Source organism: Enterococcus sp. UD-01 (assembly GCF_044909655.1).
In the GTDB taxonomy this organism is placed as follows: Bacteria; Bacillota; Bacilli; order Lactobacillales; family Enterococcaceae; genus Enterococcus_L.
In genome coordinates, this window is the sequence record NZ_JBIYEU010000009.1 from 1 (window position 1) to 57,671 (window position 57,671).

Sequence of the window (57,671 nt, forward strand, 5' to 3'; positions counted from 1 at the left end):
AGTATGCCAGGTAATAGCTTGTAGGTCGATCACTTTATACACTTTATTTTCATTCTGTTTGGTGAGGGCTATGGCCCTCATGGGTGTTTGTCCCGACCTCATTTTTTTGATTATTTACTTTCCAGTTTATTGGTTTGCGCTAGTTGCTTGAACCAGTGACCGGATTTTTTAATGGTTTTGATTTGAGTATGGATGTTTGTTGAAATAAAGCCATAGCGATTTTTGTAAGCGTTGGCCCATGACCAGCAGTCAATTGGCGTCCATAAATGATAGCCAAAGCAGTTAGAGCCTTCTTCAATGCCTTGATGAAGCCATTCCAAATGCTCGCGAATAAAATCAATTCGATAATCATCCTGTACAACGCCTGCTTCATCCATAAAGCGTTCTTCACCGGAAATTCCCATGCCGTTTTCAGAAACGAACCAAGGAATATTATTATAATTATCGCGAATATTAATTGCAATATCATACAAGGCTTTTGGATAAATTTCCCAGCCACGATCGATATTCATGCGGCGACCCGGTAAATTGTATTCATCAAAGTAACGATTTGGCAGCCATGCACCTACGCTGTTTGGTGCAACATCCGGTGCTTTCACACGATTTGGATGATAGAAGTTTACACCTAATACATCAATGGTATTTTCCTTGATGATGGCTAGTTCTTCCGGAGTGCTTTCCCAAAGGACGCCATCTTTTTCCAGCCAGTCAACCAATTCTTGTGGGAACTCCCCATGAACCGCTGTGTCTAAGAACATGCGATTGTTAAACAGCTCTGCAAGGTTTGCGGCAGCTAAATCCTCTTCACTGTTTGATCTTGGATAGGTTGGCGTTAGATTCAAAATAATTCCAATTTTACCGCCTTGCTCTGCCATTCCTAAGCGTTTAAAGGCTTGAATCGCTTTAGCAGAAGCCAAATTCAAATTATACGCTACTTGGACTGCTTTTTTTCCATCAATAATTTTGGGATAGTGGAATTGATGCAAGTATTCCCCTTCAACAACAACGATCGGTTCATTGTGGGTAAACCAATCTTTGACGCGATCTCCAAACAATTCAAAGCATTTTTCCGCAAATTTCACGTACAGATCCACAACATGCTTGGACTCCCAGCCGCCATATTGATGATACAGCTCAACCGGTAAATCAAAATGATGCAGATTCATAACGGGACGAATGCCGGCCGCTAAAAAGGTATCAATCACTTCATTATAAAAACGAACAGCATCCTCATTGACTGTTCCAGCTTCAAAATCTTCCATCAAACGTGTCCATTGAATCGAAGTCCGTACACTATTTAAGCCAATTTCCTTCATTAAAGCAATATCTTCTTTAAAGCTGTTATAAAAATTAGAGGTCACATCAGGTCCTACTTGATCATAAAAATCAGCAGGTTCAATTTCATACCAATAATCAAACATATTCGCATGCTTCTTATTGAAACGCCCTTCACTTTGCGGACCGGACGTTGCCGCTCCCCACCAAAAATCGTCTTTAAATACTCGTTCCATGCTCGTCCCTACTTTCTTTATATTATCTTCTCTCACATTATAAAGCCTTTACAATTAAATGTCTATACTTTTAAATGAAAAGTAATTAAAAACCAGGAAAACAGCTGGAACTGTCCGCCTGGAAATACACTAAATAATCAATTGTCTGCGTTCATTGTAATAGCTCTTATACGCAAGATAAGTCGCCAATACTGAACCAATACTCGTTGCCGATAAAAGCATGAAGGTCACCATAATTTGGTACTTAATTGCATGAACCGGATCAACTCCCGCAAAGATCAATCCAGACATCATGCCCGGTAAGCTGACAATACCAACTGTTTTGGCTGAATCGATTGTCGGTGCCATTCCTGTGCGGATACTCGCTCTTACAATCGATTGCGACGCTTGCTTAATCGTTGCACCCAAAGCTAATTTTTCCAGAACAGCTTGCCTTTGATCGTGAAAAAGACTATCTAAATTCCGATAACACAAGCCAATCGCTACCATGGAATTACTGGCAATCATCCCGCTAATCGGAATAATTTGTGAAGGAATAAAACGGATTGCGCCAGATAACACCAACACACCAATCGTCACACCAGTACTGGAAGCAATCGCAATTAAGGACACCCAAAAACCAGTTTGTTTTGGTAACTGCTGACTACGTTTTGCAGCATTGAGCGCTGCGTTCATGACGATAACGGCCGCCATGACTACTGTCAACAGCTTATTATCCACCTGAAACACATATTTTAATAAATAACCAACGACAATTAATTGAATAATAGCACGACAAACACTGATAATAATATCTTTAATAAAGCCTAGCTTTTCTTTATAACTAATCACTAACGCGACTACGACTAATAAACCTGCAAATAATAAGGAAAGATCGTTCACGGCTAAATTCATTCCGCTTCCTCCAATCTGCCGGCAACAATTTTTTTAACCCGCGTTGCTTGAGCAATCTCTGCTGCATCATGGGTAACGCGAATCAAGGTCACCTGCTGTTTTTGATTCAATTCAAACAGCCAATGATTGACAATTTGTTTGCTTTCTTCATCTAAACCGGCGGTCACTTCATCCAACAAGAGAATTTTCGGTAAAAATAAAACATTGCGGATTAAAGCAATCCGCTGCTTTTCGCCGCCCGAAAGCTCGGTCACTTTTTTGTCCAAATAATGCTCAGGCAGCTTTACTTCCTCCAGCAAAGCGAAAGCGTGAGCCTCATCAAAGGACTGCTTGCGAATCTCGTATGGAAACAAAAAATTATCCCGCACCGTTTGACCAAATAATGTCGGCTGTTGAAAACAATAAGAAACCTGCATGCGATATGTTTCCGGCGCCAATTCAGCAATATCCTGATTTTCGAAGTAAATGTTGCCTGAACTTGGTGTTAATAAAGAAGCCAGCAATTTCAAAAAGGTACTTTTACCGCCACCAGAAGGACCTGTAATGGTCGTACGACTTCCGGTTTCAAAAGACAGGGACAGCTCATGCAAAATTTTTTGTTCTCCGACTTGAAAGGATACAGCATCAGTTGCTAATAACTCTACCAAATCAATTTCCTCCTAAATACATCCGTTTTTCTCTATCATAACACAATTTTTCTGCACAAAACCTCCAATTATCAGCAAACGTCAAAAAAGGCATAGTACAAAAAATTGCACCATACCTTTTTATAATCAACACTTACGATTCAAATATAATCTCTGTTCCATTCGGATCGGCAATAATTAGTTGGTGTTGATTTAGTTCATACTCAACATCCTGTTGTTCCAGCTCATGAACCAATGCCTCGAAATCCTCTTTAGTTGGCAATTTGAACACATACCAAGCCAAGCCCAACTGATTCTCCGTCATTAGCGGCAAATTAGAGCCCGCCCACGTATTCATCCCAATATGGTGATGATACGTGCCGGCTGCAAAGAATTTTGCCCGTTTGCCGAAATCAGATTTCAATGTAAAGCCCAGCTGCTCATAAAACACTGCTGATTTTTCTAAATCAGCTACTTGTAAATGAATGTGCCCAATTCGGCTTCCAAAAGGCAGTCCCAGCCATTTACCGTCAGAACTAGCAACGAGGCTGTCACCATCCAGCTCTTCGGTGACACCGATAATTTGACCATCTTCACGAATATCCCATTCCGACATCGGCTTATCGTGATAAATCTCAATACCATTTCCTTCAGGATCTGTTAAATAGAGAGCTTCACTGTAGCCATGGTCAGCTGCACCAAGTTCAACCTTGTTTTGGAGCAGCCACAATAAAGTGTTGCCGAGATCTTTTCTGGAAGGCAGCAAAAAGGCGGTATGATATAAACCAGTGGTCATAATTTTTTTCTCAGGAGCCGCTAGTTCTTCCAGAATCAAAAGAATTTCCTCTGAGCCTTGCGCGCTTAGAAAAGCCGAGTTCTGCTCCTTTTTTACTAAAACTAGCCCGACCATTGTGGTATAAAAAGTGACCATTTTTTCGAGATCAGCCACTTTTAATTTTACCTGCTTCACCTGTGTTTCTTTTGGTAGTTTTGCCATTTTACTTCACGCCTTCCATCAGCTCTCTTAGTTAAATTCCATGAAACGTTTGCTGTCTTCCATGTATTCTTTTTCGCCTGCTGGTTCTTTAATTGAACCAAAAACAAGCTGTGCTCTTAATTTCCAGTTGCTTGGGATTGACCATTCTTTTGCTACGGCTTCATCAATCACAGGATTGTAATGCTGTAAATTAGCGCCAATATTTTCTTGAGCCAAGGCTGTCCAAACATTAGCTTGGGTTAAACCGCTCGCTTGTTCAGACCAAATTGGAAAATTATCCGCATATAATTCAAATTGTTCTTGTAATGCTTTAACCACATCCGTATCCTCAAAGAACAATAACGTCCCTGTTCCTGCAGCAAAGCTTTGTAATTTTGCTTGCGTATTTGGGAAAGCGTCCGGCGGCGTTAAAGGCTTCAACGCTTCTTCTGTGATTGACCATAATTTTTTATGTGCATCACCAAATAAGAAAACCACACGCTGTGTTTGTGAGTTAAATGAAGTTGGACTTTCTCTTACAACCTCTTTTACTAAAGCGGTAATTTCTTCTTTTGATTGAGGTAAATCATTTCCTAACGCGTAAATAGAACGGCGATTTTTTAAAGCTTGTACAAATTCTGTCATGAGTGAGTGCTCCTTTTCGTTTTAAATTCATTTTTGATTACTTTTTTAGTATACAGACTTACTAAAAGTAAGTAAAGAATTATGCTTCAACCTGAAAAATCATTTTTTCAATCGGCAAAAAAAGCCTAAAAATCAACGTAACGTTAGACTTTTTAGGCTTTCCATTATCTAAAAATAAGTAAGGAAACTAACGTAATCAAGGCTGGCAGACCTTGTTTAAGCAAAATTCCTTTAGAAGAAGTGAAGCCGCCATAGATCGCAGCCACTAAAACACAACTGACAAAAAACGTCACTACGCCCCAGCTGTTGGCAGCCAAAAAAGCGCCCCAGACAATCCCCGTTGCTAAAAAACCATTATACAAGCCTTGATTCTTAAACAGCGTCTGTACTCTCGGGTCTTGAACGAATTCTTTTTCCAAGCCAAAGGTTTGCTGTGCTTTAGCTGAAGTGATTTGAAACATTTCCAAATACAAAATATAGTAGTGCTCAAGTGCGACGATTAAGGCCAACACTAAAGGAATCATCTGCATGCTGCCGTTCCCCTTATCTCCAAAATGTAATGTCTTCTGCTGGTAAACGGTAGGACGGGTAGCCTGCTTCCTGCGCTTTACCAATCGATACAATCATTATAGGATAATATTGTTCAGGATCCAATTCTAACGCTTCCGTAATATTTTTACGGTCGAAGCCGCCGATCGGATTTGTGTCGTAGCCATATGCGCGAGCCGTCAGCATCAAGTTCATAGCTGCCAGAGAACCATCGATTAAGACCGTTTGCTGTTTTTCAGCTAAAGTCATTTGTTCCATTACCGGAGCAAACATCGCTAATTGTCTATCCTTTACTTCTTTAGGCATCAGGTTTTGTTCAACAGCCGTACCATAGATTTTTTCTGCTTGAGCGAAATTGTCAAGATCACCAAAAATAACGATCATTGCCGCAGAGGTTTCGTTTTGCAGCTTATTAAACTGAACAAGGGGTTCTAAGGTTTTCTTGCCTTCCTCACTTGCTACGACAACAAAACGCCACGGCTGCATATTGATCGAAGACGGTGCCGTTACCGTATCGTTGATAATTTGCATCATTTCCTCTTCACTAATTTTAACGGTCGGATCGTAATTACGAACAGAACGTCGGCCTTTTAAAATCGTTGAAAAGTCATTTTCTTTATATGTGTTTTCCATCGTATCCCTCATTTCCTTTTTCGTTCGAAATCCATCGAACTATAAAAATATAGCATTAACGAAGTCATATGTAAAGAAGAAGCTGTGTGGTATACTCTACCTATGGAAAATAAATGTACGAACTTCAAAAACGATCCAGTCCTTTTAGCTTTGCAGGCTGCCAGTGATCCGACGCGGTTAAATATCTTAACGTGCCTAATGCTTGACGGAGAAAAACGCATCACTTCGGAAACCTACAATATTGTAAAATCAACCCTGTCTCATCACATAAAACTTCTTAAAGAAGCAAATTTAATTACAGAAATAAAAACAGGCACCACGAAAAAATACGGCTTGAATCAAGCGTATATTGAACAAAACCTACCCGGATTGTTAGAACTGATCCGCTGCCGTGCAACCTATTGGAATGGATAACCTACTGAATGAAAAGATTTTAGCAAAAACAGACGATTCTTTCTGATGGCAGAAGCCATTTTAAAGAATCGTCTGTTTATTTATACTATTATTCAGCCATTTTTATGACAATTTTCCCAACGGCATGATGGGTTTCACTCAATGCATGCGCATCATACACGCCTTGTCTTGAGAAAGGAAAAACTGCACCGACAACAGAGGTTACTTTCCCCTGTGCCATTAAATCAGCAATTTCTTTGAGCTGCTTGCCATTGGTTTGCAGCCAGATACTTTCAGCATGAATGTTTTTAGCTTCCGCTAATGTTTCATCCTCAATGCCTACGATTGAAATCAAGCGTCCCGTTTCTGGTTTTAAAACCTTAAAGCTGTTTTTCTGAACATCGCCGCCCATCGTATCAAAGACTAAATCAATTTCGGACAACACCTCGGCAAAATCAGTCGTATGATAGTCAATGACCTCATCTGCCCCTAGTTTTTTCAATAGCTCATGATTTTTCTCACTAGCGGTTGTAATAACATAGGCACCCGCCTCTTTGGCAAATTGAATGGCATAGGTTCCGACACCGCCGGCTCCCGCATGAATCAACACCTTTTGCCCTTTTTGAAGCTTGCCATGATCAAATAAAGCCTGCCAGGCAGTTAAGCCAGCTAAAGGTACGGCCGCTGCTTCTTCAAAGCTAATACTACCGGGGATTTTCGCCAAAAGATGATCGTCCACAATCGTTTCTTCTGCATAAGTGCCAAAACGCGTGGTTTCCGGACGAGCAAACACTTTATCGCCGACTTGCCAGTCAGTGACTTCACTGCCAACTTCGGTAATAATACCGGCAACATCCCAGCCTAAAATAATCGGAAACGGCCAGTCAAACATTTGCTTTAAATACCCTTCTCTAAGCTTCCAGTCAATCGGGTTAATCGATGTCGCATATTCTTTTACGACTACTTGATGTTCTTTTAATTCCGGCAGTGTAACGTCCTGTTCCGTTAATTCTTCTTTACCGCCGTACTGATTAATCACTACTGCTTTCATGTGTTTCCTCCTTTTTCGCCAATGATGCATTCAGTATACTCCTACTTCTTTGTTTACGTAACTTATATGCATTTTGGTAAAAAACAGACGTGAAATACAAGTATAAATACTCTTATCCCACGTCCAAAGTATCAATAATTAATAAAACAGCCGTTCGTTCGTCAAAGAATGTTAAACTTTGTCAACTCTACTCGTTATTCATAGCGTAAGGATTCAATCGGATCCAGCTTCGCTGCTCTTCTTGCCGGTAAAGTTCCCGCTAAAAAGGCAATGGCCATGATTACAAGTATAATAATCACTGAAGAAGGTAATGAGAATTGAACTAAAGTAAAGCCCGATAATGATTTTAAGAACGAATCAGCAGCGACTTGATTAATTAACGAGCCGGCACCCATTGCCCCTAAAATTCCCAGAGCAGAACCAAAGAACCCGATTAACGCCGCCTCTACACTGAAAATAATAAAGACTTTGCCGCTGCCAAGCCCCATTGCTTTCATCAATCCGATCTCTCTTGTCCGTTCTTGTACAGACATATACAACGTATTGATAATACCAAAGCTTGCCGCAAGTAAAGCGATCGCACCAAACATCGTCAACACACCAGTGATCGCATCAATCACATTACGGATCATACCGATCTGATCTTCGATTGTTTGACCGGCATAGCCTGCTTTGTCTAGACGTTCTTTGATTTCATTAATTTCTTTGGTCGTTACGTCCTTAGCCATTTCACCGATAATGACTCCATATTGATCTTTCATTGAATCCGGCAGACCAGCTTCATTAATTTTGACGATTTCATCTACTAAAGCTGGATTCATCAATGACATACCGCCTTGAATTAGGCTAGTATTGCGTATGCCGACGATTTTGGCCTCAACGATTTTTTCTTCTTTCGTTGCAGAGGATGACGCACTGATTTTAACCGTTTGACCAAGTGCCGCTTTCGCGGATTTATAACCAAGTGCCTTGACATATTCCGGTGCCAAATTAATTTGATATTCTGATGTTTTTTGATCCAGCTGGTTGCCTGCTTCAAGGTCAATGTTCACATTATCAAACATTGAAGAGGCTGAAAAAACATATTTTTCATTATTAGCACCAACAATATAATTAACGGCCGTTGATTTCATTGGCTCTGCATTTTTGAGGCCCTTTATTTTTTTGATTTTATCCAGATCTTTAGTGTCCAGCATTTCATATTGCTGCATGGTACTAGTTTTTTGATTCTCATCATATTTTTGCGGTGCACCATCTTCACCTGTGCCGTTGCTGACTTTCGGCTGAATCATTATTTGATTTTCGCCGCCCACACTGCCGACTTGTTTGTCAATATAATCATTTACACCAATATTGACGCCTGTTGTTAAAGAAATCGTGAATGCGCCAATAAAGATAGCAACAATTGTTAAGATTGTGCGGCCTTTGTTACGCATTAAATTTGAACTTGCTGATTTTAAAATATCACTAATTTTCATTTACTCATCTCCTCCTATAATTCGTCCGTCACGCACATGGATCTGCCGATCGCAACGTGCAGCCAATTCCGGATCATGAGTTACGATGATGAGTGTAATGCCTTTTTCTTTGTTCAAATTAAATAAAAGCTCTTCGATTTTTTCACCCGTTGCTGTATCTAAATTCCCGGTGGGCTCATCCGCAAAAATAATCTGCGGATTATTTACTAACGCCCGCGCAATACAGACACGCTGCTTTTGTCCACCAGATAAATTATTCGCTTTATTATTAATTTTTTCTTCCAACTCAACGGCTTTCAGTGCTTCGAGTGCCATGTTTTTCCGTTTTGCACCTGAAACTCCACCAATTTTTAGTGGCAGCATAACATTGTTTAACACCGTATCTTTAGGATTCATGAAAAATTGCTGGAACACAAAGCCGAATTCTTTGTTCCGTGTTTTATCCAGTTCTTTTTTACTAATACTTGAAACATTTTGGTCGTTCAAGTAAATTTCACCGGATGTCGGCTTGTCTAGTAAAGCTAAAATATGCATAAATGTTGATTTCCCAGAACCACTTTTCCCAATAATTGCGACGGATTCACCTTTTTCTACTTTTAAATCGACACCTTTTAAAGCCTCGAATTTCGATTCATTACGGCCGTAGCTCTTTTTTATGTTTCTTGCCTCAATTACAGACATATGATCCCTCCATTTGCTTCAATTCCTTTGTTATTCGTTACAAAAACCATTATTTTTTCCCTTGATACATCATTTTACTCATGTACGCCTCCCTTTCCTATTCATTCTGACGGAAAGCAATACAGCTGTCATGGTACTTAAGACTGATCTATGGTATAAAAAAACAACACCCAGCAGAGAGAACGTTTTGTAGTGACCCCAAAAAGTTAGATTTTTAGTCTAACTTTCGGGGGTCGGTACATTTCCCTCGGGTGTTGTTGTTTTCTTAATTATATAACGCAAGTAAGCGAGCAGCGCGTTCTGCAGCTCTGTGCAGATTTTGCTCCGCCTCTTTTAGGGCGGTTTCTAAAGTCATGACCTGATCAATAATTGGAAAAATAACGGATATGCCGACTTCAGCGAACTGCGCCGCTTCTCCAGTACAGCTTCCCACAAAAGCGAGTACCGGAACCTGCGCTTTTTGCGCGATATGAGCAATTCCGACAGGTACTTTTCCTTGAAGACTTTGGGCATCTATTTGGCCTTCGCCTGTAATAATCAGATCCGCCTGCTCGATTTTTTCTGTCAGTTTGGTTTGCTCTGCAATGTAGTCAAAGCCTGATACTACAATACCTTTTAAGAAATGACGAATAGCAAAACCTAGACCACCTGCGGCACCGTCGCCCGGCTTGTTTTCTTTTTCAGGATGAACGACATCTTGATAATGCTGCATTGCGGCTTCGTAGTCAGCAATTTCATGAGCCTGCAGCCCTTTTTGTCGTCCGAACATTTTCACTGCCCCTTTATCCCCGGTCAATGGACTAAAGACATCCGCCGCAATGATAAATTGAATCTGCTGCAATTTTGCAGGTACATTTTCAAAAGAGTAGTCAGCAATTGCTCCTAAGCTGCTGCCTTTTGCTGGTAATTCCTGTCTGTTTTCATCAAAAAAGCGAACTCCTAAAGCACTCAAAAGACCGATGCCGCCATCTACCGTTCCAGTACCGCCCAAACCGATGACAATTGTTTTTGCTCCCTGCTCAACCGCTGCTAAAATCAGTTCGCCTGTACCATAAGAAGAGGTGTTTTTTGGATGTGTCGCTACTGTTCCATTTAAAAATTGAATACCGGATGCTTGAGCGGATTCAATGACTGCCAACTTCTTTTCAGCAAACCAGCCATAAGAAGCTGCAAGATACTGACCGTTCAATGTCTGAACTTCAGTAAAAAGCAGTTGCCCTTGATTATTTTCAACCAAAGCTGCTACTGTTCCTTCGCCCCCATCGGCAATTGCGACAGAGCTGACCTCATGACCAAAGGTAGTAAATACCTCCGCTACAATTTGATTAGCCTGAATGCTGGATAATGAACCCTTCATAGAGTCAATAGCTGTGACGATTTTCATACGCTCCCTCTTTTCTAACCTATGGTTTTTATTTTAGTATAACTGAATGCTACTGAACGGAATAGTTTTTCAGCTTTTTTAGAGTAGACATTCACAAAAACGCGTATCTTATTATGTCGCCATTTTTATCCATCCTGCGACCGAAAGGAGGTGTTCTTATGCTGTTGACATTCGTTTGTACGTTGCTTGCCGGGATACTCCTCTCCTTATTTGAACATTGGCTAAATAAAAAATAGCAGCCAAAATGGCGACAAAAATGCCCCTAGAGACCACCATCTCTAGGGGTAATGTGTTCTTATGCTGTCGTTCGATAAAAAAAGTATACCACAAAAAGCGAATGCAGACAATAAGAAATTCATATAAATTATTTTGTAAAACAGACTTAACTTAAAGCAGTTGCTCAATATCACCCGCAATTTTCTCTGGCTCAACCGTCGGCGCATAACGTTTTACTACGTTTCCTTGTCGGTCAACCAAAAACTTCGTGAAGTTCCATTTAATGGCCCCGCTTAAAAGTCCGCCCTTTTCTCCCTTTAAAAATGTAAATAAAGGATCAGCATTTTCTCCATTTACATCAATTTTGCCAAACGTCTGAAAAGTTGTCTGATAGTTCATCTGACAGAAATCACTAAGCTCTTGATTTGTTCCCGGCGCTTGATGTCCAAACTGATTGCAGGGAAAATCCAAAATCTCAAAGCCCTGTTCCTGATATTGCTTGTATAATTTTTCCAGTCCTTCATATTGCGGCGTAAAGCCGCAGCCGATTGCTGTATTGACGATCAGCAGCACTTTATCTTTATATTGTTCCATTGAAACGGTCGCATCTGAAGTAGTTTTTACTTGATAATCATAAATAGCCATACTTGGTCACCCTTTCTGATTGCTTTTCTAAATAGTAGCCAGTTCCCGTCCTTACGTCAAGGATACACGCTCCCTTTTTAATTGTAAATCGGTGTAAATTCGAGCAAGACAATGCCGTTAGTATCTAAATTCATAAAATAATGGAAAGTGTCATCAATATGCGCATCAAAAACCTTAATTTTTGGTCGAGTCTTCTCGTTGATGTACTGCTGTGCTTCTAAATCCAAAGCGCCGGCATGGCGAAATTCTTCGTAGGTATAAAACAATGCGCCGTTATGACGATTAAAGTCAATTTGCTTTATTTGATAGTTGCCTGTTTTTCCTATGCTTAAAGCCAATTCAATCGTCAAGGAGTGACTCTGCAAAAAGGCTTCCTCCGTAGACAAATGCGGATCAAAATAATTCGTGTTAAATAACAGTAGCTGATATTTCCCTGCTTCCCAAGTTAATAAGTATTCTTCTCCTAAAGAAACGATTGTTCCGCTTAATCTGCGGATCAGCCATAAACAAAAGTACGCCGGGCGCTTTCCGCTGTAATAATGATAAAGCTCTAAACCATCATTTTTCAAAGGACGATCTTGTGTATTTTCTTCATACAAATCAATGTTCAGCCAAAAACCATACCCTTGTAAAAATGGATCCAGCAGCAGCAGATCTTTTAAAATAATCGCTCCTCTAAAAAAGGTGCCATTACTGATCCGTGTCATCCCCGTCAATGTATTCCATTCAGTTAAATACAAAGGCAGCTTAACATCAAATTCCTTCATAATATGCTTAACATACAATGTCTTGTTCAGCACATATTGATGATAATTATTCAAGTCCGGAAAAGTAGTATCCAAATTCTGAAAAACGTAATTCGGCTCTGCAGAAAAAGAGAGAAATTCACAGACCGGCGCAATCTCTTCAAAGAAAAAGCGATAAGCCTCCAAGTCGCTTTTCTTGAAAAAAGGGTCAGTTATCGGCAGCTCCGCGCCTAGCTGAATTTCAGTAAATTGACCTTGCAGCAGTCTTTTTATTTCCATAAATTCCGCATAATAAGCAGCAACTTCAGTTTGAGTAAAGTGACAGCTGATTTTCCAGTTAGACAACATATTTTTTCCAAAACAGCTTTGAATATGACGGAAAAATTTTCGGTACACTTCTCTTTCATAGGCACCCATTTTCCTAAATTTAGGCAATGACAGCTGATAAAAGACCCGCAAATTCTGCTGCTTCAAAAAAGCTAAAATACTATCAAGCTTTTCAAATGCCGGAAAAGAATTCAAGCCGGCTTCCTGATGAATTTGCAGCGTCAAAGGTGGCTGGGTAAATAGCGATTGAATACTAATGTAATCAATACCAAGCTCGTCATTTAATTCAAGAATTTCCTGCTGCACTTTTTTGGATGCCAGATTTTCCAGCGAAGCAATTTTGATAATTAGTTCTTTTTTGCGACAACAGGCAAGCTCTTGTTCAACCGAAACGTGCAGTTGTTTGGTTTTTAGTACTAAGTCGGAAGCTTGAGCTTCTTCTATAACCGTTTGAACATAGCTGTATAAAGGTGTCAAAATTTCTTTTATATTAAAATTTTCAGGTTGGCTTTTTAATGGCAAATGTTTAGCAACGGTTGCTTCTGCTAAATGAGCGGATCGATAACTGGTCGGCGATACGCCAAACGTCTTTTTGAAATGTTCCCGGTAAGTTTTACTATTGCGAAACCCAACATCCAAAGCAATTTGTTCAATACTTTTTTTAGTATAAAGCAGCTCTGTTAAGCTATGTTTAACAGCAACTGAACGCACATAATGGGAAAAGTAATCCCCAGTTTCCTTCTTGAAAAACTTAGACAATGATGATTCTGACATAAAAAAATACTCTGCTGTATCCGCTAAAGACAGACCTTCACGATAATGCTTTTCAATATACTCGATAATTTCTCTTAGCTTTTGGCTGTCAGAATGCAGCGCACCAGGTTCTTCTTCTCTTTGAAAATTATGAACCAACGACAAAATAATTTGCGTTAAAAACAGCGTCGTTTTTAATTGCTTGGTTGGTTCTTCATTAAGCTCTGAAAGACATAATTCAGCAACTTGTCTTCTTAAGGTATGAATCGCATGCATTTTTCCGTGTTCTTTTTGCTTAGGACTGCATTCAAAATACGTATAAAAATAAGCTGGAAACTGCGAAGCAAAATAAAGGCTGTTAATTCGAACTTCTACGTAAAAGCAAGGTGTCTGCAGCAATGGTTCCAATAGATAATACGCGCCGGCATTAATGACAAAAAGTTCACCGGGTGTCAGGTTCTCTGTTTTTTCGTCTACTGTAAGCTGAAATTTTCCTCTTAACACCACCAATAACGTTGTTTCTCTGGAAAGTTCCTGCTTTTCTTTGGTTAATTGATGATAGCTGATATCATAATTTTCGTTTGTACTCATTTTGTGACTCCCTTTTCTTCCTTCTCTTCATTATACCATCCAAAATGGAAATTATCGTTCGTTTACCAGCTTTATTTTTCCTATTTCTCAAATCAAAAAATTTTTTTCTGAAATTAAGAAAGAAACCGCATTGTGATGATTCGTAATAGGCATAAAATATGATTTGTATTTGAAAGGAGAATGACAATGAAAGAGCTTCAAACGCAATTATTCACTATGCTTCAACAAAGAGAACCGGAAATTATTGACATTCGCAGACATTTTCATGAACAGCCTGAATTATCATTTCATGAAACTCAAACAGCGCAGTATATTGCCGATTTTTATGCAGGTAAAGACTGTGACGTTCAAACACATATTGGTGGCGGTAATGGGCTGTTAGTTGATATTCACGGCGGCAAAAAAGGGCCGGTTTTAGCAATTCGAGCAGATTTTGATGCCTTACCGATTCAAGAAGATACAGGCTTGCCTTTCGCTTCTAAAACTCCGGGCGTGATGCACGCTTGCGGACATGATGGTCACACAGCCTACATGATGATTTTAGCGGATTGCTTGATTCAGTTGAAAGATCAATTACCGGGAACAATTCGCGTAATTCATCAGCCTGCAGAGGAAGTGCCACCAGGCGGCGCAAAGGGCATGATTGAAGCTGGCTGTTTAGACGGCGTTGATCATGTACTAGGTATTCACGTCATGAGCTTAATGCCGTTGGGTGAAGTCTTTTATCATAAGGGTTCCGTTCATACCGGACGAGCAACATTTAAAGTTGTTTTGCAAGGGAAAGGCGGACATGGCTCAACGCCGCAGGATGCAAACGATACGATTGTAGCAGCGTCACAATTTGTTACGGCTGTTCAAACAATCGTTAGCCGCCGTATCGATCCTTTTGATACAGCAACCGTTACGATTGGTTCCTTTGATGGAAAAGGCTCCGCGAACGTTATTAAGGATTCCGTTACGCTTGAAGGCGATGTCCGAATTATGAAAGAGTCTACTCGACCAATCGTTGAAAAAGAGTTTAAACAAATTTTAGACGGCGTTTGTAAAGCCTTCGGTATTCAGTATGAGTTGGATTATGCCAATGATTACCCCGTTTGTGTCAATGATGAAAAGACCACTGAAATGGTCGCACAGGCCTTAACTGAAGCTCACATTCCAGAAATTAAAGAAATCGTTGAATGTGGTCCACAAACCCCTTCCGAGGATTTTGCTTATTATGCGAAAGAACGCCCAAGCTGCTTCTTTTTCGTGGGCGCCCATAAAGAAGGAACCCCCGCTTACCCCCATCATCATCCAAAATTTTATATTGATGAGGATTGTTTACTTATTGCTGCAAAATCAATGGGTGCAGCTGTATTACACTATTTGTCTGAAGGAGTTCAATCATGAAAGCAACAGCACACACAGCAGAAACAGTTAGTTATAAAGGAACCAACAAATTATTAGTAGGGATTGTTTTAAGTGTTTTAACTTATTGGTTATTCGCACAATCCTTACTGAACATGGCACCGGATGTCCAGCGTGATTTAGGCGTTTCTTCCGGAATTTTAAGTATTGGGATTTCCATGACAGGTTTATTTTCCGGAATTTTTATCGTGGTTGCCGGCGGTTTGGCCGATAAACTAGGTCGTATGAAGTTAACATATATTGGTCTTATTTTGAGCGTTATTGGTTCAGCCGGTTTGGTCATTGCTCATGGTCCAGTTTTATTTATTAGCGGACGCATTTTGCAAGGCCTATCTGCTGCTTGTATTATGCCTGCGACAATGGCCTTGGTAAAAACTTATTATGAAGGCAAGGATCGACAACGTGCTTTAAGCTACTGGTCTATTGGTTCTTGGGGCGGTTCCGGCTTATGCTCATTCTTTGGCGGTGCGATTGCCAGTTCTCTAGGTTGGCGTTATGTGTTTATTTTTTCAATTGTCGTTTCCATTTTAAGTGCCTTGTTGATTTTCGGGACGCCTGAAAGTAAAGTTGAAAGCAACAGCAATAGTAAATTTGATACTTTAGGACTACTTTTATTTATCATTTCTATGGTTGCCTTGAATATTGTGGTTTCTAAAGGCTCTGAATTAGGCTGGACTAGCCCACTTGTATTAATTTTAGCCGTTATTGTGATTATTGGTCTATTCGCATTTTACAAGGTTGAACAAGCAATGGACAACAGCTTTGTAGACTTTTCACTTTTTGAAAATCGCGGCTATCTTGGAGCAACCATTTCCAACTTTTTATTAAATGCCGTTGCCGGTACTTTAATTGTCATTAATACGTATGTGCAGCAAGGACGCAGACTTTCTTCTGCTAAAACCGGACTACTTTCGATTGGTTATCTTTGTTTAGTGTTGATTACTATTCGAATTGGTGAAAAATTACTACAAACCATAGGTGCGAAGAAACCAATGCTTTGGGGCACTTGTTTATCTGGGATCGGGATTGGTTTAATGGCTTTAACGATGGTTAGCGGAACTGCTTATTTTGTTTTGGTTTTTATCGGTTATAGCTTATTTGGAATGGGCCTTGGTATGTATGCAACCCCTTCTACGGATACAGCGATTTCCAGTGTTCCTAATGAAAAAGCTGGTGTGGCTTCCGGCATTTACAAAATGGCCAGCTCTTTAGGGGGCGCCTTAGGAGTAGCGATTTCAGCGGCAGTCTACAACGGCTTAAGTGCTTCGCAAAATTACACGGTCGGGGCAACCGGCGGCTTATTGACAAATATTCTATTTTGTCTTTTAGCGATTGGTTCCATTGTCTTTATTATTCCCAAAGAAAAACGCAAATAAAAATTTCTATTTTACAAATTGGAGGCAGCACTTATGAATAATCAAGAAGCATTACAATTATTAAAAGAAGTTGTACAAATTAAAAGTGTGTTGGGCGAAGAAAAACAAGTAGCGGACAAATTGGAAGCTCTTTTAAAAAGCTACGATATCCCATGTGAGCAAGTGACTTTCAGCGAAGGTAGAACCCAATTGGTGGCTACGCTAAAAGGCAGTGAAGCCGGTTCTGTTTTAGGCTTTTCTGGTCATATGGATGTAGTGCCGGTTGGAGAAATCCCTTGGGACGAGGACCCATTTGCTGCCGTTGAAAAAGACGGCTTATTGTATGGACGGGGAACCTGCGATATGAAATCCGGTTTAATCGCTGCAGTCGTTGCAATGATTCGTTTAAAAACAGCCGGCAGTCCATTTAAAGGTACGGTTAAATTATTAGCAACCGTGGGTGAAGAAACTAGTGCCATTGGCTCTGGTCAACTGGTCGATCAAGGCTATGCGGATGATTTAGATGCGTTGGTCATTGGCGAACCGACTAATGTTGAAATCGGCGTCGCGCATAAAGGCGCCTTGTGGCCTCGGATTACGACTTATGGCAAAACCGCTCATGGTTCAATGCCGGAGCAAGGAATTAATGCGATTGAACATATGCTGCTGGTACTCAATGCGTTTAAAGAAACCTTCGACTTTTCACAATCTATCGATGAGCTGGTTGGTGCTTCAACCTCTAGTTTGGACATTATTGCAGGTGGCAACGGAACGAATGTGGTGCCGGATAAATGTACAGTAGAAATTGATATACGTACAATTAAAGCGCAAAATCATGAGGAATTAAAACAGCAATTCCATGAAATGCTGAACAAATTGCGTGCTAGCGTTCCAGGCTTCAAAGCGGATATTGAATTTATCAATGATTTACCTTCAATGAAAACAGCTATTGATGATCCTTTCACACTGCTTAGCCAAAAGGTCGTTTCTGATGTTACTGGACAACCAGCCAACACTTTTGGTATGACCGGTTACACAGACGGTTCACAATTTGGCCGCGTGAAAAAAGACTTTCCGATTTTAATCCTAGGTCCGGGTGAAACAAAGTATGCGCATCAACCAAATGAATTTGTCAAGATTGAAGATTTTTACCGGATGATTACCATCAATGAAAAGATTGCTTTGACATTTTTGAATAAATAAGCGCCACAAATAAGCTGCCGGAAATTATCCCGACAGCTTATTTTATTTTTTTGATTTAGACAATCTTCGTTTCCACTGATTCAAGTGCTTGCGCCTGATCTACTTCAGTCAATTGACTGGTAATCTTTTTATAGCGATAACGAATAACGACAGCTGCTAATACACCAATAGCTGTTAAGAATATATTTAAGCCAAAAATCATCGAAACACTATTTTTTTCAAGTAAGCCGGTAATATATGGAATAATCATAACCGAAACAGACGTTGCAATTGAATAATAACTGGTAACACGCCCTTTGCCTTTTGAAAATAATTCCAGCAACGTCGCCAAGCCTAGCTGCCAAATGCCGCCGGCCGCGAATACTCCAATCCCCAAAGAACCAATTAAAAACATGGGAACACTTGGGAAAAAGGTCATGCCGATCAACAAGAATAAAGAAATTAAGCTACACCAGATGAGCAGCAAGGTCGGAGCAACTCCTTTTTTAACAATATACGAAGTTAAAAATACTGAAACAAAGGAACCAAGGCTATACGCACTTACCAAAACCAAACTATTGGAATGATTCATCAGGCTTAGCGATTCCGCAAATGACGGCACCCACAAAATGAAAATATTAAAGGTCGAAACGCTGGTAAAGCTAAAAATCAGCAGGGCAATTCCTTCATATTTAAATAATGGTCGCCGACTTTTAGGCACCTCGACTGCTTCCTCAACGATCACTGGCGTTTCTGCTTCAAATGCATGTCTTTCCGGAAATGACAAGCTGGAAATATAAATCAAATTAATGAATAAACCCACAGCACAGCCAATAAATACCAAGCCAAAATACCACTCATGGTCGATCATAAATCGGGTGATCAAAGGCAATAAAAATTGTCCCAGCGAAATAAAGGCTTTATTTAACACACTTAAAGAACTATTGTCTCGTTCATTCGGAAAAGCTTCCATTAAAGTCGGATAGGTACTCGTATCTAAAAAAGCATTACTAAATCCGGCAAATAAGGCAAAGAACAAACCCTGCAGATAATTTTGACTGCAGATAATCCCAATGAAGAAAATCAGATAGCTGAGAATGCCCAGCTGTACGGTCTTTTTTCGGCCAAATCTATCTGAAAAGTAACCGGCAAAATATAAAATAATCACTCGACCTAAACCGATGGCGCTAATCACCAATGTGATCTGTTGCACAGAAGCCTGCCAGCTATCCTTTAAAGCATTCAAGTTTTGCGATAAAATAATCGCTGCCATTCCTTGAAAAATAAAGTTCGTATACAAGGATCCGATTAACGGGATATATTTTTTGTTTGTAGTTTCCATCTGTATTCTCCTAGCTTGACGCTTATTTGCTCACTATTTCACTATCTATAGTTTAAAAAGAAATTGACTAAATATCTAATGGTTTATTTTTATATGATTGATAAATATTATTTATTAATTTTATTAAAACTATCGGAAGCCCCTGTTTAAAAACAGTTAAACTATTATTAACGTATTACCGCCTTTAAGTCAACACCTATACTGAAAAAGTGACGGGACAAAACTAAAAAACAGTTTTGTCCCGCCCATTACTTACGAATAAACGGTGGCCAGAAATCAGGTTCTTCGGCAATTTCATAAAATCCGATCACTATAAAAAGCATATTGGTCGGATTTTACTCCAATTGCTCGAACCTAAACGACTTTTGGCTCAATCTCTTTTAACAGCACATTAATATAAATAACTCAAATCACTCGCAACTGTTGGATAGAGCATTACTTGACGGTTGACTTCTTTTGCGGGAATTTTTTGCTCGATCATTAGAGTAAATAAATTGATTAGCTGATCCGCTTCATTACCTAAAACAGTCGCTCCCACCAAAAGTCCTGTAGCTTTTTCAGTGACGATCTTGGCCTTTACCAAGGGTTCATTCACACGTTTATACGTAAACCATTGCGTCAAATCCAGCGTTTGCACCTGATAGGCTGCAGGATCCAGCTTTTCCGAGTCAGTCAGACCGACCTGTGCCAGCTTGGGCGAACTAAAAATAATCGTCGGTAAAACAGGATAGCGGATAGCTTCTTCTGTCGTACCGCCAAGCAGTTGGGCTAAATAGCTACCTTCAAAGCTGGCAACCGGCGTTAATTTCGGCGCTGATTTTTGCAGACAATCACCCAGTGCATAAATAGTTGCAACGCTTGTCTGCAAGTGATCATTAACCACAATACCTTTTTTCGTATAGTCTACTCCGATGGTCTCAAGCCCCATATCAGCTACATTAGGAAGACGTCCGGCAGCACATAAGACACGATCTACAGTCATTGTTGCACCACTGGTTAAGCTTAACGCTAGCTGTTGATCTTGCTTTGAAATTTTTTCAACTGATTCATTCAGATGAATATGAATTCCTCGTTTTCGTAAATGATCAATAAGTTCCTTGGTTAGCTCTGAATCAAAGCCCTTTAACGGTCGGTCATTGTGGTGTAATAAGTGAACCTCACTGCCACAGCTATTGGCAATATTTGCCAGTTCAAGCGAAATGTAGCCACCGCCGACAAAAGCGATAGTTTTAGGCAGCTCTTTCATACTGAGAAAATCAGTACTTGTATCAAAGTATTCTTTACCAGGAATCTCCAAAAGCGCCGGATGCTGACCTGTCGCTAAGATAAACTTTTTTGATTGATAAGCAGTATTATCAACAAGAATGGTCTGTTCATCTTTGAATACGGCTTTGCCGTAAATTGTTTGAATGCCAGCTTTTTGCAGGGCTGTTTTTTGTTCAGTCGGCACAGGCTGTGTAAAGGTTTCCTTATAGGACATTAATTCGCTCCAATCAATTGCAGGAACCTGCTTAAAGCCATGCTGTACCAACTGCTGCAAATTATCCTGAGCTTCCACTGCTCCATATAAAACCTTTTTAGGATCACAGCCGCGATTCGGACATGTACCACCCCAAAGATCCGCTTCTACCACAGCGATCTTCTGTCCCTGCGCCGCCAAATCATAAGCTGCGGCCAATCCACCTGGCCCACTACCGATAATCATCACATCAAATATTTCCATGACCGTTCCTCCTCTATTTTTTCCAGCTTCTTAACTTTCGTTCATTATAACAGAGGAAGAAAATAGACGCATATAAAAAGAGGTTGTTCATAAGTCGCTTAAGCTCAAGCAATTGGAAGAAAAGGCGACAGATGCGCTTTTCGCATTGGCGCATTTTATGAAATTGCCGAAGTGCTTGACTTTTGAACACCGTTTAATCAAGGTTGTTCATAAAGTCGTTCAGGCTCGAGCAATTGCAGGAAAAGGCGACAGATGCGCTTTTCGCATTGGCGCATTTTATGAAATTGCCGAAGTGCTTGACTTTTGAACACCGTTTAATCAAGGTTGTTCATAAGTCGCTTAAGCTCAAGCAATTGGAAGAAAAGGCGACAGATGCGCTTTTGGCATTGGCGCATTTTATAAAATTGCCGAAGTGCTTGACTTTTGAACACCGTTTAATCAAGGTTGTTCATAAAGTCGTTCAGGCTCGAGCAATTGGAGGAAAAGGCGACAGATGCGCTTTTCGCATTGGCGCATTTTATGAAATTGCCGAAGTGCCTGACTTTTGAACACCGTCTATTCATAAGTAAAGGGCAGACAAAACCGGTTTTTAGTTTTGTCCGCCCTCTTGTGTTTATTTATGTGTTTCCATGAAATGATACACTGCACCAATTAAATTGGCATCATTGCCAAATTGACAACCAACAATTTCATAATCCATATCCGTCACAGCATTTTCCAGTAAGATCCGGGTCAAGTGCTTTTGTACGTTGGGGATGAGCTGTTCATTTTTAGACACAGCACCGCCTAAGACAACTCTGCCGGGATCAAAGCTGACCAATAGATTATAGATGCCTCTGGCTACAGCAGCGTAAAATTTTTCCACCAGCTGAATGGCCAACGGATCATTGTTGGCGGCCCGTTCAAACAGCTCCTTGCCGTCAATTTCAGTACCGCTGATTCGGTTGTACTTTTTAACACTTTTAACCGAACTGCCGATATCACTTAGCGAAACAGATTCATTCATCATCATATAGCCAAACTCACCGCCAAAAAGATTCCGACCTTTAAATAGCTGACGATTAATGATGACTGCACCGCCGATGCCCGTTCCAATTACAAAGAACAATGCATGTGGAACATCCTTCGCACTGCCTAGCCAAACCTCAGCTAAAGCCGCACAATTCGCATCGTTCTCCAAGGCAACAGGTACATCGAATAAGCGTTCTAATTCTTCTTTTATTGGAAAATGGTGGATGTAGGGAACTGCGCTAATACCGCGGATCTCTCCTTTAGCTTCATCCACCAGCCCCGGTGCGCTAACAGTCACACCCTTAATCTCTAACCGTTCACTTTTCTGATCAAAGATCTGCTTTAATTGTCCTTTCAGCTCAGCCCAGCTTGCCGGCAGAGGAATACTGTCCTGTTCCTTTAACTCTTCACTCCACAGACCATATTTTACTGAACTGCCGCCGATATCAAAGGCTAATAGATTCATTTTCAACTCTCCAAACTAATTTCATTTAATTGATGACAAAGTGTTTTTGTTTGCGGATAGACCTGGCGGTATAGCTGATAAATTTGCTGATACTGTTTTACAGCCGCCGGATCAGGGATAATTTCTTTTTCGTACGTTACAAAGACTTTCGCACATTCCTCCAGCGAAGTAAACCAGCCCGCACCAACTGCCGCAAGCATTGCCGCACCTAATCCTGGCCCCTGCTCTGTCTGCAGGGTCACAATTTTACTATTAAAAATATCCGCTTGTATTTGCAGCCAAAGAGCACTTTTCGCGCCGCCGCCCACAGAAACTATCTCTTTAAATTGTTTATCAGCAATCTCTTCCATCAAGACTTGGGCGTCCTTCAAAGAAAAGGTGATGCCTTCCAGTACGGCTCGAGTAAAATCCGCCAGCTTTTGACTCGCATCCAAGCCGATAAAGCTGCCTCTGATTCGGCTGTCCACATATGGTGTTCGTTCGCCCATAATATAAGGTGCGAACAGCAGCCCGTTTGCACCAATCCTACTTTCAGCTGCTGTAGCTACCAACGTATCGAAGGATTTCTTCTTCGCAAAGGTTTCTTTAAACCACGTCAAGCTTTGACCAGCAGCAAGCGTTACCCCCATCGAATAGAAACGGTCGGGAATCACATGGTTAAAGAAATGCAGCTTGCCTTGATAATTCTGCTCCGCTTTTTCGTAAGCTAGAAAAACACCAGAAGTTCCAATACTGCACAAGCCGCGTTCTTGGTCTACAATTCCCGCGCCAAGCGCCGCACAAGCGTTATCGGCGCCACCGGCAAAAACAGCGACTGTTCCTTCAATGCCCAGCTCCTTACATAGTGATGCTTTAACCGTTCCAACCGAATCAATAGAAGAAACGAGCTTCGGCAGCAGCTCCGCTTTGATCCCAAATTCTGCCGCAATCTCTAAATCCCACTGCTGCTCCATGACATTCAACAGCAAGGTTCCCGCTGCATCTGAACGCTCCATTTGTTTATTGCCGGTTAGCCAAAAAGCTAAGTAATCTTTCGGCAGTAAAAAATGAGCTGCTTTTGCCCAGATTTCCGGTTCCTGCTGTTTCACCCATAATAATTTCGGTAACGTAAAGCCTTCCAGCGCCAGATTTTTCGTTTTACTGATTAAGCGCTCACCTAATGTGTTGGCAATTTCTGCGCATTGCTTGGTTGTGCGCACATCATTCCATAAAATCGCTTTGCGTAAAGGCTGATCCGTGTGGTCTAATAAAACCAAACTATGCATTTGACCCGAAAAGCTGATAGCTGTCAGCTCGGTTTTTAGCTGCGGCAACGCTTCGATTAAACGCTGCAGCACTCGCTTAGTTCCTTTTAGCCAATCAGCCGGATCTTGTTCACTGTAGCCCTTTTGGGGATGATACAGCGAATATTTTTCAGCAGCTTCAGTTAAAACCGTACCTTTCTGATCAACGACAAGACCTTTCACAGAACCTGTCCCTAAATCAATGCCAATGACATAAGACATGTTTTCACCTCTTCTTATAATAACGGTTACATTTTCCTAGGGGAAGATATTTTTTCCCATTGTTTATCCATTTTTAGGGTGTAAGACAAAAGACTGATTCCTTTTATCTCACACCCATTGACGTGCATTATCATTTATTAGCTGTTGGCACCATTTTCTTCAATAACTTTTTGGTACCAATAAAAGCTGTCTTTTTTATAACGATTCAACGTGCCGTTTTGATTTTCATCTTGCTCCACATAAACGAAGCCATAGCGTTTTTGATAGCCATTCAGCCAGCTTAATAGATCCGTGTAAGACCAAGTACAATAACCCAAAACATCGACGCCATCGGTAATGGCTTCTCTAATAGCGTGAACATGCCCTTTCAGATAGTCGATGCGGTAATCATCGTGGATTTCTTTTTCAGCGGTCAATTGATCGTATTCACCCAGACCATTTTCAGTAATCAATATCGGAATCCGATAACGGCTGGCAATTCTGCGTAGACCAACACGGAGTCCCTGCGGATCGATTTCCCAATCCCAGTTTGTACGTTCCACAAAGGGATTTTCCACACGTTTAAAGACACCCGGCACGCCTGATTCTTCTGAAGAGCCTTTTTCACCAGTGGTATTCATTTTTCCAAGTCCCACTCCATCAATTGGATTGAAGACCACTGTATTGGTTTGGTAGTAATTAATACCTAAAAAGTCTGGCTTGCCAGCTGCTAAAAGCGCTGCATCTCCTTCGGCTATTTCCGGAGCTAAGCCTTGTTCCTTCAGCATTTTAAACGCTACAAGCGGATACTTGCCAAATAAATAGACATCCATCCAAAAATGAGCGTTCAAGTCTTCGGCATCTTCAGCAGCCAACACATTTTGTGGATCACTATTCAACGCATAATTTGGGCCATACGCAAAGCTTGGACCAATTTGTCCCGGCATTTCCAGTTCATGGAATTTTTTGATAACTGCAGCATTCGCCAAATTCGCATGGTGGTTAGCCTGATACATCCGTTTCGGATCACTTACTGCCGGCGGATGAGAAGCCATTAAATAGCCATGACTGATAAAGACATTTTGCTCATTTAAGCTAACCCAATACTTGACTTTTCCACGTAAGGCTTCAAAGAGAACCGTCGCATAATTGGTAAAGTCTTCAACGATTTTTCGTGATTCCCATCCTTGATATTCATCCTGAAGTGCTTGTGGCAAATCCCAATGATACAAGGTTAAGACGGGTTCAATTTGGTTGGCAATCAGCTCATCCACTAAATCAACATAAAACTGCAGCCCTTTTTGGTTGATCTCTCCGCGACCCTCGGGAAAAATCCGTGTCCAAGCAACAGAAAAACGGTACGCTTTTAAGCCCTGTTCCTTCATTAAAGCGACATCTTCTTTGTAGCGATGATAATGATCAACCGCTATATCGCCGTTCGTGCCTTTAAAGGTTTTTCCCGGAATACGGACAAATTCATCCCAAACGGAAACGCCCTTACCGTCCTCTTGCCATGCTCCTTCCACTTGATAAGCGGCGGACGCCGAGCCCCATAAAAAATTCGTTGGAAACGGATCCAATTGTTTATGCTCCATCTTCTTGCCTCCAGTTTTATTCCGTGTCGAGTTCGAGCTCTTGAACAGCTTGTTCCAGCGCATACTCACTCACGCGATCATTTTCGTGGATGTAGACGCTATTTTCTCCGACCAATCCTTCGGTACGAATCACCACATGTCTATTATCCTTCTCTATTATAATCTTAGCAAGCACTTTTCCACTAGTATTTACAATTGATTGCTCATGGACACCGTCGCTCAGCTGATAACAATGAATAGCAAGATCTTTATTGTATTCGTACACAACACTTTGGTGCGTACTTTTAGCCATAGGCAGAATCGTATTTTCCTTGACCCAAACCGGCAGACTCAAGTAATCATGAGTTTCTGTTTGCCATTGACCATTGCGCTCCACCGCCTTAAAGGACTGATCCAGCAGCTGCGTCCACTTGCCTTCTGGTAAATAGTACGATACTTCTCCTGTTTCGGTAAAAATCGGCGCTACTAATAGCTGCTCTCCTAAGAAATATTGCTTATCAATAAAATAGCTGTTGCGGTCATCGGGATATTCCATGAATAATGGTCGCATCATCGGTACACCTGAATTAGCCGTATACACTGCCTGACTGTATAGATAAGGCATTAATTGAACTTTTAATTGGGTAAATTTCTTCGTGACAGCCACTGCTTCCTCGTCATAATTCCATGGTACCCGATATTCAATATTGCCGTGATAGCGACTGTGGGTCGACAATAAGCCGAATTGGGTCCAGCGCTTGTAAAGATCAGCGGACGCATTTTCTTCAAAGCCGCCGATGTCATGACTCCAAAAGCCAAAGCCGGATAACAGGAAGGACAAACCACCTCTTAAGGTTTCTGTCATGGAAACATATTCTGATAAATTATCGCCGCCCCAATGAACCGGGAATTTTTGTGAGCCGACGGTACCGGAACGTGCAAAGACGACAGCTTCATTTTTACCACGTTTTTCTTCCAGCAATGAAAAGACGGCTTTATTGTATAAGTAACTATAATAATTGTGTGCTTTTTGCGGGTCAGAGCCGTCAAAATAAACGGCATCTGTCGGAATCCGTTCACCAAAATCGGTTTTGAAGCTGTCTACACCCATATCCAGCAGCTCGGATAAATACCCTTGATACCATTTCACAGCTTCCGGATTGGTAAAATCTACGATTCCTTGTCCGGCCTGCCACAGATCCCATTGCCAAACATTGCCGTCGGCTTGCTTTAAGAAGTAGCCATTTTTGCGTCCTTCTTCAAATAAAGGCGATTTTTGACCAATATAAGGATTAATCCAAACACAAACCTTGATGCCCTTCTCATGAATGCGCTGCAGCATGCCTTTAGGATCCGGAAATAATTCTTCATCCCACTTAAAGTTGCACCATTCAAATGCTTTCATCCAAAAACAATCGAAATGGAAAACCTCTAACGGAATGTCGCGCTCCTGCATGCCGTCAATAAACTTCATCACTGTTTCTTCACTATAATCCGTTGTAAATGATGTTGACAGCCACAGGCCAAACGACCAAGCCGGCGGCAATGCTGGTTTACCTGTTAAGTTTGTATATTTTTCTAAAATATCTTTGGGGGTTGGTCCATAAATAATGATATATTCCAATGCCTCTCCTTCCACACTAAACTGTGCTCGTGAGACATTTTCAGAGGCCAGCTCAAAAGAAACTTTTTCAGGATGATTGACAAACACACCATAGCCATTGCTGCTTAGGTAAAAAGGGATATTTTTATACGCCTGCTCACTACCGGTACCACCATCTTCGTTCCAGCTATCTACAGTTTGACCATTTTTTATAAAGGGCGTGAATCGTTCCCCCAGCCCGTAAAGCTGTTCATCAATACCCAATGAAAGCTGTTCCCGCATATAATGCTTACCGCTGACATGTGTAATTTCTCCCTGCGCACCAAATTTTGATTCCGTCAGCAATTGATCTGCACCAAAGAAGCGCAGATGAAACTTATCCTTCAAGGCGGCGGTTACCCGCAGCTCTCCCGAAGTAAACGAAAGCTGTTCATCACTTGCTTCAATTACCGGCTGAACGTTAGTCGTTGTTAACTCAAAATTCGGCCCCGGATTATTTTTTTCATGGTGAACAATCCGCACAGAAATCATATCTGCCTGCGGACTGCTCAACGTAATCGTACTCATCCCTAAATTCAACGTATCTCCACGCCGCTCAATCTTCTTATACGGCGCATACAACACGACAGAATCCTGATTTTTATCAATCGCAAAAACCTCTTTAGGCGACTGTACAGTAAAACCCTCCCGTGTCATCCAATAACCATCAGTAAACTTCATAACTTCCTCCTTACTATAAAAGCGGAATGAGCCGCTTAGCCTTGACAGGAAAATAGGAAAAATCGATTGTGGCGCTTTTTGCCACAAACTATTTTTATCTTTTTCCCGAAAGGCTGGCTCATGCAGCTGGATAACTTAAAAGCGGAACAGGCTTGCCCAGCTCTTCGAAAAGGTTCAACACTTTCTACGAAAGTCTTGTACTGTTCATCATCAACTCATTTCTTTCGTTGGGATTCTCAGCAAAATAGGAAATTGAGACTAAGGCGCTTTTTGCCTTATTCGCAATTTATCTTTTTTCTGAAGAGCTAGCCTGTGTAGCTAGATAACTATAAAAGCGAAACAAATCGTTTAATCTTGTAGAAAATTAGGAAATTGACATTGAAACGCTTTTTGTTTTACTGGCAATTTATCTATTTTCCTAAAGATTGATTTGTGCAGCTAGATAACTATAAAAGCGGAATGAGCCGCTTAGCCTTGTAGAAAAAGGTTCAACACTTTCTACGAAAGTCTTGTACTGTTCATCATCAGCTCAATTTCATTTCACTGTGATTCTCAGCAAATAGGAAAAATCGATTGTGGCGCTTTTTGCCACAAACTATTTTTATCTTTTTCCCGAAAGGCTGGCTCATGCAGCTGGATAATAATAATGTTCAACACTTTCTATGAAAGTCTTGTACTGTTCATCATCAGTTCAATTTCATTTCACTGTGATTCTCAGCAAAAGCGAAACAAATCGTTTAATCTTGTAGAAAATTAGGAAATTGACTTTGAAACGCTTTTTGTTTCACTGGCAATTTATCTATTTTCCTAAAGATTGATTTGTGCAGCTAGATAACTATAAAAGCGGAATGAGCCGCTTAGCCTTGTAGAAAAAGGTTCAACACTTTCTATGAAAGTCTTGTACTGTTCATCATCAGCTCAATTCATTTCACTGTGATTCTCAGCAAGTCTTGTACTGTTCATCATCAGTTCAATTTCATCTCACTGTGATTCTCAGCAAGTCTTGTACCGTTCATCATCAGCTCAATTTCTTTCACTGTGATTCTCAGCAAGTCTTATACCGTTCATCATCAGTTCATTTCTTTCGTTGTGATTCTCAGCAAGTCTTATACCGTTCATCATCAGTTCAATTTCATTTCACTGTGATTCACAGCCACTCATTTCTTCCCCTATGTTTCCCAACGTTATACAGCTTTTTCCACAAAAATCATATACTGTCACATCAGCTTTTCTACTTCACCGCGCCATCTGAAATTCCTTTGATAATATATTTCTGCAAAAAGATATACAAAATAATAATTGGAATAATCGCGATAAACAGTGCTGCTAAGGCTAAATGCCATTGTTTTGAATATTGTCCAAAGAAATAGAACATCTTCAACGGGATCGTGTACATACCTTCTTTGTTAATCACCAATGAAGGCAATAGATAGTCATTCCAGAACCAAATGGCATTCAACACAATCACGGTCACCGTAGTCGGTTTTAATAATGGCAAAATAATATACCAGTAAATCTGAAATTTTGACGCGCCGTCAATCGTTGCTGCTTCGTCTAACGACTGCGGGATGCTTCTTAAGGCACCAAAATACAGGAAAATCGCCATACTACTGGCCAAGCCCAAATACATAATTACCAATCCTGGACGATTAAGCATGTTGGCCTTTCCAAAAAACGAAACCAACGGAATCATAATTGCCTGAAATGGAATCAATAACCCAATCGCAATCACAAAATACAATGAATTGCTCAATTTACTTTTATTCCGAGACAAGGCATAAGCGGCCATTGAGGTACAAACGACAATCACAAACAACGAAACACCTGTAATAATAATTGAATTCAAAGCACTTCTGAAAAAGTCCAGCTTTTCAAACGCTACCGGATAATTTTCAGTCGTAAAATTCTGTGGAACATTCAATGTATTTTTGAAAATTTCAGACTTCGTTTTAAACGAATTGACAATAATCAAATAAAACGGGTACAGCCACAATAATGTCAGCAAAATACCGCTAAGCTTGATCCAGAGTGCTTTTCTTTTTTTCTGCTTTCTCATAGGTCAACCTCCCGCTTCCTGGTAATGCTGATTTGAACAACCGAAATAACGGCGATAATAACCAAAAAGACGACTGCTTTTGCTTGTGCATAGCCCATATTACGGACAGCAAATGCTTCATTGACAATATTCATCGCAACCATCTGGGTCGAATCAAACGGTCCGCCAGCAGTTAAAGCCAGATTTTGATCGTATATTTTGAAGGCGTTTGACAAGGTCAGAAATAAGCTGACCGTAAATGCGGGTGCCAGCATAGGAAATTTGATTTTCCAAAACGTTTGCCAACTCGTTGCTCCGTCAATTTCCGCCGCTTCGATCATTTCATCCGGAATATTATTGATAAAAGAAATATAAATAATCATGATATAGCCGCTCATCTGCCAAACAAATAAAATCACCAAGCCCCAAAAGCCAGTATTAGTCGTCGATAACCAGCCTTTGAAAAACTCAATTCCCGTGGCATCGCCAATAGCAGAAAAGGCTTTAATAAAAATAAATTGCCAGATAAACCCTAAAATAATCCCGCCAATCAAATTCGGCATAAAGAAAACCGTCCGAAACAGGTTATTTAATTTATCCGCTTTTTGAGTAACGAGCAGAGCCAAGCCTAAGCCGATCACATTTACCAACAGAATGGCAACAACTGAAAATTTCGTGGTAAACCAAATACTGCTTAGAAAACGTTCATCCTGAAAAGCCCGCAAATAATTGTCCAAGCCTAAAAATTGCTCTACTTTAATACCGTTCCAGTCTGTCATAGAATAATAAACGCCGGTAATTAAAGGGACAAACAACACCACTGCCATACCGATTAAACTAGGCGCTAAAAACAACCAAAAAGACTTTGATTTATTGCTCACAACGATTTCCCTCCCTAAATGATAAGAGGCTGCAGCAGAAGCCTTTTACAGCTTCTGCCTTCCCCGTTACCGAAACTTGATTAACCTAAAGAGCCTTTATTTTCGATCTGCAGCCCACGCTTCTTTGCCTTTGGTCATCACTTCATCCCAGCTAATATCGCCATTCAAATATTTTTGAAATTCTGGATAAAATTGTGTTTGTGAGTAGCCGTCAGGGTATTGATTGTGCGCCCATGGTACAACCTTTCCTTCAGATAAATAATCGAAAATTTGTTTAGAAGTCGGATCACTAATGGCATCCGATGAGAAGTTTGTATATGCCGGAATAAATTCCATTTCATCCGTTACCACCTTCATCGCTTCTTTATCCGTGTAGAGCCATTCCAAGAAATCTTTACTTGCTTTGACAACTTTTTCATCTTTGTTTTTGTTTACGCCCCAGTACCAAGAAGGACCTGCCGCAATTTTACCTTCTGTGTCGCTTTTTACGAACAAGGGTAAAATACCCATTTTTTCTTTGGCAAATTCAGGATCTAAGCTGTTCAAGGTTGGGACAATCCAATTTCCTTGGTGGACGATCGCCACTTGATCATTGGCAAAATCTTCCTCTACAGAAGTACTATAATCTAGGGATAAGATCGGTTGAACATTATATTTATTGATCAAGTCCGTATATTTTTTGAATTGATCACTGTATTTAAAATCAATCGTTTTCGCATCATAGATTTTTTGTAGACTGTCATCGAATTCAGGTGAAGTAAAATGCGCACTGTACTGGCTTACTACCCAAAATTCTTTCGCACTAAAACCAAAAACCGCTTTCATTTCCAAGCTGTCTTTTTTGCTGTCCAAGGTTTTAACTGCCTTTTCAAAATCTTGATAGGATTTGATTTCATCAACATCAATTCCTGCTTTTTTGAATAAATCTTTATTAATTAAAAAGCCGAAGCCTTCAATATTCATTGGTAAACCGTAAACCTTGCCATCTTTTGTCGCACCATCCAATGTGCCTGCGATTGCATTTTTTGCAAGCTTGGTATCGGTTAAATCCGCTAAGCTGTCGCCCCATTTTTCAACATCAGCTAAACCGCCCAATAAGAAAACGCTTGGTTCATCGCCGGAAGAAAATTTTGACTGCAAAGCCGCATTCGCATCTTGACCGCCGCCGACTGTAGTGACGTTGATCTTGACGCCATCATGGGTTTCTTCATATTTTTTCGCCAATTCATCCAGCTGATCCTTTGTTTCCACCTTAATATTGAACACATCAACGGTTGTTGTGTCCTTTGAACTGGAACTACTGGCGCTGCCGCATGCCCCCAACATTAACCCTACTGCTGCTAAGACTGTTGCCGAAAGAATAAGTTTACTACGTTTCATTTCTCTCTCTCCTTCTAAATTAGACTAAATAGTCGTTCAAACGCGATTTTACATACTCCAAGTGACTAGATTCTAACTGAATATCATCGTGCGACATCGCATAATCCGTAAGCGTCTCCAAATTTTCCTGACCATCAATAATTTTGGCACCGATGCCGGTCCGATAAGAAGCATACCGTTCTTTTTTTAATTGATCAAAGAATTGATCTTCCTTCAATTTAGCAGCAGCCTTCAAGCCTCTGGCAAAGGTGTCCATTCCAGCAATATGCGCCAGCAGTAAATCCTCCATTTCAAAGGAAGAACGGCGAACCTTGGAATCAAAATTAATACCACCGGGAGCAATCCCGCCATTTTCTAAAATTTCATACATCGCCAGTGTTGTATCATAAATATTCGTGGGGAATTCATCCGTATCCCAGCCTAAAAGCATATCCCCTTGGTTGGCATCAATGGAACCAAGTGCCTCATAACAGCGAGCTACCGTCAATTCATGCTCAAAGGTATGACCAGCTAAAGTCGCGTGATTCGCTTCTAAATTCAGCTTGAAGTGCTTCGTTAAGTCATATTTCTGTAAAAAGGCCATGGCTGTAGCAGCATCAAAGTCATATTGATGTTTCGTTGGCTCTTTTGGTTTAGGTTCAATTAAGAACTGTACCTGATGATCGATTTTTTCTGTATAGGCAACCGCCATTTTAAATAAGCGGGCAATATTGTCTTGCTCTAATTTCATATCGGTGTTTAATAAGGATTCGTAGCCTTCACGACCGCCCCAAAAAACATAATTTTTACCGCCCAGCTTTTTACTAATATCCAAGCCTTTTTTGACTTGTGCCGCCGCATAAGCAAAGACATCTGCATTATTGGAAGAAGCTGCTCCGTTGGTAAAGCGCGGATGAGAGAACATATTCGCAGTATTCCACAGTAGCTTAATTCCAGTTGCTTCCATTTTCGCTTTGATCAGGTCAGTAATTTCATCTATATTTGCGAAGAATTCTTCTAATGAATTCCCAACCGGTGCAATATCTACATCATGAAAACAAAAATACTCTACGTCCAGTTTTACCAATAATTCAAAAAAAGCCTCCACACGATTTTTCGCTGTTTCCATAGGATCACTAGTTTCCCAAGTTCTAAGATTAACCGGTTGTCCAAATGGATCAGAACCATCTTGTGTCATTGTATGCCAGTAAGCAACCGCAAAGCGTAAATGCGCTTTCATTTCTTTTCCTAAAATCAGCTCATCCGGGTTGTAATGACGAAAGGCAAACATATTCTTTGTTTCAGGACCTTCATATGCAACTTTTTCTACCTGTGGAAAATAATTCATCTAAATTCCTCCCAAAAATATCTTGCTTCTAGTTAGTTAGTAAGTTAAACTAACTTACATAAAGAATATAAATCATTGTAATTATCTTGTCAAGCGCTTTCAAAAAAATTATTATTAAGAAAGAGGTGGTTAATTTGTTTATAAACAAATATAAAATCAGGGAGCAGAATGAATCGCTCATTTTAAAAGGAATCATCGACCATAAAAATATTTCCCGTGCCGAGCTTGCGGCGTTAACCGGTTTAAATAAAGCCTCCGTTTCTTCTATTACGAAAACCTTATTAGAGGATGGATTGATTTTTGAAACGGGTATCGGTACTGCCAGCACCCAAGGCGGTCGTAAGCCCATTCTGCTTCAATTTAATCCGAAGGCTGCGCTTATTCTATCGTTTGATATCGGGATTGATTACATAAAGGGCCGTTTAGCCTATTTAGACGGTGAAGAGGTTCTTTCTATTCAGAAAAAACGGATTGTGGTTTCAGCAAAAACAGTGCTGCCTTTACTTCAAGCAAGTATTGAACAATTAGAGCCGCCGACCGATGTGTTAATTGTGGGTATGTGTGTCGCGATTCATGGCGTCGTAAATGAAAACAACATTGTTTTTACCCCTTATTACGATTTGGATACGCTTGACCTTTATGACGTATTGTCTGAGCAATATGATTTTCCTGTTTTTATTGAAAACGAAGCGAATCTAGCTTCTCTCGGCGAATATGTCTTTTCTTTGGAGTCGAACACCTTAGTCAGTTTAAGTATTCACAGCGGAATTGGTGCTGGCATCGTGGACTGTGGAACGCTGCAAAAAGGACAGTACGGCGAAGCTGGTGAAATCGGCCATTCGATTTTGTATCCGAATGGCAAAAAATGTCCTTGTGGCAATCATGGTTGTCTGGAGCAGTATGCGTCAAATTCTGTTCTTTATGAAACCTTAGCTAAAACAAAGGGATTGGAGTTTGTTGACTCTAGCGTAGTTCAAAAATTAGTCGCCGCCAACGATCCGAATACCTTGCAGGCACTTGCTGAAAACGCGTTTTTACTAAGTGTAGGCATCAATAACATTATTACGATTTATGATCCGGAGGTTGTGGTGATTAACAGTTCCGTTTACCGCAATAATCCAACGTTGCTTCATATGATTAGAGAACATTTGACCAGTCGTTTTGCCAGAAATGTCCAAATTCAAAACAGTCGCTTAGGCAGTCAGGCTACTTTGTACGGCGGTATTGCTTTGTGCTGCCAGAATTTTTTAAATATTCAAGAATTGAAAATGCGTGAAATATAACGGATTGCTCGTTGAAAAACAATGGAAAAAGCTTCAGAAATCTCTTTTTGACTTCTGGAGTTTTTTGGTAAGCAAAAAAGAACCTATGTATATAAGAAAAGTCTTTGTATTTTTCTATTAGTTAAATTAAAAAATCATAGACTTTTTTTATAATAACTAAAAACGAATTTCGCTTAATACTACAAAAACTGAATGTTTTTTGGTGATATAAGATTTTTTTCTGTTAATAAAGAACTAATTTTTATGTTTGATGTTTTTTTATTTCATATTTTACTAAAATTAGAAAACGCTATCAGCCAAACGATTTTTTCCGCACTTTGAGTGTCTTTGAACAATATGATATACTATTAGTACTTTGTTTTCTAAAGGTTTTAAGCTTAATTTTTAAAGAAAGGAGTGAAAATAATTTGGAAGAAGAACACTCAAGACGTAAACAGAAACGTCCTGCACCACCTTCGAAATTCCCTACAAAAACTGTTATTTTATTATTATTGTTGAACACAATGGTCTTATGCTTATTATTATTTTTAAGTTTTCAGGCCAATGCAAAACAGGAGGATAAATTAAGCAGTATAGAAAAGCAAGTTACTTTACTGGATCAAAATTTAGATAAGCAAATCGTTCCAACTCCAGCCTCTACACAGCCTAGCAGCTCAGTACAGGAAGGAACATCCGAAACGATGCAGACAACAGAAAGCTTGGCTAATGACGATCTTTCAATTTCGAGTGATTCACAACAACAAACCATTGAAACAACGCCAACTTCTTCTTCAGAACAAGAAGTAAATACACCGTCAACCTATATCGTTCAATCTGGAGATACTCTTTCAGGTATTGCAGAGAAAAATCAAATTTCGTTAGAAGATTTGATGGCAAGAAACAATTTGACTGATACGACCGTTTGGATTGGTCAAGAATTGGCTATCAAATAATACTGTTGTTCACTACATATCTTATTAAATAAAAAATAAGTAAGTTATCGCGTTATTTTTGCAATAGCTTACTTATTTTTTTTATTATTTCTTTGTTATTTACAAGAAGCACTAATCTGATAATCCAAGCGTTGAGGTATGCTCAGGTTCTCTTGATCCTTTAAATAGTCAATAAGCATTGCAACAATTTCCTGACTACCTTCTTTCAGCACAGGACATTCCTGATAAGTAGGAAAACCGCCGCCACCGCTGGCACGATAATCACTCAATGCTAGCGTAAATTCATCCGTATCAGCTACCGGCTGCTGTTGATAGCTTAAAGCTGTTACTCGCTGGCCGGGCGGTTGGCAAAGATCCACAGCATAGGAAATTCCCAAGAAAAAATCATAATGATAATGCTCCACCTTAGGATATAAAAAATGCGGTGAAATAATGATTTCGTTTTGCTCATTTAAAGCAAAGTAATCTGTATTTTTGTCAATTACCTGCTTTAATTGTGCGCCTGTAATTTTCAGTGTAATCAGCTGATTCGTATAAGGATACGTGGCAATCACGTCCCGCATCGTTACGTTCTGATGGAAGCCCGGCGATGTGTTCGCCAATGATACCACTGTCAGCTGCGCTTGACTAGCCTTCAATTGAGCGGCACCTACAAGCTCTACCACAGGACTACCCTTTAAAGCCATTGTACGTTTATCCTCCGCCAACGCAGCAGTTTCCAGACGACCAATCGATTGATCCAGCCAATGTTGAACTTTGGTTTCTAATGGCTGCAGCTCTGCAAGTAAAGCCGAATCCGGCTGCTGATCTGCCCGTCCGATTTCAGCTGCAATCGTTAACCCATCCGCTACTTTTTCTATAGAAAGTTCAAAATACGTTAACGCCATATTGGAGGGTTGAACAATATAGGTGCCGTGTAATTCCTGTCCTTCAATTAATAAGTGCTGGTGACCGGTTAACAACACGTCAAAATCCAGCTCTTCACAAATTTTATAGGCAATATTTTCACTAGTTTTTGATAAAACTTTCCCTGTTTTTACATCTTTTTCAAAACCACCGTGATAAAGACAAATACTTACATCCACCTGCGGTTTTAATTCAGCTAACGCTTGCTTGGCTGCTTCAAAAGGATCTGCAATCAGGATATCTTCAATATGCTCGGCTTTTTCCCAGACATTAATATAATCGGTCACAACACCGACAATGCCGACTTTCATCCCATTTTCCAGTGTTTTAATCGTCGCTGGAAATTTTTTGGCGCCGTTTTTTCGATCTAAAATATTTTCGCAAAGACAGGTCGCATCAAGTGCCTGCAAATAATCATATAAATAATCTGTCCCGAAATTCACATCATGGTTGCCCAGTGTGACGAAATCGTACCCGGCCTTATTCAAAACAGTCGCTTGTGGAAATCCGACTTCACGATGCGCTTCACAGTAAGTCGCCAACGCAGAGCCCTGCAGCATATCGCCGCCGTCAATAATTAACGTATTGCCGTCTTTTTGAAAGCTGGGAATGCATTTTAAAAGGCCTAGATTTTTTTCATCAGTATCTGCATAATTCGTCGGAAATAAATAACCGTGAACGTCAGAGGTATAATAAATTTTCAGTTGCTGCTTCATAAGAAAATCCACTCCTTTATTTCATTTCCTGTTGACTGATCAGCGCCAAGTATTCATCAAACACATTAAAAATATAATTGGTTTCTAAACGATAGGCAGGAAACAGCGCTTTTAAATTGGTTGTAATCCGATAATCCGATTGCTGAGGAACAAGCTGTCCATCCACAAGCTGAATACCGCTGATTGTCTGTGTTTTAAGAATAGCTTTTATCTCTTCACTGGAAACATGATAGGTTGACAACATATAAGGCGGTGTAAAGCTGGCTAAAAAGTCAGCCACTGTTGCCCCTTTTAATGCCAATGCATAAAAGGTTCCCGGTACTTTTCGGGCAACATATTCTTCAAAATGCGACAGATCCACCTTAGTCTGCAGCCATTGCTCAAAGGCTGTCGGATCAGATAAAGAAATAGCCGTAGCGTTTTCTGTTTCTATTAACGCTGCTTGTCTTTCTTGCAATCGATCAGTAAAACGAAAGGTCAGCTGTCCAATAACATTCGCTCGATAGCCCGGCTGAACAAAAGCCGTTTCCTTTAAAATCCCCGCATTTTGTCGATGCTGATGACCACAAATCAAGCCGTCAATAAACGGAACTTCATCTATAATCCGATAGGCTTGATCCTCGCCTGTATCATATTGTGTAGGACTACCGTCAATCATATTACGCTCAATGCCGCCATGATAGCTGATGATCACTAAATCAGCTTGTTCCCGCACGATAGGAACCCATTTTTTTAGGGTTTCGATCACATCCATAAATTTTAAATTCTTGATTTTTTCATAATCGGCAATCTGCGGCATAGCACTTGTAATCACGCCGATGATGCCAACTTTTACCGAGTTGCGCTCAAGAATTGTATACGGCTCAAAAACAAGCTGATCGGTCATATCCAGTACATTTGCGCAAAGATATTTCCCCTTAAAAGCAGCGACCTGACGCTTTAAAAAAGGCAGGCCATAATCAAAATCATGATTTCCCGGTACCATCACATCAAAGCCAAGCTCATTCGCTAAGTCTGTCAGTGGTGAAATTTTTTGCGTGGTATTAAAAAAAGTAGTCTCAGGACTACCCACAAAAAAATCACCGTTATCAATTAAAATGGGTTCATGAAATTGATCGGCAACAGCAGAAAGAGCGTCAATGCCGCCCTTTTCCCCTGCTGCTGTCAAAAAGCCATGAACATCTGTTGTACTTAAGATCGTTAATTCGTTCATTTTTTTGCCTCACACGTTTATTGTAGTTTTTTCCGTAAGTATCCGGTGATTGCATCAATTAAAAAGACAGTAATGATGATCCCGAATAAAATAATGCCCACTTTATCCCAAGCTCTTGATTGAATGGCAAAAATCATTGGTGCACCAATCCCGCCGGCACCCACCAAGCCTAAGGTTGCAGCACTACGAACGGCAATTTCAAAATGATTCAGCGCTAAAGATAGAAAGGTCGGAATCAGTTGTGGCAATCTAGCATAAAACATCGTTTGCCAAAAGTTTGCCCCAACCGCTGTCATTGACTCCACAGGGGCTTCATCCATTGATTCAATTTCTTCTGTGTATAATTTGCCCAGCATTCCAATTTGATGGACACCAATCGCTAACACACCGGCAAATGGACCCGGCCCCACCATTTTAACGAAAATAATCGCATATACCAGCTCTGGAAAAGCCCGCAGAACATTACACACAAATTTCCCGATTTTAGAAATAATCTTATTGGATTTCCACAGATTATGGGCACTAATAAAGGTTAACGGCAACGCTAAAATTGTCGCAATAACGGTTCCTAAAAAGGCAATACCGATCGTCAACAACAACAGACTCAATAAATCCTCACCGCTACCATCATACACATACGACCAGTCCGGGTGAAACAATCCGGATAAAACAGATTGTACCATCCCAAAGGACATATTGCCGGCTTCCGAATAATCAATACCTGCCGCAGAATACACGATGATGGCTAGAACAACAAGAAGCGGCCAGCTTTTAAATCTTTGTTTTATCTTCATTAAACCAACCTCTTTCTGATAATTTCACTGATCCAATCAATCGTGATGACTACAACTAAAATAGATAAAATAATAATAGACACTCGATCATAACGCATCAGGCTCAAAGAAGAATTCAAAATAACCCCGATACCACCGGCACCTACATAGCCTAGAATCGTTGATGCACGAATATTCACTTCAAATGCATATAAAGAATAGCTGGCGATTTGGTGCGAGATTTGCGGTGCAATCGACCAAAATGCGATTTGTGTTTTCGTTGCACCCACAGATTCAGCTGCCTCGATCGGTCCATGATCGATGGTTTCAATCGCTTCATACACCAATTGAGACACCATGCCAAAGGTAAAGACAGCAATCGTCAAAACCCCAGTAAATTCACCAATCCCAAACATCGCCACAAACAACGCAGCCAATAAAAGATTGGGAATCGTCCGCACAATACTCATCAAAAACCGGACAATCGTCGTAATAATAAAATTCCGAGTCACGACAGTGGTAGCTATAAAAGCAAACGGAACCGCAAAAGCCACGCCGATTGTTGTCCCAACGACAGACATCTTAATTGTTTTAATCATCGGTGCCACAATTTTTGGAATATAGCTCCAATCCGGACTAAGAAAGCGTTGTAAGAAAAGACCCATTTGATCCAAATTATTGAATACATCGGCCATTTGTGCGCCGGTTACACTGGCACTAGCGTATACACATATTAAAACTAAAGCGACAATAAATAACTGCTTATATAAGTTACGGTGGATCGTATCTTTCAGCTTCATTCCGCTTCACCATCAGTTTGTTTCAAAATATCTGCGCCATAAATACTTGTTAAGACTTCATCTGTCGCTTCTGCTGCAGAGCCGTCAAAGACAACCTCACCATCCCGCAAACCAATAATCCGACTGGAAAATTCCCGTGCCAAATCAACCGAATGCAAATTAATAACCACAGTATGATTTAACTCCTGATTGATTTTTTTCAAATCCTTCATAATTTTTTGCGTGGTAATTGGATCCAAAGAAGCCACGGGTTCATCTGCTAAAATAATCGACGCCTGCTGAACAAGGGTTCTGGCAATGGAAACACGCTGCTGTTGACCACCACTTAGCTCGTCGCTTCTTGAATGCAGCTTATCGCCTAAGCCAACACGATCTAGCGCATCTGTGACTAAAGCATAATCATCTTTTGAAAAGAACCCAAAAATACTTTTGAACGTTGAATAATAGCCTAATCTACCTGAAATAACGTTCTTTTGAACAGAGCTTTTCTTTACCAAATTAAAATGCTGAAAAATCATCCCGATATTTCGACGAATCTTTCTTAAATCACGTTTGCCGGCTTTCGTGATGGAAGCACCGTCAATAATAATATTGCCTTCTGTGATTTCATTTAAACGATTAATAGAACGTAGCAGTGTACTTTTCCCCGCGCCGCTAAGACCAATAACCGAAACAAATTCACCATCTTCAATTGTTAAGTTAATATTTTTAAGACCTTTCACACCATTGCTATACGTTTTTGTTACGTTCTCAAACTGAATCATGTTTTCTCCTTTTAAGTAAATAGAAAAAGGTTAGAACAAAGAGTGAAAGACAATGTAGACCTTTCAGCCGCCATGCCCTCTTTGTTCCACCATTTATTTCATAGTCAAGCATTATTGATAATTATATGACTGCTTATTCTGCAGCCTTTGCTGTGTACTCTTCAACCGTATCGTAATTTTTGTCGTCTGCTTCTACATAGCCTTTGTGTCCCCACATAGCCATAGCATCCGCGCCTTCTTTGTCTTTAGGCATTGCCAGGAAAACCTCTTTAACTTTTGCCTGCAGGTCTTTGTCCATTTTCGGCTGAACCGCAATTGCATCGTTAGGAATGTCGCCTTTTGTCAGATATAACACTTTTAGATCTTTAAATAAATCATCTTTTTCAAATTTTGATGCAAACACATTACGTGCACCTTCAAAGACGAAGCACGCGTCCTGCTGGCCATTTAACACCGCAGTAATTTCACTTGGAATATCATTAACTGTTGTCAACGTAACGTCTTTCGTCGGGTCGATGCCTTCTTCCTTCATTTCAACAACTGGATAAATGTACCCGCTGGCAGAGTTAGGACTTAAGGTGGCGATTTTTTTCCCTTTTAAATCCTTTAAGGAATCCAAGCCGCTATCTGTTCTAACTAAAACTTCTCCTTTAAATGTGCTGGATAATTTGTCAGCCTCTGGTTTACCTGTTTCGCGATTATACGCGCCCAGTTCAGAAGAAAGAATCGCTGTCGCTGCTTTTTGGTTACGTGCCTGTACATAAGCTGACGGCGGCATAATACCAATATCTACTTTTCCGGAAGCCATTGCTTCAACAATCGTTGAATAGTCGGTTGCTAAAGTAACATTTACATCACGACCTAATTTTTCTGATAAATATTTTGCGAAAGGTTTCGCTTTTGCTTCCATTGAACCATCATTATTAGTTGGAACAAATTGTAATTCCAGCGCTTTTGTATCATCTGATGCTTTTTTCTCACCAGAGGATCCACAACCTGCAAGTAAACCCATACTCAATCCAATTACTGATAACAATCCTAACAATTTTGCACTCTTTTTCACGCTTTCCATCCCTTCGCATTTCGGCTTAACTGGAACATTTCTCCAGCTAACTCCATTATATTTTCCCAATATAAATTTGTAGTAAGCTTGATGTAAATTTTCAGTAATATTTCACTTTCACTTCATCGCAGACTACGTACTCTGTGCTTGATCCTCTTAGCTAATAAAACCCTTTCGGAATTTTCTAAAAAAAGAAGAAGCAAACTAAAATTAGTATAGCATAAATTCAGCCTTTTTCTAGACTTGCTTTCATTTTTTCTTTATTTTATTCTCATTTCGTTTCGGTAAATTTAACCTTTATTTCCAGTCTCACTAAGTCTTTTTACGAAATGGCACTCTTAGCTGACATTAATCGCTTGTTATCTTTCCTTTTTTGTCGAAAAATAAAAAGGAGGACAAAACGAATCTGTTTTGCCTCCTTTATTAGACGTTTCTTACTGGATTTTGCGTAATTGGAAAAAGGAAGTAATTTCACCAATCCCCATAAAAATTAAAATGATTCCAAACAATTGGAACAACACCAATAAACTGCCAAATGGATTAAAGGTTAATACCAGCCCGGCAACAATCAAAATCACACTGTAAATCATCATCGGCAGCCAGCTTACATTCACATAAGAACGTAAATTATTTGCCTGCATCGCTCGCGTAAGTCCCACGATGACAATAATTAATCCTAAGAAAATCGGTAAAATACTTACAATTCCTTTAGCAAAAACCAGTACAATCGCGGCGACAATCACTAAAACAATCCCGCCTAAAAAGCTCATTCCGTAGGTTCCAGTTGCTTTTTTCACTTTAAAACCGTCATATAAACTAAGCAGACCCATAATGGCAATATACGCTGAAATAAAATAAACGGCCGCTTGAAAAACATCTCTCGGGTTAAATAAAATCAATAAACCGAAAAGAATATAAACAAACCCACGCAAAAGTGCATACTTTCTTAATTGTTCCATAACATTATTCATCGTTCATCCCTCCATAACTTCTTTTTCTATTCTCTATTATTGTATAGAATTTCTAAGGATCTGACGAATAAAAAGGTTCTGTTTTTGAAAATTTTATAACGATATAGGAAATAAAAAGAGAAAAAAGCGGCTACCCTCGGAAAAGTCGTTTTGAAGAATATATTTATAATAACCATGTGATAGTACTGGATTAGTTCATTTGTTTCACTCTAGATAAAGTGAAACACCTTTTGAAATAATCTTGCTTGCCCAACTAGCAAGATTTCAATCTACTCGCTCTAAACAGAGTGAGACAAACCCATTTGCAATACCAGACAGCATGCCACCGATTTCAATCCACTCACTCTAAACAGAGTGAGACTTTCACTTCTTCAAAAGCCCATTTTAAACCTTTTAATTTCAATCCACTCACTCTAAACAGAGTGAGACGTCTCCGGCCATCTGTTCTAATGTCTTTCCAGCAGTAATTTCAATCCACTCACTCTAAACAGAGTGAGACAAGTTCCGTGTTTGGCAACTATGCGAGCTAATCTTATTTCAATCCACTCACTCTAAACAGAGTGAGACGCTTTCAAGTTATCATTGAGATTAGATAATGAGATTTCAATCCACTCACTCTAAACAGAGTGAGACACTACTTTTTCTTGCTCTTAGTACATTAACATCAGGTATTTCAATCCACTCACTCTAAACAGAGTGAGACGGTTTTTATAATTTCAAATTACGCAAGGTAACGGATTTCAATCCACTCACTCTAAACAGAGTGAGACGCTAACGATGGTGTATAAAATGAATACGGATTTGTTATTTCAATCCACTCACTCTAAACAGAGTGAGACTATCAAAAGACAAACTATCATCCGCCCTATAGTTATTTCAATCCACTCACTCTAAACAGAGTGAGACCTGATACACCCCCCGACAGCAGGTCTGGCGAAAAAAATTTCAATCCACTCACTCTAAACAGAGTGAGACCTGTACTGACAGCCATATTGTCGATGGGCTTAGTCATTTCAATCCACTCACTCTAAACAGAGTGAGACGAATAACTGTTTATGAAAAGAATACAAAGCAATTTATTTCAATCCACTCACTCTAAACAGAGTGAGACGTTAGAGTTCGCCTGCTAACTTCTGAGGACTATGTTATTTCAATCCACTCACTCTAAACAGAGTGAGACGATTATTTAGCCGCTCTGCAGCTCTTCTTTATGTAATTTCAATCCACTCACTCTAAACAGAGTGAGACATAAAATGCTCTCTGGCGCAATAGCAGACGCCAAACATTTCAATCCACTCACTCTAAACAGAGTGAGACACAAAGTCCTTCGGGGCTATGTCGGTTACTTTGGATTTCAATCCACTCACTCTAAACAGAGTGAGACCTCGATGAAAAAATGAAATGGCCTATCTTAACGCCAATTTCAATCCACTCACTCTAAACAGAGTGAGACTCGCAAGCGTGGCGCGGATTTATCAGCCGGGCATTATTTCAATCCACTCACTCTAAACAGAGTGAGACCATGGCTCTACTACCCTTTAGCGGATGTGGTGCCTGATTTCAATCCACTCACTCTAAACAGAGTGAGACCTAAGTATGTAGTTAAGGATAGCACAAAAAAATAAATTTCAATCCACTCACTCTAAACAGAGTGAGACGATGACCAAATTGCTAGCAGAGCTAGAAAGCGATATTTCAATCCACTCACTCTAAACAGAGTGAGACAAACCACCGCTTTTCATATCTAAGCCAAGTTGATTTATTTCAATCCACTCACTCTAAACAGAGTGAGACTCTTAAACATTTAACATAATTGGAGTGCTCCATATCATTTCAATCCACTCACTCTAAACAGAGTGAGACCGTTACGCCAGTCCAAGAAAAAGCTGCGGCGTTAGAAATTTCAATCCACTCACTCTAAACAGAGTGAGACTCTTAACGATTATAACGAGGTGTTAGACAGCAACGATTTCAATCCACTCACTCTAAACAGAGTGAGACTTATTATTGGCGATAGTCATCGAGTTTCCAAAAAGTATTTCAATCCACTCACTCTAAACAGAGTGAGACATTTTTTAGGGAAGGAGGGAGCTTATGAGTAGTGATTTCAATCCACTCACTCTAAACAGAGTGAGACGGCAACAAAGCTATCCAACTCTTGGAGAACGACTATTTCAATCCACTCACTCTAAACAGAGTGAGACAGGGCTCAAAGCAGCATTACCCAAGTACAAAGATATTTCAATCCACTCACTCTAAACAGAGTGAGACTTTTAAAATGTTTTTGCCCTCTTCGCTGTAGGTCGATTTCAATCCACTCACTCTAAACAGAGTGAGACGCAAGAGCTACGCCAAAAAATTGACAATCGGACAATTTCAATCCACTCACTCTAAACAGAGTGAGACAATCTCAAAATCAATCTGCAGCTGACAAACAACTTATTTCAATCCACTCACTCTAAACAGAGTGAGACCCCATTAGGCAAGCGGTACATTTCCTGCCAATTTATTTCAATCCACTCACTCTAAACAGAGTGAGACAACATCCTGACTTTCCAACCACGCCGCAATATCGTATTTCAATCCACTCACTCTAAACAGAGTGAGACGGTAGCGGATTATCTAAAATAGGCCAATGGCTCTCTATTTCAATCCACTCACTCTAAACAGAGTGAGACAGCATCAGATATTTTTAAACTATCCGAATAATCAATTTCAATCCACTCACTCTAAACAGAGTGAGACGCATTGGCATTAGAAAGAGGGATTATGGCAAAAGTAATTTCAATCCACTCACTCTAAACAGAGTGAGACCTTTACTTCTGCAGCAATGCTGGCAGACGAGCGTTTATTTCAATCCACTCACTCTAAACAGAGTGAGACTCTGAAAAAATTGGCAAAGACTATAAGATAAAGTTATTTCAATCCACTCACTCTAAACAGAGTGAGACGCCAACTGCATATTGACCATGACTTTCGAAAATGCAATTTCAATCCACTCACTCTAAACAGAGTGAGACGACAATAAAAAGGCAGTATAAAGAATTCAATTTATTTCAATCCACTCACTCTAAACAGAGTGAGACATCCGGTTTGTACCTTGTACATCAATTTGACAAATTTCAATCCACTCACTCTAAACAGAGTGAGACTGTGATTTTGCCGTATAATTACATCAAATTCAGCAAAAATCATCTTAATTTCACCATAAAATTAAAATTAAATTAGAAAAAAGACTGTTTTTGGTCAAAAATCATTCAAAATTTGGTGCGAAACCCCCAGTAATTTCATGTGCACTTGGGGTTCGCACTAAATAATTCAGTTCTCCTAAGTTATAATTATTTCTATTTTACCACAACCAAAAGTTGTATTTCTACCAATGTGTAATAGTTGGGCAGCATTAAGCCATGGCGTATATGGCGTCAGCTCTCCTTCAAAGGTTAAGATTCCCATTATTCCTGAAAAATCCATTTTTTCATTAATCTTATTAGAAAATTGCACAATCAACTCTTTTTTAAATTAGTGCTCTTTAACCCCTTAAATTAAGTTATAATTAATTGTCGCCTATCCGAAAGTCTTGCGACTGGATGGAGGTGTTATGCTTGATCGAGTTAATCATTTGCCCCCTTCTTGTCGGGATATTAATTGTCCTTTTTGAGTATTGGCTAAATACAAGAAACAAGAAGTAAAACAATCCAAGGCGACATTAGCCCACGAAAAACCCCTAGAGAATCCGACTTCTCTAGGGGTTTAGTGTTATACTTGATCTTCATTTGCACCTTTAGTATACCATAGCTCTCTTTTATTGACAATTTTGCTTCACATAGAAAATTCCTTAAAAGTTAGAAGAGCTTATGATTTCTGTTTAAATAGTATGATTATTTGATAGATGTGTCTCACACTAAACAGAGTGAGACTGGAACACATAAAACACAACGAAATAATTGCCAACAATTTCAATCCACTCACTCTAAATAGAGTGAGACAATCCAAGCTTTGATGTAATTAACTATTGTATAAAAATTTCAATCCACTCACTCTAAACAGAGTGAGACATATGACGGTACTCTGATACTTTGGGACGAATTGCAATTTCAATCCACTCACTCTAAACAGAGTGAGACGAAATGGAGTTGAGCTTGGCGCATGTTACATGATTTTATTTCAATCCACACACTCTAAACAGAGTGAGACTTTCTCACCTTGCTAAAAAGCAAGGCGACCCTTTAGAATTTCAATCCACACACTCTAAACAGAGTGAGACGGTTGTGCCTGTAATGTCTAACTCTTCCTGTACAGCGTATTTCAATCCACACACTCTAAACAGAGTGAGACTATGTTTCCATGTGGCACTCTTAGTTCCTATATACTCATTTCAATCCACACACTCTAAACAGAGTGAGACCGCAATTACGGTATAGCTTAACAGACGACCTCTATTTCAATCCACACACTCTAAACAGAGTGAGACATGGCAGACAAGCAATTGTTTATGCACCAACAATTATTTCAATCCACACACTCTAAACAGAGTGAGACATTCTGCTGAGCCTAAGTCAATAGCGGAGCTGAGAATTTCAATCCACACACTCTAAACAGAGTGAGACAAGTATGCTTTGTCAGAAATAATTGGATTGATTATTTCAATCCACACACTCTAAACAGAGTGAGACTCCAGTCTATTTTTGATATGTTTAACGCAATACTCATTTCAATCCACACACTCTAAACAGAGTGAGACGACAATTTACAAGTAGAGGCAGGCTCAATCACCGATATTTCAATCCACACACTCTAAACAGAGTGAGACGCTTTAGCATCTGGTTTTGTTTTAAAACCTGATTTACATTTCAATCCACACACTCTAAACAGAGTGAGACGTACCGACGTTATCACGACCGCGTCTCGCTAGTAGCATTTCAATCCACACACTCTAAACAGAGTGAGACGCCCCTTTCGAATGTATGTTCTTTTTTACTTTTAAAATTTCAATCCACACACTCTAAACAGAGTGAGACAGTGATTTCTACTTAGTTTTATGCTAAAACTACCTAAAAACCACCTTAATTCTCTCTTTAAATTAGAATTTGATTAGAAAAAGGTCGTTTTCCATCAAAAAATCAACCAAAATTTGGTGCGAATCCCCTAGTATTTTCATGTGCACTTGGGGTTCGCACCTGTTTATCAAAAAATCAAAGGCTCTTCCACATTAAAACTTTCTTTAGCCCCGATATGGTCAATTTTATTTTTATAGTTCTTTCCTAGTTGATAAATCCGCAAGCTATCCACTTCTTCATCAATCAAGTCAATTAACTCTTTTTTCAATTTAACCAATTCCGTTGCATCGACCACACATTCAAAAACTGAATGTTGAACACGTTGTCCATAATCCTGACATTTTTTGGCGACTTTACGCAGCCGTTTGCTACCGCCAGCGGTGCTTGTAGCCACATCGTAAGTAATCAAAACCAGCAAGTTCTCACCTACTTCCAAAGAAACGGCGGGTAACCGTCCAAGTCGTCTCGCAGATAGCGGCTTAAAAGCAACGCTTGGGCATAGGGCACTAAGCCCCAGCTGATTTTTTCACCTAAAAAAGGGTGCTGAATTGTTTCCTGCTTTTTATCTTGCCAGTTTTTGAAAAAGACTTTACGTCCAGCATCTGTCAGCAAAACTGCGCCGCTTTCTTTTTTGATGAAGTCTTTGGCTGTCACAACTTTTTTATTGATTAAAGTCAAAACAAATCGGTCGGCATAAATTCCCCGTAGCTCCTCCATCAAATCCAAAGCCAGCGATGCTCTTCCCGGTCGATCCTGATGCATGAAGCCCACATAAGGATCAAGCCCGACCGTTTCCAGCGCCGCCGCGCATTCTTGCGCCAAAAGCGTATATGCTAAAGAAAGCAAAGCATTCACGTTATCCAATGGTGGTCGGCGATTTCTACCGTAAAAACCAAATTCTGCTTTTTGTTGTAAAATCATTTGATCAAACAATAAAAAATAACGATTCGCCGCTTGTCCTTCGATTCCTCTCAAAGAATCCAAATCCTTTGCCTGTTGGACATCTTCAATATATTTTTTTAATTCTACCGAAATTTGTTTGAATTGTTCTACATTGACTCGCAGCGGATTATCTCGAGTGATTCTTTCCAGCATCCAGCGCTGATTATATAATTTACCCACAATAAAATGCCGAGCAATTGCCAGACTTTGCGTTTCGTCATCGGAAATTCGGTATTGTTTTTTTCTTAACGTAACATTTCCTGTGGTTCCGCCAGTTACCCGACTGCCAAATCTGCCGCTAGTTGTTAAAAAGGTTAAACTAATATTTTTTTCGGCACACTTGCGCATTAATGCCGGACTCGCGCCTAAGTAACCAGAAGTAACTACCCCTTCCAGATTATGCAGTGGTACACGACCTAATTTTGTTTCCTCTTTTAAAACAACAATATTTTCTCCATCTAAAGCTAAATAAGTATCCGGCGTTGTCACAAATAAGGTATTTAGCAATTTTCTCATTCCCGCAGCCTCCGATCCATGTAGCTTTTGACGGTTTGAACATTCATCAATTTCGGCAAACAAATATCCTGTAGTGAGCATTTTTTACAGAAATTTCCGGTTTTTACCTTAGGTGTATAACGCCTTGCCCAATATTGGTGCATTTCCGCTACTTTTTTCTGTAGCTCAGCTCTTAATTCATCCGTAATTGCTACTGCTTCTCGCCGCTTCGTTTCATGATAGTACAAGTAGCCTTGAGGAACCTCACAGACCAGCATTTCTTCTAAACAAACGGCTTGTGCGGTCAATTGTAAAATATCACTAAGCTCTTGCTTGGGTTTACCATGCTTATATTCCACAGGCACCGGTAAAAAGGTTCCTGTTTCGCCGGCTAAAGTAACGCCATTAGGATCTTGAACAAATTCAACCACATCGCAAATGCCGGATAACCCAAAAGTTGGTGAATGAATCGGCAGCGCGCGAACAATCAAACGATCCTTCCGTTTTTCTCGAATCAGTGGCTGATCAGCCTTTTCATGCAAATATTGACCTTCCAAGGTTAGCACGTTCTCCTGCCATTGCTGCTCAATATGGATCAATGCCCATTGCCGCCGACAGAAAAGAAAATGCTGAATCCCCGAAATCATTAAATAATCCTGTTCCTCATACATTTTACAATCCGTCAATTTCAGTTAGCTTGATTCCTTCGATTGGTTCGACCGTAATTGTGTAATCAGCGACTGATTTGGCGCGATCGACTTCCGGCCGTTTAGCAATACTCACGGAACGATGCACTTTCGCAGAAGAGGCCTTGCCCATTTTGCTTGGATGCTCCCACCAGTACACCTTTTCCACCGCCATACTGCCGTCAGGACGAGCAGAAGAAGCATCATTTTCAAATAAGGTAATTAGCGCTTCTTTGATTTTTTCAGCATCCGCCTCGGTGAAGCCTGTTTTTTCAGCTAGCTGCACGTTGATACTGCCGTTGAATACGTAGAGACCAAAATCAACGAAGTGTTTGGTTCCCATGGTTTCAGATCCTTTTTTATCTTCTGGTTCTGAATTAACGCTCTTTGTAATTTGCATCGATGTAATATCAATCGGTTGAACACTTGTTGCCAATTGAATTGATACAGGACCCCTTACACCAACTGAAACTCCTTCACCTTTTCTTTTTCCCTTAAAAGCAAAAACTTGACCGAAACTTCGCGTATCAATCCAAGTTTCACATGCTTTTTTATTATATAATTCTCTATCCGGATTTTTTTTATCTTCTGCAATTTTTTTCAATTCTTCATTGGCGTTAGCTCGCTCTTTCAAACTTCTAAAGCCATCATCTGCACGGTCATCTGATTGAACAAAGATTCGTTCGCCCATATCTTGTAGACGATTACGAATTTTCCGTTTGATCGCTACATCAGAAATTTCACCATAGCCATCAAAATTTTGACGTGGACGATTGCCATTTAATGGATCACCATTTGGGTTCGCATTTTTTACAGAAACTACCACTTTAAAATCAATTTTTTTAGATAACGCTGACATCTTTTATTCCTCCATCTATTATTTATTTTTTTTATCTTCTTTATCCAATTCTACTAATGCGACTCTTTGATTAGCATAACCTTCTAAATATCTACCATCCAAAGGATCATCATTAAATTTTCCTTCAAGGAAAAGCGGCATGATCTGTTCATCAATAATCTCAGTATACTTTCTTCCTTGATTGAGCATTCTTGTTTCATAAGGCACTAAACTTTCTCGAATCATTTTCCATGTAAATTTTGGTTTACTACTAAATTTTTGCATATATTTTTTTGCATTCGTAGGACGATTTTCTTTTAATTGTTTTAATTTTTTTTCTTCTACATAATCTGCAACAGCTAGTAAACGGCCAAATAAGTAACTTCTATCATTTTCTTCCTGATTTAATTCCAATTGAATATCCCCCTTAAATTTCTCTTTCTGCTCAATTGATGTTTGATCATAACGATGTCGAATCATTGCGGCACAAGCAATACTTAAAACTTTTTCCCATTCATTTTCATCTTTTATTCCTGCTGGATTAGATGCTCTCTGAAATAGACGTCGAACGATTGTCAGAGGTATTTTTTTTCCCTCTAATACACATGGATATAGTTCACTTAATGTATTTTTGATTAATACGTTACTTGCTTTTTCTCCGTATGCTGCTTCAACCATATCGCTTAAAGAAGGACTTCCTATCCAATCTTTCCCTTTTTCAACACCATATTTATGGCGCCAAATACATGAGGTTTGCCATTCCATTAATTGATCAAAATAACGTTTTGTGTCAATTGATTGATAATATAAAATAGCCATACGTCCTGTTGTCGCTGCATCTAAAATTAAAACAAAGATATGATTGTTCACGCCCAAATTTGCTTTTAACCCATTCATTACATTTGAAACTAATTTAGCAAAACGTTGATTTGTTAGGTCACGGGAAACTAATTTTTCTGCTTGTAGATCACGGGCAAAAATACTATAAGTCGATTCTTCTGGAAACGGAACCTTACTTCCTCTTTGTGACCACGTTAAAAAAATGCGACTGTCAATTATTCGTCCTTGTTTTTTTATCAACCATTTAAGTGCATTATGTCCTTTAGTTGATACTTCATATCCTACTGACACAACCTGAGAAATATCAGAGAATCTCCCTAAAAAAGCAAACGGTTGTTTTTGATTCTCAGATATCAATTTTTTCTTTCCGATTATTGATGCGTGTTTATCATATAATAGACTATATTCACCTGTAATATAATCTAATTCTCTGTTTTTTAAATTGGGCATGTAAAAATTGATATAGTTATTCATTATATTTTTATCTTCCCAAACTGGTACATCACCATCTAAAACGTTAAAGCGAATGACTGAATCTAATGGAATCTTTTTAGGATTTATAAGCTTTGTCTCAATTAAATCTTTAATAACAGATCCTTTCTCTACATAGTTTAAAATACTTTGCACTCTTGGATGTGTCTCTTGAGAGGAACACCAAGTTTTTAATTGTTGAATATAGTCTTTATAGTAATTTTTATTCCCACTATAACAACCGCCATATTCTTCATAATCTCCTGCTACATATTGCAACTTATCATGTAACATATGTGAAACTGGATTGCTTGTTCGGTTTTCTGATTCTATGGTAACTGGAATAATTGTTGCCTGATCATCCTTACTTATTACTTCTGCTCGAACAAATTCTCCTTCAGGTGAAATTGAAATTTCATATTGAGCATTTTGATATGTGTGAGCTTCAGGTAAAAATAATACTTTTTTTCCAAATATCGATTCTTCAACTTCGCCCATCTTTTTCTTATTCTCTTCATAGGTTTGATATAAATCATACAACCAAGTCACAAGTTCACTCCTCCTTTGTCAATTGTGTAAAAAGCGATTCAACCGACTCAATATCATTTGAAGAAAATGACTTCTTTTGCATTTCACCTAAAGAACGAGTGAGTAAGCATTTCTCTGGCCGCTCAAATTTAATAATTCCTTGCTTCATTTTAGGTTGACACAAACGAATAAGTAATTCTTTATTTCCTGTTTCATCGGGATAGGAAAAACCGTGTACCATAGTTCCAAAATGTAATTCACCTTGATCGTCGTAGTATCCACTTTCTTTACCAAATTCTACTGGTTCTACATACCCTTGACATTCTCTCGTCCCTAAAAAGATATCTCGACGACCGCCAGCTTTGAGTGAACGTTTTAAAATTTGATAATGTTTGTCTTCATTGTAGTCATCTTTTAAATCCGGTCGCTGCTTATTAAATTCAAAATGAACTTTCACTTCATAACAAGTGTTCTTCAAATACGTATAATAGGCTAAATCGCTACTAGTCATATCATTGTATTTCACGGGTAAAATCCCTTTCGACTCCATCTGAATTGGATTCATTATACGAACTTCATCAATGTAATACATAATTGTAGGCTTCCAATAAATTGACTCTGTGATACCTTTTAATGCTTGATAGGTTGGAATTTGATACGATAATTTTTCAGCTCCCATTTTTGTCGTTGGGTCTGTAAAAAGTGCGTAATCTCCCCAAACCTTAAATGCAATTTGATTCTTCACTTTATCTCCTCCTTCTAAAACATTATTGCTTCACTTGGTGCCAACGATGTAAAATCAATACCGAAATTGTCACTATAAGAATTATCTGTCACTGCGTAGACCTCTCCATTCAATAGCGGGTAGATTGTTCCATTTTTTTGTAATTTTTCTAGTTCATAATCGAATAGGTTAACCGCGTATTGTTGCGCTCTTTTTAGTATTGGGTAGATTTGTTCAGGCTTTAAGTTCCCGTTTAAATCACCAATTAATTCTTCCCCTTTTTTGTAAGGAACTAAAACTGATGTTGTTGGGCTATGAATAACATTAAAGTATTTAGCCACTGTTTCGGGACTACAAGAACAAATTAGTTTAGGATTGTCTTCATTCTGACTATAAGCTTCTTGTCCGTCCAAATTTTCTCCCAGTAAATCCCATAAGTGCAAATTGACTCCTGGTTTGACTGCTTTCTGATCAAACTCATAAGTAGGATATTTTAAGACCTTTTCAAAAGCAGTATAGTACTTTATAAAATACTCATGTTGAACCTTGTTAGACAATAAGTTTCGATCTGATATTGCTGACTCTTCCTTATATTTTCTTAGAAGTATTAATGTAATTTCTTTGCCTTTTTTTATTTCTTTTAAGTGATCTAAATTCTCTAATTCTGGTGATAGATTAAGTAAATAGACTTCACCGCGTGCTTGTTCCCCGTGCCGATTGCAACGCCCAGCTGCTTGAGCAATTGAATCTAATCCAGCTACGGAGCGAACTACTGCTTGAAAACTAATATCTACACCGGCCTCTATTAGCTGTGTAGTTAAACAGACGACCCTTTTTCCAGCATCTAATTTTTCTCTAATTTCTTTCAGGGTATCCTTTCGATGCTTTGGGCACATTGCTGTACTAAGATGAAAAAGTTCTACTTCTTTACGCTCTTGTTCTTCCATGATTTGATACAACTTCAACACAGCTGATTTTGTATTCAAAATAACAAGTAAATTTTCTTTTTCCTTCAATATTGTTTGACAAAAATCTCCTAATTCTTCCAGCGAATACTGCTTGTCACTATTCACGTCAATTAACTCGACTCTTCGAAATGCTTCTTCAACTTCATCAAGACATGAAACTATTTCACCATCCGGTTCTTTCTCTAATGCTCTTTTGACATAATCTAAAGACGGTTGAGTTGCTGTACATAAAACACTTGTTGTTTGTCCATGTTTTTTCAGAAAATTTAAAACCTCGTTAAACATATACGTGCATTTTGTAGGTACCCCTTGTGCTTCATCAAAAATTATTACAGCATTTGTTAAATTGTGAAAACGCCGTGGCTTTCTCGTTCCTCCACTGTAGATTGTTTCCAAAAACTGAACCATTGTCGTAAAAATTATCGGAGCATCCCAATTATCTCGCATTAATGCCTGCTTATACTCTATTTCTTCTCGTTCCTTTTCTGTCATTTTCATTTCGTCCATTTCTTCTGATTCAGTAAATATATTGGAATGATGCTCCAATATGTTTATATCGTCTTTTAACACTTCACGAACTTCTAAAGAGTTTTGTTCGATTATGTTTGTGAAAGGAATAACATAAATAATTCGCTCTTTTTTATGTTTAATGGCATGATTTATGGCAAAACGTAGTGACCCAAATGTTTTCCCGCCACCAGTTGGTATAGACAAACTATAAATCCCTGTTTCTTTTTTCGAAAACGCTTTACATTGATTTGACATTTCTTGTCGTAATTGATTAATTTTGTTGTTGCTTTTATTATTTTGAAAAGAAAGCATCTTCTCCTCTAATCGATTTGAATATTGCTTAAATAACTGTAGATGATCCTTCTTTTCATAAAATTTTCCTTCCTCAAAAAGCATCGTATTTGTTCTATCAGCATCTAACAAGCAACTATAGACAAACTTTATAATAAAGAACGTTTCGTGTGGTGTAACCTGTGGCATATTATTTTTTATATAAAATTTTTGTAATTCATTTTCGGCTTCAACCAATAATTGCTTAAACATTTTTTCAGAATAGCAGTCTGTAAAAAAACGTTTTTTTATCCCTTCATAATCTTCAAGTTGTTTTTCAGTAACACGTTCTAGATATATTGAACGGATGTCTCCTTCAGCAGTTAAATAATCTCTCAGTCCTTTTCCACTATGATGAGAGATAATTGCATTACCAACAATCTCAGCTAACAATTGTTGAATTCCACTATTAATTGATGTATGACAATAGTCATACATCAATTTCCCCCCCGCCGTTGAATGATCTACGCTACCTCTGGCAACACTTGACGGATCGATTACTGCTTGTCGTAAGTATGATTGAAATTCATCACTATATTTCCCTAAGTCATGGAGTAAGCCTGCTAAATAACAAGTTTTTTCCAAGCCGAGCTTTTTGTCCCAATTACCGCTTAGATCCGCACTTTGCATTAAATGATCTTTTAGCAGTTGATGCTCTCCATCTTTTTTTCTAACATGAGCGATATACATACAATAACTCCTTTTTTAATTTCTTATTGTCTAAAATCTATTATATCATTCGATAAAAAAATGACTATAAAAATTTCTGACTTTATTATTAAATTCGTGTTTATGTTTGTAATTATTTACAAATAAGCAGAAATGCATTGAAATAGCGTAACACTCTGAATTCTTTGTCACACTTAATGTGACGTGGTATAATAAGAGCTAAGAGGTGAGATATATGCTATTTACAAAATCAAGATTACAGGGAAGCTCTGTTGTAGTAACATTGCCAGCAAATAATGGTGAAAAACCTGAATCTAATAAAGAATATATTGTTGTTTATTCAGATGATGGTACCATAACGCTCATTCCCAAGCTTGACGATCCTTTTTCTGGTGGAGCTGAGGGTGAGTTTTATGAACTGGAGGAATGGTCTGAACTATCTCCAGAAGGGAGAGAACTATTGTAATGTCTAACGATAAACACTTTATTCCTAAAAAAGGAGATCTTGTTTGGATAAATTTTGATCCCTCAGCAGGAAAAGAAATTCAAAAACGTCGCCCAGGTCTTGTCGTATCGCGCTATGAGTTCAATCGAAAAACAATGTTTGCAGTTATTTGCCCAATTACTTCAACTTTTAAAGATTTCCCAACCAGATACACACTTCCAAGCGAAGTTAAAGTAACAGGACAAGTGATTATTTCTCAATTAAAATCTCTTGACTTCGCCTCAAGAGAAATTGCGTTTATAGATAGATTACCATTAAAAGATATCGCAAAAATTGAACAAGTGATTGAATATATATTTTGATAACAACTTAATTATGCCGCATTACTCAATGCGTGGATTGAAATGTATTTATGTTCATATTTTTAAAAAGCTAACCTTTATATCTTAGGACAGTTTTTTTTACTTCCCTTTAGAATATCCATGTTATTTACTTAAAATTCCTGCAAAAATATATTATAGTTATTTGGCTATTATTATACGCTAAAAACAAACACAAAGAAATGAATTATTTACTAAAAAACAAAAAAACAACCCATTCTTCCCATTGGAATCTCTTCCTCGGAAAAACAGGTTCGCTTTTTTCTATTTTTTTTAAATTAAAGAATAATATTATCCTTTAATAATTCTAAATCAGTAATAACAATTTTGCGGTCATGTATTTTAATGGCGCCCATTTCTTTAAGTTGCTGCATCATGCGATTCACACTGCTGGCCGAGGTAATTCCGCAAAAATGTGCGATTTCTTCATTCGTCACAATAAAATCAATTAAAATGCCGTCATCTTCAGGTACGCCAAAAGTTTCATATAATTCATAAATTTGTGTACAAACTGCACCGAATTTTCCATTCATCAGCATTTGCTGCATTTTTTTCATAGAATGCATTAACCGAACACGATAATAATCTTTCACATACATCTGCAATTCTTTGCTATTATTAATATCCTTCCAAAATTGTACACGATCCAGCTGGTACAGCTCCGCACGGTTGGATTCGATTCGAATATTAAAAGGTGCATCTGTAAATTGCGAGTATTCATCTCTTAAAAGTGATACAATTTCTAAATTATTAATATATCTAAGATTAAACTCACGGC

49 protein-coding genes and 2 CRISPR repeat arrays (1 of these 51 running past the window's edge) are annotated in these 57,671 nt (G+C 39.3%); of the genes, 10 read left to right on the top strand and 39 right to left on the bottom strand.

What is annotated here, in order from left to right; genetic code table 11:
• Positions 1–110: 110 nt before the first annotated feature.
• From ABH902_RS09040 to ABH902_RS09070, 7 genes are all read right to left on the bottom strand, one after another.
• The gene (locus tag ABH902_RS09040; RefSeq protein WP_404590392.1) at positions 111–1,511 is read right to left on the bottom strand and encodes a glycoside hydrolase family 1 protein; all 1,401 of its coding nucleotides are present in this window, start codon (positions 1,509–1,511) and stop codon (positions 111–113) included.
• 129 nt (positions 1,512–1,640) lie between these two features.
• The gene (locus tag ABH902_RS09045) at positions 1,641–2,405 is read right to left on the bottom strand and encodes an ABC transporter permease (protein WP_404590393.1); all 765 of its coding nucleotides are present in this window, start codon (positions 2,403–2,405) and stop codon (positions 1,641–1,643) included.
• Positions 2,402–3,052 (bottom strand): ATP-binding cassette domain-containing protein, encoded by a 651-nt coding sequence (locus ABH902_RS09050; RefSeq protein WP_404590394.1) that lies wholly within the window; start codon positions 3,050–3,052, stop codon positions 2,402–2,404. The genes ABH902_RS09045 and ABH902_RS09050 overlap by 4 nt, the downstream gene beginning before the upstream one ends.
• A 133-nt stretch (positions 3,053–3,185) precedes the next feature.
• Positions 3,186–4,028: a VOC family protein gene (locus tag ABH902_RS09055; RefSeq protein ID WP_404590395.1), complete on the bottom strand. Its 843-nt coding sequence runs from the start codon at positions 4,026–4,028 to the stop codon at positions 3,186–3,188.
• 27 nt (positions 4,029–4,055) lie between these two features.
• The gene (locus ABH902_RS09060; protein ID WP_404590396.1) at positions 4,056–4,652 is read right to left on the bottom strand and encodes a nitroreductase family protein; all 597 of its coding nucleotides are present in this window, start codon (positions 4,650–4,652) and stop codon (positions 4,056–4,058) included.
• Positions 4,653–4,816: 164 nt separating this feature from the next.
• Positions 4,817–5,182 carry a DUF1304 domain-containing protein gene (locus ABH902_RS09065; RefSeq protein ID WP_404590397.1) on the bottom strand — a complete coding sequence of 122 codons (366 nt, stop codon included), beginning with the start codon at positions 5,180–5,182 and terminating at the stop codon, positions 4,817–4,819.
• Between the two features lie 13 nt (positions 5,183–5,195).
• On the bottom strand, positions 5,196–5,834 hold the full coding sequence (locus ABH902_RS09070; RefSeq protein WP_404590398.1) for a nitroreductase family protein: 639 nt from the start codon (positions 5,832–5,834) through the stop codon (positions 5,196–5,198).
• A 102-nt stretch (positions 5,835–5,936) separates the two neighbouring features.
• On the opposite strand from ABH902_RS09070, the gene ABH902_RS09075 reads away from it, so the two are divergent.
• On the top strand, positions 5,937–6,248 hold the full coding sequence (locus tag ABH902_RS09075) for an ArsR/SmtB family transcription factor (protein WP_404590399.1): 312 nt from the start codon (positions 5,937–5,939) through the stop codon (positions 6,246–6,248).
• A gap of 88 nt (positions 6,249–6,336) precedes the next feature.
• On the opposite strand, the gene ABH902_RS09080 is transcribed toward ABH902_RS09075, so the two are convergent.
• The 6 genes from ABH902_RS09080 to ABH902_RS09105 all read right to left on the bottom strand — a co-directional run bounded on the left by ABH902_RS09080 (position 6,337) and on the right by ABH902_RS09105 (position 14,099).
• Positions 6,337–7,278: an NADP-dependent oxidoreductase gene (locus tag ABH902_RS09080; protein WP_404590400.1), complete on the bottom strand. Its 942-nt coding sequence runs from the start codon at positions 7,276–7,278 to the stop codon at positions 6,337–6,339.
• 194 nt (positions 7,279–7,472) lie between these two features.
• A complete protein-coding gene (locus tag ABH902_RS09085; protein ID WP_404590401.1) occupies positions 7,473–8,756 on the bottom strand; it encodes an ABC transporter permease in 1,284 nt (427 codons plus the stop codon).
• Positions 8,757–9,437 carry an ABC transporter ATP-binding protein gene (locus ABH902_RS09090; RefSeq protein ID WP_404590402.1) on the bottom strand — a complete coding sequence of 227 codons (681 nt, stop codon included), beginning with the start codon at positions 9,435–9,437 and terminating at the stop codon, positions 8,757–8,759.
• A 265-nt stretch (positions 9,438–9,702) separates the two neighbouring features.
• Positions 9,703–10,821 carry a glycerate kinase gene (locus tag ABH902_RS09095; protein ID WP_404590403.1) on the bottom strand — a complete coding sequence of 373 codons (1,119 nt, stop codon included), beginning with the start codon at positions 10,819–10,821 and terminating at the stop codon, positions 9,703–9,705.
• Positions 10,822–11,208: 387 nt separating this feature from the next.
• Positions 11,209–11,682 carry a glutathione peroxidase gene (locus ABH902_RS09100; protein ID WP_404590404.1) on the bottom strand — a complete coding sequence of 158 codons (474 nt, stop codon included), beginning with the start codon at positions 11,680–11,682 and terminating at the stop codon, positions 11,209–11,211.
• Between the two features lie 77 nt (positions 11,683–11,759).
• The gene (locus ABH902_RS09105) at positions 11,760–14,099 is read right to left on the bottom strand and encodes a helix-turn-helix domain-containing protein (protein WP_404590405.1); all 2,340 of its coding nucleotides are present in this window, start codon (positions 14,097–14,099) and stop codon (positions 11,760–11,762) included.
• A 180-nt stretch (positions 14,100–14,279) separates the two neighbouring features.
• Here ABH902_RS09105 and ABH902_RS09110 point away from each other — a divergent pair, with 180 nt between their 5' ends.
• The 3 genes from ABH902_RS09110 to ABH902_RS09120 are packed head-to-tail and all read left to right on the top strand — an operon-like array spanning position 14,280 to position 18,064.
• Positions 14,280–15,488 carry a M20 family metallopeptidase gene (locus tag ABH902_RS09110; RefSeq protein ID WP_404590406.1) on the top strand — a complete coding sequence of 403 codons (1,209 nt, stop codon included), beginning with the start codon at positions 14,280–14,282 and terminating at the stop codon, positions 15,486–15,488.
• Positions 15,485–16,882, top strand: coding sequence for an MFS transporter (locus ABH902_RS09115; protein WP_404590407.1), 1,398 nt, complete (start codon positions 15,485–15,487; stop codon positions 16,880–16,882). Before ABH902_RS09110 ends, ABH902_RS09115 begins: the two co-directional genes overlap by 4 nt.
• 33 nt (positions 16,883–16,915) lie before the next feature.
• Entirely contained in the window at positions 16,916–18,064 is a 1,149-nt protein-coding gene (locus ABH902_RS09120) for an ArgE/DapE family deacylase (RefSeq protein WP_404590408.1), read from the top strand.
• A 55-nt stretch (positions 18,065–18,119) separates the two neighbouring features.
• Here the strand turns inward: ABH902_RS09120 and ABH902_RS09125 are convergent, their stop codons facing one another.
• Positions 18,120–19,385 (bottom strand): MFS transporter, encoded by a 1,266-nt coding sequence (locus ABH902_RS09125; protein ID WP_404590409.1) that lies wholly within the window; start codon positions 19,383–19,385, stop codon positions 18,120–18,122.
• Between the two features lie 391 nt (positions 19,386–19,776).
• Complete coding sequence (locus ABH902_RS09130) at positions 19,777–21,108, bottom strand: dihydrolipoyl dehydrogenase family protein (protein WP_404590410.1); 1,332 nt, start codon at positions 21,106–21,108, stop codon at positions 19,777–19,779.
• A gap of 233 nt (positions 21,109–21,341) precedes the next feature.
• Here ABH902_RS09130 and ABH902_RS09135 point away from each other — a divergent pair, with 233 nt between their 5' ends.
• A complete protein-coding gene (locus tag ABH902_RS09135; RefSeq protein ID WP_404590411.1) occupies positions 21,342–21,656 on the top strand; it encodes a hypothetical protein in 315 nt (104 codons plus the stop codon).
• A gap of 65 nt (positions 21,657–21,721) precedes the next feature.
• Here ABH902_RS09135 and ABH902_RS09140 read toward each other — a convergent pair whose 3' ends face one another.
• From ABH902_RS09140 to xylA, 8 genes are all read right to left on the bottom strand, one after another.
• Entirely contained in the window at positions 21,722–22,585 is an 864-nt protein-coding gene (locus ABH902_RS09140; RefSeq protein ID WP_404590412.1) for an ROK family protein, read from the bottom strand.
• Between the two features lie 2 nt (positions 22,586–22,587).
• On the bottom strand, positions 22,588–24,090 hold the full coding sequence (gene xylB / locus ABH902_RS09145) for a xylulokinase (protein ID WP_404590413.1): 1,503 nt from the start codon (positions 24,088–24,090) through the stop codon (positions 22,588–22,590).
• A 137-nt stretch (positions 24,091–24,227) separates the two neighbouring features.
• A complete protein-coding gene (locus ABH902_RS09150; RefSeq protein WP_404590414.1) occupies positions 24,228–25,664 on the bottom strand; it encodes a glycoside hydrolase family 1 protein in 1,437 nt (478 codons plus the stop codon).
• 16 nt (positions 25,665–25,680) lie between these two features.
• Positions 25,681–27,966 carry an alpha-xylosidase gene (gene yicI, locus ABH902_RS09155; protein ID WP_404590415.1) on the bottom strand — a complete coding sequence of 762 codons (2,286 nt, stop codon included), beginning with the start codon at positions 27,964–27,966 and terminating at the stop codon, positions 25,681–25,683.
• Positions 27,967–29,197: 1,231 nt separating this feature from the next.
• On the bottom strand, positions 29,198–30,022 hold the full coding sequence (locus ABH902_RS09160; protein WP_404590416.1) for a carbohydrate ABC transporter permease: 825 nt from the start codon (positions 30,020–30,022) through the stop codon (positions 29,198–29,200).
• Entirely contained in the window at positions 30,019–30,882 is an 864-nt protein-coding gene (locus ABH902_RS09165) for a carbohydrate ABC transporter permease (protein ID WP_404590417.1), read from the bottom strand. Before ABH902_RS09165 ends, ABH902_RS09160 begins: the two co-directional genes overlap by 4 nt.
• Before the next feature lie 96 nt (positions 30,883–30,978).
• Entirely contained in the window at positions 30,979–32,262 is a 1,284-nt protein-coding gene (locus tag ABH902_RS09170) for an ABC transporter substrate-binding protein (protein ID WP_404590418.1), read from the bottom strand.
• Between the two features lie 19 nt (positions 32,263–32,281).
• Positions 32,282–33,589 (bottom strand): xylose isomerase, encoded by a 1,308-nt coding sequence (xylA, locus tag ABH902_RS09175; RefSeq protein WP_404590419.1) that lies wholly within the window; start codon positions 33,587–33,589, stop codon positions 32,282–32,284.
• Positions 33,590–33,723: 134 nt separating this feature from the next.
• On the opposite strand from xylA, the gene ABH902_RS09180 reads away from it, so the two are divergent.
• Positions 33,724–34,872 carry an ROK family protein gene (locus tag ABH902_RS09180; RefSeq protein WP_404590420.1) on the top strand — a complete coding sequence of 383 codons (1,149 nt, stop codon included), beginning with the start codon at positions 33,724–33,726 and terminating at the stop codon, positions 34,870–34,872.
• Between the two features lie 407 nt (positions 34,873–35,279).
• Positions 35,280–35,804 (top strand): LysM peptidoglycan-binding domain-containing protein, encoded by a 525-nt coding sequence (locus tag ABH902_RS09185; RefSeq protein ID WP_404590421.1) that lies wholly within the window; start codon positions 35,280–35,282, stop codon positions 35,802–35,804.
• A gap of 95 nt (positions 35,805–35,899) precedes the next feature.
• On the opposite strand, the gene ABH902_RS09190 is transcribed toward ABH902_RS09185, so the two are convergent.
• The 8 genes from ABH902_RS09190 to cas6 form a co-directional block, all read right to left on the bottom strand.
• On the bottom strand, positions 35,900–37,426 hold the full coding sequence (locus tag ABH902_RS09190; protein WP_404590422.1) for a bifunctional metallophosphatase/5'-nucleotidase: 1,527 nt from the start codon (positions 37,424–37,426) through the stop codon (positions 35,900–35,902).
• 16 nt (positions 37,427–37,442) lie between these two features.
• On the bottom strand, positions 37,443–38,639 hold the full coding sequence (locus ABH902_RS09195; protein WP_404590423.1) for a metallophosphoesterase: 1,197 nt from the start codon (positions 38,637–38,639) through the stop codon (positions 37,443–37,445).
• A 17-nt stretch (positions 38,640–38,656) separates the two neighbouring features.
• On the bottom strand, positions 38,657–39,433 hold the full coding sequence (gene phnE / locus ABH902_RS09200) for a phosphonate ABC transporter, permease protein PhnE (RefSeq protein WP_404590424.1): 777 nt from the start codon (positions 39,431–39,433) through the stop codon (positions 38,657–38,659).
• Positions 39,433–40,212 (bottom strand): phosphonate ABC transporter, permease protein PhnE, encoded by a 780-nt coding sequence (phnE, locus tag ABH902_RS09205; RefSeq protein WP_404590425.1) that lies wholly within the window; start codon positions 40,210–40,212, stop codon positions 39,433–39,435. Before phnE (ABH902_RS09205) ends, phnE (ABH902_RS09200) begins: the two co-directional genes overlap by 1 nt.
• Complete coding sequence (gene phnC / locus ABH902_RS09210) at positions 40,209–40,976, bottom strand: phosphonate ABC transporter ATP-binding protein (protein WP_404590426.1); 768 nt, start codon at positions 40,974–40,976, stop codon at positions 40,209–40,211. The genes phnE (ABH902_RS09205) and phnC overlap by 4 nt, the downstream gene beginning before the upstream one ends.
• Before the next feature lie 133 nt (positions 40,977–41,109).
• On the bottom strand, positions 41,110–42,048 hold the full coding sequence (locus tag ABH902_RS09215; protein ID WP_404590427.1) for a phosphate/phosphite/phosphonate ABC transporter substrate-binding protein: 939 nt from the start codon (positions 42,046–42,048) through the stop codon (positions 41,110–41,112).
• A gap of 425 nt (positions 42,049–42,473) precedes the next feature.
• Positions 42,474–43,010: an HdeD family acid-resistance protein gene (locus tag ABH902_RS09220; protein ID WP_404590428.1), complete on the bottom strand. Its 537-nt coding sequence runs from the start codon at positions 43,008–43,010 to the stop codon at positions 42,474–42,476.
• Positions 43,011–43,271: 261 nt separating this feature from the next.
• Positions 43,272–46,162: direct repeats of the CRISPR family, unit length 33 nt; unit sequence ATTTCAATCCACTCACTCTAAACAGAGTGAGAC.
• Positions 46,163–46,337: 175 nt separating this feature from the next.
• Entirely contained in the window at positions 46,338–46,511 is a 174-nt protein-coding gene (cas6, locus tag ABH902_RS09225) for a CRISPR system precrRNA processing endoribonuclease RAMP protein Cas6 (protein WP_404590429.1), read from the bottom strand.
• 86 nt (positions 46,512–46,597) lie between these two features.
• Between cas6 and ABH902_RS09230 the strand changes: the two genes are divergently transcribed.
• Positions 46,598–46,699: a type I toxin-antitoxin system Fst family toxin gene (locus tag ABH902_RS09230; RefSeq protein WP_404590430.1), complete on the top strand. Its 102-nt coding sequence runs from the start codon at positions 46,598–46,600 to the stop codon at positions 46,697–46,699.
• Between the two features lie 195 nt (positions 46,700–46,894).
• Positions 46,895–48,028: a CRISPR direct-repeat array (repeat unit 33 nt; unit sequence ATTTCAATCCACACACTCTAAACAGAGTGAGAC).
• A 166-nt stretch (positions 48,029–48,194) separates the two neighbouring features.
• Here ABH902_RS09230 and cas2 read toward each other — a convergent pair.
• From cas2 to cas3, 7 genes are read right to left on the bottom strand one after another with little or no spacing between them, the layout of a single operon-like run.
• Positions 48,195–48,485 (bottom strand): CRISPR-associated endonuclease Cas2, encoded by a 291-nt coding sequence (gene cas2 / locus ABH902_RS09235; protein WP_404590431.1) that lies wholly within the window; start codon positions 48,483–48,485, stop codon positions 48,195–48,197.
• 8 nt (positions 48,486–48,493) lie between these two features.
• Complete coding sequence (gene cas1c, locus ABH902_RS09240; protein WP_404590432.1) at positions 48,494–49,525, bottom strand: type I-C CRISPR-associated endonuclease Cas1c; 1,032 nt, start codon at positions 49,523–49,525, stop codon at positions 48,494–48,496.
• Positions 49,522–50,175 (bottom strand): CRISPR-associated protein Cas4, encoded by a 654-nt coding sequence (gene cas4 / locus ABH902_RS09245; RefSeq protein ID WP_404590433.1) that lies wholly within the window; start codon positions 50,173–50,175, stop codon positions 49,522–49,524. Before cas4 ends, cas1c begins: the two co-directional genes overlap by 4 nt.
• Position 50,176: 1 nt before the next feature.
• Complete coding sequence (gene cas7c / locus ABH902_RS09250; RefSeq protein WP_404590434.1) at positions 50,177–51,049, bottom strand: type I-C CRISPR-associated protein Cas7/Csd2; 873 nt, start codon at positions 51,047–51,049, stop codon at positions 50,177–50,179.
• Positions 51,050–51,067: 18 nt separating this feature from the next.
• Positions 51,068–52,888: a type I-C CRISPR-associated protein Cas8c/Csd1 gene (gene cas8c, locus ABH902_RS09255; protein WP_404590435.1), complete on the bottom strand. Its 1,821-nt coding sequence runs from the start codon at positions 52,886–52,888 to the stop codon at positions 51,068–51,070.
• A 4-nt stretch (positions 52,889–52,892) separates the two neighbouring features.
• Positions 52,893–53,612, bottom strand: a complete 720-nt coding sequence (gene cas5c, locus ABH902_RS09260; RefSeq protein ID WP_404590436.1) for a type I-C CRISPR-associated protein Cas5c — start codon at positions 53,610–53,612, stop codon at positions 52,893–52,895.
• A 14-nt stretch (positions 53,613–53,626) separates the two neighbouring features.
• Positions 53,627–56,089 (bottom strand): CRISPR-associated helicase Cas3', encoded by a 2,463-nt coding sequence (gene cas3 / locus ABH902_RS09265; RefSeq protein WP_404590437.1) that lies wholly within the window; start codon positions 56,087–56,089, stop codon positions 53,627–53,629.
• A gap of 214 nt (positions 56,090–56,303) precedes the next feature.
• Between cas3 and mazE the strand changes: the two genes are divergently transcribed.
• Together mazE and ABH902_RS09275 are read left to right on the top strand one after the other, a co-directional pair.
• The gene (gene mazE, locus ABH902_RS09270; protein ID WP_404590438.1) at positions 56,304–56,534 is read left to right on the top strand and encodes a type II toxin-antitoxin system PemI/MazE family antitoxin; all 231 of its coding nucleotides are present in this window, start codon (positions 56,304–56,306) and stop codon (positions 56,532–56,534) included.
• Positions 56,534–56,875 (top strand): type II toxin-antitoxin system PemK/MazF family toxin, encoded by a 342-nt coding sequence (locus ABH902_RS09275; RefSeq protein ID WP_404590439.1) that lies wholly within the window; start codon positions 56,534–56,536, stop codon positions 56,873–56,875. Before mazE ends, ABH902_RS09275 begins: the two co-directional genes overlap by 1 nt.
• A 296-nt stretch (positions 56,876–57,171) precedes the next feature.
• Here ABH902_RS09275 and ABH902_RS09280 read toward each other — a convergent pair whose 3' ends face one another.
• Positions 57,172–57,671, bottom strand: partial view of a Crp/Fnr family transcriptional regulator gene (locus tag ABH902_RS09280; protein ID WP_404590483.1) — the 3' portion only. It continues 157 nt past the right edge of the window; only the last 500 of its 657 coding nucleotides appear in the window; the start codon falls outside the window, past its right edge; the stop codon is at positions 57,172–57,174.

What these genes read in the sequence shown, in the direction of transcription:
- ABH902_RS09040 (WP_404590392.1), bottom strand. Translation starts at nt 1,511, where the DNA reads ATGGAACGAGTATTTAAAGACGATTTTTGGTGGGGAGCGGCAACGTCC.
- ABH902_RS09045 (WP_404590393.1), bottom strand. Translation starts at nt 2,405, where the DNA reads ATGAATTTAGCCGTGAACGATCTTTCCTTATTATTTGCAGGTTTATTA.
- ABH902_RS09055 (WP_404590395.1), bottom strand. Translation starts at nt 4,028, where the DNA reads ATGGCAAAACTACCAAAAGAAACACAGGTGAAGCAGGTAAAATTAAAA.
- ABH902_RS09060 (WP_404590396.1), bottom strand. Translation starts at nt 4,652, where the DNA reads ATGACAGAATTTGTACAAGCTTTAAAAAATCGCCGTTCTATTTACGCG.
- ABH902_RS09065 (WP_404590397.1), bottom strand. Translation starts at nt 5,182, where the DNA reads ATGCAGATGATTCCTTTAGTGTTGGCCTTAATCGTCGCACTTGAGCAC.
- ABH902_RS09070 (WP_404590398.1), bottom strand. Translation starts at nt 5,834, where the DNA reads ATGGAAAACACATATAAAGAAAATGACTTTTCAACGATTTTAAAAGGC.
- ABH902_RS09075 (WP_404590399.1), top strand. Translation starts at nt 5,937, where the DNA reads ATGGAAAATAAATGTACGAACTTCAAAAACGATCCAGTCCTTTTAGCT.
- ABH902_RS09080 (WP_404590400.1), bottom strand. Translation starts at nt 7,278, where the DNA reads ATGAAAGCAGTAGTGATTAATCAGTACGGCGGTAAAGAAGAATTAACG.
- ABH902_RS09085 (WP_404590401.1), bottom strand. Translation starts at nt 8,756, where the DNA reads ATGAAAATTAGTGATATTTTAAAATCAGCAAGTTCAAATTTAATGCGT.
- ABH902_RS09090 (WP_404590402.1), bottom strand. Translation starts at nt 9,437, where the DNA reads ATGTCTGTAATTGAGGCAAGAAACATAAAAAAGAGCTACGGCCGTAAT.
- ABH902_RS09095 (WP_404590403.1), bottom strand. Translation starts at nt 10,821, where the DNA reads ATGAAAATCGTCACAGCTATTGACTCTATGAAGGGTTCATTATCCAGC.
- ABH902_RS09100 (WP_404590404.1), bottom strand. Translation starts at nt 11,682, where the DNA reads ATGGCTATTTATGATTATCAAGTAAAAACTACTTCAGATGCGACCGTT.
- ABH902_RS09105 (WP_404590405.1), bottom strand. Translation starts at nt 14,099, where the DNA reads ATGAGTACAAACGAAAATTATGATATCAGCTATCATCAATTAACCAAA.
- ABH902_RS09110 (WP_404590406.1), top strand. Translation starts at nt 14,280, where the DNA reads ATGACAATGAAAGAGCTTCAAACGCAATTATTCACTATGCTTCAACAA.
- ABH902_RS09115 (WP_404590407.1), top strand. Translation starts at nt 15,485, where the DNA reads ATGAAAGCAACAGCACACACAGCAGAAACAGTTAGTTATAAAGGAACC.
- ABH902_RS09120 (WP_404590408.1), top strand. Translation starts at nt 16,916, where the DNA reads ATGAATAATCAAGAAGCATTACAATTATTAAAAGAAGTTGTACAAATT.
- ABH902_RS09125 (WP_404590409.1), bottom strand. Translation starts at nt 19,385, where the DNA reads ATGGAAACTACAAACAAAAAATATATCCCGTTAATCGGATCCTTGTAT.
- ABH902_RS09130 (WP_404590410.1), bottom strand. Translation starts at nt 21,108, where the DNA reads ATGGAAATATTTGATGTGATGATTATCGGTAGTGGGCCAGGTGGATTG.
- ABH902_RS09140 (WP_404590412.1), bottom strand. Translation starts at nt 22,585, where the DNA reads ATGAATCTATTAGCCTTTGATATCGGCGGCAGTTCAGTAAAATATGGT.
- xylB (WP_404590413.1), bottom strand. Translation starts at nt 24,090, where the DNA reads ATGTCTTATGTCATTGGCATTGATTTAGGGACAGGTTCTGTGAAAGGT.
- ABH902_RS09150 (WP_404590414.1), bottom strand. Translation starts at nt 25,664, where the DNA reads ATGGAGCATAAACAATTGGATCCGTTTCCAACGAATTTTTTATGGGGC.
- yicI (WP_404590415.1), bottom strand. Translation starts at nt 27,966, where the DNA reads ATGAAGTTTACTGATGGTTATTGGATGACACGGGAGGGTTTTACTGTA.
- ABH902_RS09160 (WP_404590416.1), bottom strand. Translation starts at nt 30,022, where the DNA reads ATGAGAAAGCAGAAAAAAAGAAAAGCACTCTGGATCAAGCTTAGCGGT.
- ABH902_RS09170 (WP_404590418.1), bottom strand. Translation starts at nt 32,262, where the DNA reads ATGAAACGTAGTAAACTTATTCTTTCGGCAACAGTCTTAGCAGCAGTA.
- xylA (WP_404590419.1), bottom strand. Translation starts at nt 33,589, where the DNA reads ATGAATTATTTTCCACAGGTAGAAAAAGTTGCATATGAAGGTCCTGAA.
- ABH902_RS09190 (WP_404590422.1), bottom strand. Translation starts at nt 37,426, where the DNA reads ATGAAGCAGCAACTGAAAATTTATTATACCTCTGACGTTCACGGTTAT.
- ABH902_RS09195 (WP_404590423.1), bottom strand. Translation starts at nt 38,639, where the DNA reads ATGAACGAATTAACGATCTTAAGTACAACAGATGTTCATGGCTTTTTG.
- phnE (WP_404590424.1), bottom strand. Translation starts at nt 39,433, where the DNA reads ATGAAGATAAAACAAAGATTTAAAAGCTGGCCGCTTCTTGTTGTTCTA.
- phnE (WP_404590425.1), bottom strand. Translation starts at nt 40,212, where the DNA reads ATGAAGCTGAAAGATACGATCCACCGTAACTTATATAAGCAGTTATTT.
- phnC (WP_404590426.1), bottom strand. Translation starts at nt 40,976, where the DNA reads ATGATTCAGTTTGAGAACGTAACAAAAACGTATAGCAATGGTGTGAAA.
- ABH902_RS09215 (WP_404590427.1), bottom strand. Translation starts at nt 42,048, where the DNA reads ATGGAAAGCGTGAAAAAGAGTGCAAAATTGTTAGGATTGTTATCAGTA.
- ABH902_RS09220 (WP_404590428.1), bottom strand. Translation starts at nt 43,010, where the DNA reads ATGAATAATGTTATGGAACAATTAAGAAAGTATGCACTTTTGCGTGGG.
- ABH902_RS09230 (WP_404590430.1), top strand. Translation starts at nt 46,598, where the DNA reads ATGGAGGTGTTATGCTTGATCGAGTTAATCATTTGCCCCCTTCTTGTC.
- cas1c (WP_404590432.1), bottom strand. Translation starts at nt 49,525, where the DNA reads ATGAGAAAATTGCTAAATACCTTATTTGTGACAACGCCGGATACTTAT.
- cas4 (WP_404590433.1), bottom strand. Translation starts at nt 50,175, where the DNA reads ATGTATGAGGAACAGGATTATTTAATGATTTCGGGGATTCAGCATTTT.
- cas7c (WP_404590434.1), bottom strand. Translation starts at nt 51,049, where the DNA reads ATGTCAGCGTTATCTAAAAAAATTGATTTTAAAGTGGTAGTTTCTGTA.
- cas3 (WP_404590437.1), bottom strand. Translation starts at nt 56,089, where the DNA reads ATGTATATCGCTCATGTTAGAAAAAAAGATGGAGAGCATCAACTGCTA.
- mazE (WP_404590438.1), top strand. Translation starts at nt 56,304, where the DNA reads ATGCTATTTACAAAATCAAGATTACAGGGAAGCTCTGTTGTAGTAACA.
- ABH902_RS09275 (WP_404590439.1), top strand. Translation starts at nt 56,534, where the DNA reads ATGTCTAACGATAAACACTTTATTCCTAAAAAAGGAGATCTTGTTTGG.